At 55.1% G+C, this 48,433-nt stretch carries 37 protein-coding genes (1 of these 37 running past the window's edge); 21 read left to right on the forward strand and 16 right to left on the reverse strand.

The annotated features are described in order from the left end of the window. Positions 1-1,091, reverse strand: partial view of a GntP family permease gene (locus MJ923_RS16555; protein ID WP_240592026.1) — the 5' portion only. It extends 172 nt beyond the left edge of the window; 1,091 of the gene's 1,263 nt are visible here — the first part of the coding sequence; the start codon lies at positions 1,089-1,091; its stop codon lies beyond the left edge, outside the window. Positions 1,092-1,211: 120 nt separating this feature from the next. Beyond that, a complete protein-coding gene (locus tag MJ923_RS16560; RefSeq protein WP_240592027.1) occupies positions 1,212-2,327 on the reverse strand; it encodes a sugar diacid recognition domain-containing protein in 1,116 nt (371 codons plus the stop codon). Positions 2,328-2,907: 580 nt separating this feature from the next. Between MJ923_RS16560 and MJ923_RS16565 the strand changes: the two genes are divergently transcribed. The 3 genes from MJ923_RS16565 to MJ923_RS16575 all read left to right on the forward strand — a co-directional run bounded on the left by MJ923_RS16565 (position 2,908) and on the right by MJ923_RS16575 (position 6,612). Beyond that, a complete protein-coding gene (locus tag MJ923_RS16565) occupies positions 2,908-4,857 on the forward strand; it encodes a metallophosphoesterase family protein (RefSeq protein WP_240592028.1) in 1,950 nt (649 codons plus the stop codon). Positions 4,858-5,250: 393 nt separating this feature from the next. Beyond that, positions 5,251-6,069, forward strand: coding sequence for a DUF4253 domain-containing protein (locus MJ923_RS16570; protein ID WP_240592029.1), 819 nt, complete (start codon positions 5,251-5,253; stop codon positions 6,067-6,069). Positions 6,070-6,234: 165 nt separating this feature from the next. Beyond that, complete coding sequence (locus MJ923_RS16575) at positions 6,235-6,612, forward strand: hypothetical protein (RefSeq protein ID WP_240592030.1); 378 nt, start codon at positions 6,235-6,237, stop codon at positions 6,610-6,612. A gap of 32 nt (positions 6,613-6,644) precedes the next feature. On the opposite strand, the gene MJ923_RS16580 is transcribed toward MJ923_RS16575, so the two are convergent. Both MJ923_RS16580 and MJ923_RS16585 read right to left on the reverse strand, forming a co-directional pair. Next, on the reverse strand, positions 6,645-6,893 hold the full coding sequence (locus MJ923_RS16580) for a hypothetical protein (RefSeq protein WP_240592031.1): 249 nt from the start codon (positions 6,891-6,893) through the stop codon (positions 6,645-6,647). A gap of 327 nt (positions 6,894-7,220) precedes the next feature. Then, entirely contained in the window at positions 7,221-9,536 is a 2,316-nt protein-coding gene (locus MJ923_RS16585) for an immune inhibitor A domain-containing protein (RefSeq protein ID WP_240592032.1), read from the reverse strand. Between the two features lie 403 nt (positions 9,537-9,939). On the opposite strand from MJ923_RS16585, the gene MJ923_RS16590 reads away from it, so the two are divergent. The 5 genes from MJ923_RS16590 (at position 9,940) to ric (ending at position 15,447) form a co-directional block, all read left to right on the forward strand. Then, positions 9,940-10,854 (forward strand): alpha/beta hydrolase, encoded by a 915-nt coding sequence (locus MJ923_RS16590; RefSeq protein WP_240592033.1) that lies wholly within the window; start codon positions 9,940-9,942, stop codon positions 10,852-10,854. Positions 10,855-10,947: 93 nt separating this feature from the next. Further along, a complete protein-coding gene (locus MJ923_RS16595) occupies positions 10,948-12,795 on the forward strand; it encodes a choice-of-anchor I family protein (protein WP_240592034.1) in 1,848 nt (615 codons plus the stop codon). Between the two features lie 173 nt (positions 12,796-12,968). Beyond that, positions 12,969-13,628 carry a hypothetical protein gene (locus MJ923_RS16600; RefSeq protein WP_240592035.1) on the forward strand — a complete coding sequence of 220 codons (660 nt, stop codon included), beginning with the start codon at positions 12,969-12,971 and terminating at the stop codon, positions 13,626-13,628. Positions 13,629-14,039: 411 nt separating this feature from the next. Then, positions 14,040-14,423, forward strand: a complete 384-nt coding sequence (locus tag MJ923_RS16605; RefSeq protein WP_240592036.1) for a DUF3718 domain-containing protein — start codon at positions 14,040-14,042, stop codon at positions 14,421-14,423. A 319-nt stretch (positions 14,424-14,742) separates the two neighbouring features. After that, positions 14,743-15,447, forward strand: coding sequence for an iron-sulfur cluster repair di-iron protein (gene ric, locus MJ923_RS16610; protein WP_240592037.1), 705 nt, complete (start codon positions 14,743-14,745; stop codon positions 15,445-15,447). A 26-nt stretch (positions 15,448-15,473) separates the two neighbouring features. On the opposite strand, the gene MJ923_RS16615 is transcribed toward ric, so the two are convergent. The 4 genes from MJ923_RS16615 to MJ923_RS16630 all read right to left on the reverse strand — a co-directional run bounded on the left by MJ923_RS16615 (position 15,474) and on the right by MJ923_RS16630 (position 19,755). After that, a complete protein-coding gene (locus tag MJ923_RS16615; RefSeq protein ID WP_239886357.1) occupies positions 15,474-15,938 on the reverse strand; it encodes an Sbal_3080 family lipoprotein in 465 nt (154 codons plus the stop codon). A gap of 252 nt (positions 15,939-16,190) precedes the next feature. Continuing rightward, the gene (locus tag MJ923_RS16620) at positions 16,191-17,129 is read right to left on the reverse strand and encodes a DUF72 domain-containing protein (RefSeq protein WP_240592038.1); all 939 of its coding nucleotides are present in this window, start codon (positions 17,127-17,129) and stop codon (positions 16,191-16,193) included. Between the two features lie 207 nt (positions 17,130-17,336). Next, positions 17,337-18,359: a porin gene (locus MJ923_RS16625; RefSeq protein ID WP_240592039.1), complete on the reverse strand. Its 1,023-nt coding sequence runs from the start codon at positions 18,357-18,359 to the stop codon at positions 17,337-17,339. 58 nt (positions 18,360-18,417) lie between these two features. Then, on the reverse strand, positions 18,418-19,755 hold the full coding sequence (locus tag MJ923_RS16630; RefSeq protein ID WP_240592040.1) for an MFS transporter: 1,338 nt from the start codon (positions 19,753-19,755) through the stop codon (positions 18,418-18,420). 258 nt (positions 19,756-20,013) lie between these two features. Between MJ923_RS16630 and MJ923_RS16635 the strand changes: the two genes are divergently transcribed. The 4 genes from MJ923_RS16635 to MJ923_RS16650 all read left to right on the forward strand — a co-directional run bounded on the left by MJ923_RS16635 (position 20,014) and on the right by MJ923_RS16650 (position 25,466). After that, positions 20,014-21,273, forward strand: coding sequence for an ABC transporter substrate-binding protein (locus tag MJ923_RS16635; protein ID WP_240592041.1), 1,260 nt, complete (start codon positions 20,014-20,016; stop codon positions 21,271-21,273). Further along, the gene (locus tag MJ923_RS16640) at positions 21,273-23,636 is read left to right on the forward strand and encodes an ATP-binding protein (RefSeq protein WP_240592042.1); all 2,364 of its coding nucleotides are present in this window, start codon (positions 21,273-21,275) and stop codon (positions 23,634-23,636) included. Before MJ923_RS16635 ends, MJ923_RS16640 begins: the two co-directional genes overlap by 1 nt. Then, positions 23,620-24,909, forward strand: coding sequence for a sigma-54-dependent transcriptional regulator (locus MJ923_RS16645; RefSeq protein ID WP_240592043.1), 1,290 nt, complete (start codon positions 23,620-23,622; stop codon positions 24,907-24,909). Before MJ923_RS16640 ends, MJ923_RS16645 begins: the two co-directional genes overlap by 17 nt. Positions 24,910-24,974: 65 nt before the next feature. After that, complete coding sequence (locus MJ923_RS16650) at positions 24,975-25,466, forward strand: AlbA family DNA-binding domain-containing protein (RefSeq protein ID WP_240592044.1); 492 nt, start codon at positions 24,975-24,977, stop codon at positions 25,464-25,466. A gap of 3 nt (positions 25,467-25,469) precedes the next feature. On the opposite strand, the gene MJ923_RS16655 is transcribed toward MJ923_RS16650, so the two are convergent. From MJ923_RS16655 to lptM, 7 genes are all read right to left on the reverse strand, one after another. After that, entirely contained in the window at positions 25,470-26,063 is a 594-nt protein-coding gene (locus tag MJ923_RS16655) for a HupE/UreJ family protein (protein WP_240592045.1), read from the reverse strand. A gap of 91 nt (positions 26,064-26,154) precedes the next feature. Next, a complete protein-coding gene (locus MJ923_RS16660; RefSeq protein WP_240592046.1) occupies positions 26,155-26,871 on the reverse strand; it encodes an HAD-IA family hydrolase in 717 nt (238 codons plus the stop codon). Beyond that, positions 26,871-27,761, reverse strand: a complete 891-nt coding sequence (gene xerC, locus MJ923_RS16665; RefSeq protein WP_240592047.1) for a tyrosine recombinase XerC — start codon at positions 27,759-27,761, stop codon at positions 26,871-26,873. Before xerC ends, MJ923_RS16660 begins: the two co-directional genes overlap by 1 nt. Before the next feature lie 2 nt (positions 27,762-27,763). Then, a complete protein-coding gene (locus tag MJ923_RS16670; protein ID WP_126168426.1) occupies positions 27,764-28,399 on the reverse strand; it encodes a DUF484 family protein in 636 nt (211 codons plus the stop codon). Continuing rightward, on the reverse strand, positions 28,396-29,223 hold the full coding sequence (gene dapF / locus MJ923_RS16675) for a diaminopimelate epimerase (protein WP_240592048.1): 828 nt from the start codon (positions 29,221-29,223) through the stop codon (positions 28,396-28,398). Before dapF ends, MJ923_RS16670 begins: the two co-directional genes overlap by 4 nt. Positions 29,224-29,285: 62 nt before the next feature. Beyond that, a complete protein-coding gene (gene lysA / locus MJ923_RS16680; RefSeq protein WP_240592049.1) occupies positions 29,286-30,530 on the reverse strand; it encodes a diaminopimelate decarboxylase in 1,245 nt (414 codons plus the stop codon). An 11-nt stretch (positions 30,531-30,541) separates the two neighbouring features. Further along, entirely contained in the window at positions 30,542-30,769 is a 228-nt protein-coding gene (gene lptM / locus MJ923_RS16685; protein ID WP_126168429.1) for an LPS translocon maturation chaperone LptM, read from the reverse strand. A 2-nt stretch (positions 30,770-30,771) separates the two neighbouring features. Between lptM and cyaY the strand changes: the two genes are divergently transcribed. After that, the gene (gene cyaY, locus MJ923_RS16690; RefSeq protein WP_126168430.1) at positions 30,772-31,104 is read left to right on the forward strand and encodes an iron donor protein CyaY; all 333 of its coding nucleotides are present in this window, start codon (positions 30,772-30,774) and stop codon (positions 31,102-31,104) included. A 72-nt stretch (positions 31,105-31,176) separates the two neighbouring features. Here the strand turns inward: cyaY and MJ923_RS16695 are convergent, their stop codons facing one another. Continuing rightward, positions 31,177-33,603: a class I adenylate cyclase gene (locus MJ923_RS16695; protein ID WP_240592050.1), complete on the reverse strand. Its 2,427-nt coding sequence runs from the start codon at positions 33,601-33,603 to the stop codon at positions 31,177-31,179. A 204-nt stretch (positions 33,604-33,807) separates the two neighbouring features. Between MJ923_RS16695 and hemC the strand changes: the two genes are divergently transcribed. From hemC to MJ923_RS16735, 8 genes are all read left to right on the forward strand, one after another. Then, positions 33,808-34,740 carry a hydroxymethylbilane synthase gene (hemC, locus tag MJ923_RS16700; RefSeq protein ID WP_240592051.1) on the forward strand — a complete coding sequence of 311 codons (933 nt, stop codon included), beginning with the start codon at positions 33,808-33,810 and terminating at the stop codon, positions 34,738-34,740. Positions 34,741-34,742: 2 nt separating this feature from the next. Beyond that, positions 34,743-35,462, forward strand: a complete 720-nt coding sequence (locus MJ923_RS16705) for a uroporphyrinogen-III synthase (RefSeq protein WP_240592052.1) — start codon at positions 34,743-34,745, stop codon at positions 35,460-35,462. 57 nt (positions 35,463-35,519) lie between these two features. Continuing rightward, on the forward strand, positions 35,520-36,734 hold the full coding sequence (locus MJ923_RS16710; RefSeq protein WP_240592053.1) for a uroporphyrinogen-III C-methyltransferase: 1,215 nt from the start codon (positions 35,520-35,522) through the stop codon (positions 36,732-36,734). After that, a complete protein-coding gene (locus MJ923_RS16715; RefSeq protein WP_240592054.1) occupies positions 36,731-37,897 on the forward strand; it encodes a heme biosynthesis HemY N-terminal domain-containing protein in 1,167 nt (388 codons plus the stop codon). The genes MJ923_RS16710 and MJ923_RS16715 overlap by 4 nt, the downstream gene beginning before the upstream one ends. A 347-nt stretch (positions 37,898-38,244) precedes the next feature. After that, a complete protein-coding gene (locus MJ923_RS16720; RefSeq protein WP_276313145.1) occupies positions 38,245-40,845 on the forward strand; it encodes a retention module-containing protein in 2,601 nt (866 codons plus the stop codon). A gap of 104 nt (positions 40,846-40,949) precedes the next feature. Then, positions 40,950-44,711 (forward strand): choice-of-anchor K domain-containing protein, encoded by a 3,762-nt coding sequence (locus tag MJ923_RS16725; protein WP_240592056.1) that lies wholly within the window; start codon positions 40,950-40,952, stop codon positions 44,709-44,711. Between the two features lie 94 nt (positions 44,712-44,805). Beyond that, positions 44,806-46,977: a type I secretion system permease/ATPase gene (locus MJ923_RS16730; protein ID WP_126168436.1), complete on the forward strand. Its 2,172-nt coding sequence runs from the start codon at positions 44,806-44,808 to the stop codon at positions 46,975-46,977. Next, complete coding sequence (locus MJ923_RS16735; RefSeq protein WP_126168437.1) at positions 46,974-48,356, forward strand: HlyD family type I secretion periplasmic adaptor subunit; 1,383 nt, start codon at positions 46,974-46,976, stop codon at positions 48,354-48,356. The genes MJ923_RS16730 and MJ923_RS16735 overlap by 4 nt, the downstream gene beginning before the upstream one ends. The last annotated feature ends 77 nt before the right edge of the window (positions 48,357-48,433 follow it).

Raw genomic sequence — 48,433 nt, forward strand, 5'->3', positions numbered from 1 at the left:
GCGTGGATCATGGCCGCACCCGCAAGGCCGCTTACGCCCAGTTCAATCAGGGTCGAGCTGAAGACGTTAGAGGCCACCACGGTACCGGCTGTGGTTGAGGCCGTCGCCAGCGACATCAGCGCACCCGAGATAGGCGCAAGCAGGTAAGATGGCAAACCAGAGGCACTCAGGCTGCTGATTAGCACATCCTTGAGGCCCGAGTTAGCGATGATGCCCGCAAGGGTACCTGTACCCAGCAGCATAATGGCCACCGGTGCCATGCGGGCAAGGCCCGACACCGCATACTGGTTCACCTTGGAGAATTTACCCATCATCAGCGCGCCCACCAAACCGCCCAGCGGCAGTGCGATCAGCGGGTCAACCACAATGCCGGCAATGGGGCGCAGTGCCAGCAGCAAAATGGCCACCAGCGGCGCACTGATAGCGGCGAGGAAGCGTGGCAGATTGCTTTCATCCACGCTCACCACTTCTTCGGCGGCAACCTTGCTGCCCTTGTTATTCAAGCGCTTGGCAATCCAGTAGGCCATCACCAGACCAAAGATGCCAGGGATAATGCCAGCTGCCATTACCGAGGTCAGCGGCAGGTTAAAGGCATCGGCCGCCGCAATGGCATTGGGGTTGGGCGACATCACGTTACCCGCTTTACCGCCGCCAATCATGGCTAGCAGAATCGCCGCATTGGAAAGGTCGGCACGCCGGGCAATGGCAAGCGCAATTGGCGCTACTGTAATTACCGCCACATCCACAAACACGCCCACGGCGGTCAAAATCATGGTGGCCAATGCCAGCGCCAGCAGCGCGCGGGTTTCGCCTATCTTTTTCACTATGGTTTCGGCAATGGTGGTGGCCGCACCGGATTCAATCAGCACACCTGCGAGCACACCGGCCGCCAGAATCCGCATTACCGCGGTGGTAATGCCCTGGGCACCGCCAATCATCAACGCCACGGTTTGGGTAAGGTCGGCTCCGCCAATCAGGCCGCCTGCAAGGGCACCGACTATCATGCCGTAGGCGGGGGGCACCTTTTTGAGGATAAGAAAGATAGCGATGGATAAGGCTGCAATGGCGCCAAGGGCGGTTACCGAAGTCATGACAGACACCTTTATTATGTGTAATTAGTGGCCATTATGATGATTGGCAGTAAGAAAGCTTTGTTAAACCATCCAAATATCAGCGCTAATTTCGACCTTAATTTTGTTTATTCAAATAAATCACTCTTCAAGATTCAGCCCGAGGTATAGCAGCAATTTGTCATCCAGGTTATTGATATTCAAGCCAGTTATCTGCTCGATACGGCTGATGCGGTAGCGCAGGGTATTGGGGTGGATAAACAGGGCTTCGGCGCAGCGATTAAGATCACAGTTCAAGGCGAAATACTGCCGCAGGGTTTTAACCAGCACGCCCTTGGTGTCGGCACGGGTAAGGAGTTTCAGCGGCGCGCGCAGCTCATCGGCCTGCCACGAATCGGCGAGGCTACCAAGCAGCACCGGCAGCCGGTAGTCTTCAAAAAAGTACACCTGCTTGCGCGGTGCCTGACGCATGCCCCGGCGCAGGGTGTCGCGAGCGGTTTGGTACGAGCGCGCCAGCCCATCGACTCCGGCAAAATAATCGCCCACCGCAATCCGTACCTTAAAGTGCGGAATACGCGCCAAAAGCTGCTTTACCCGCCCGCGCTCCTGCTCCGACTGCCATACCTCATCGACGATTTTGGCAGGCTTAAGCACCACAATTTCATCCAGCCCATGAATGGCCACCAGGTTGTCGCGCTCGGGGTTTTCAAGCTCATGCACCAGCTCCCTAAGCCGCGCCGGCTGCGCCTCTTCCAGCGCCAGCACCGCCACCACGCGGGGCTGCGCCAAATCCAGCCCTAAAAACCGCGCCGCCTGCTGCAACTGATCCACATTGCCCTCGCCGCGAATAAGCTGCAGCACCAGTTCCTCCTTGTGGCGCTTATCCCACTGCAGCTGCTCGGTCAGCGCCGCCTGCTCCAAAATCAGCTCGGCGGTCATCCGCACCAGCTCAGCGTAGGAGCGCACCTCATCGGGCTCGCCCGAAATTCCGATAACCCCAATGCGCTTGCCCTGATACTCAATTGGCAGATTAATACCCGGCCGTACCCCTTTGAGCTGCCGTGCGGTGGCCTCGTTAATCTCCACCACCCGATTTTCAGCCAGCGCCAGCACCGCCCCTTCGTGGCGTTGATGCAGCCGTTGTGGATTGCCGGAAGCAATAATCAGCCCGTGCTCGTTCATCACGTTGACCGAAAACGACAGGATTTTCATCGCCCGGCTGACAATCTGCGCCGCCAGGGCATCGTTAAGTTGCATAGGTTCTCCGAAACTGAAGCGCTGCTGACTATCTCAGCCCAGCGGCCATTGGCTGCGACTGCAGAGCTTATAAGCTCTACTGAAGGCTCTGCTAAAGCGCGCAGCCAAAGCCACTTTACCTGATAGCACTGTACCCGATACAGCTGCCGCCATAAAACGCCCTGTTGATGTTTGCGATGCCAACAGTCGTTGGTACCAAATACGCCTGTATACAACTTGCCCGACTGAGGACACGAGGCGACGAAAGGAAGACTCAGGAGCCAATATCAAGTAGCGTGTTATGCCTGTCCCGACTCTCGTGAACGGCTGCCTCTTGATAGTCAGCCACTGAGTAAGCCCCAAGTATTGCGCCTTCAGGCCCTGGTAGACGATAAAACACATCGCCCGATATGCAATTGCGGCGGAGGTTAAACCCGATTTGTTAAAAACATGTTGATTACAACTCTCGCGATCTGTATTAAAAATAGACTATCCCCTGAGCTTTCTATCAGGGAAAACGCAGGAAAGGATGTACACATCTGCCCTCAACTAAGCTGCGGATGTAAATACAAACGTCTATCAGATAAGGGATTATATAAACATGTATCCAGGTAAAGTCTCAGCCTCTATCTTGGCAATAAGCACTGTGCTTATCGTTGGCTGCTCCACACTGACGGATAAAGACCTCGCCAAGCACCAGATGCCACAACACACGGTGCTACAAAGTGAGGTGACGGGTTCCAGCCTGATACCTGTCACCCTGATCGCTGACAACCAAATCAATAATGTTCTGACCGACCCCTATATTCTGCGCAATTCATTTGCCGACATGGTTTCGCCGGTGGCCATAAGGCCTCCCGCACTCGATCTTTTTGCCCCGCAGGTGCTTTCGGAAATCCTGCAAAGGGAAACCGCGCAGGCTCGCACACCGCTGATGGTGCACCTTGGTGATGCCCTTAACATCGCTTGCAGACAAGAATGGGAAAGGTTTGTCGGCCAGTTTGGCTTTTTACCACGCCACAGCGTCGCCCCTTATTTGGGCCAGGCGCAAGAACCCGCCCCTGAAATAGACGGCCTGGTAATGGCCCCTGGGAATCATGATTTTTTTAACTATGGTGTTACCGCCGGGACCTGGTGGCAAGGCACCGCCTGGAGTGTGGAAGAGGCTTGGGCGAGAGGTTGTCAGGGAAGCTTTGATCCCAATGCCGACGCCGATACCAATGCCCACATGACCAAGAATCGCTTTCTGGAAGAATACGTCCATTTACTGCAGCAGCAGCCTCAACTTTATTCAGGATCGCGGCTCGGTTGTTCAGGCACAGAGTCCTGCGAATTTACCGGTATTAAAGGCTATCGGTTGCAACGACTTCACATAGAGCTGGATGAAGAAAAGCCATGGCGGTCCTGGATACTGCAGGAATACTGGCTGGGTGAACTGGCCGGCGGTCAACAATTGCGAATGATCCTGCTGGATACCACCGACTACGAAGGAACACCCAGCAATCTAGTTGGTGCTATACCTTTTTTACCAGGGGTTAATCCCGGACTTAACGGACAGGTGCGCCGAAAGCAACTGTCGGCGTTAACCCAAATTCTCAATGATCATCCCGGCGATAAGTTTTTAATTATGGGCCATCACCCATTGAAAGCTCTGCAAGACACCAGCAAGCCGCTGCTTAAAGAGCTGGAGCGCCCCGAAATTTTAGCCTATTTCTCCGCTCATACTCACTTTGGTTTTGTTAATCAGGCCACCCCAGAGCAAGATGCCAATATGGATTACCTGGCAAAAACTGCGACCCTTATTTTGCAAAATGCCCATGGTGAAGAGCTACCAGATGAGTCGCTCGAATACCTGATGACAGATCATAAGATGCCCCGGCCCCAGGTAAATGAAATCAACCTTGGCAGTGTTACCGACTGGCCAATTGAATATCGACGGCTCACTGTAGAAAACCGGCAACTGATCACCCAATTATACCGGGTGCAGCCATGGGAGATTGAGCAGACGAACAAGCAACACAAAGATGATGACCAGCAAACAGCCCTTATAGACAAACCGATGCCGCCGAGGTTACCTATGCCGAACCACAACGGTTTTGAACTCTACGATGGTTTAACCATGTCGCCTTACAGCGATTTAAGTTATCACGAGCTCACCTCACCTTCGATTTTCCTGCAGGAAAAGGCGACTCACTTTTACACGCTGGCATCGGTGATAAGCCATTTGATGCGGGCCTGGGAAGCCTCTGGCATCTGTACCCCCGACAATTCAGGCGCTATCGCCACGCCTTTTACAGAGGCCTGTATAGAGTTCGAAAACCGTGCTTCTATCGGGAAGGAAGAACCTACTTGCAATAAAGAAGATGGCTACCTGACCCAAACCTGCCGTCAGTATATGCATGCCAAAGCCCAAAAGCTGTTAATTCTGGACCTTAAAGTGACCCGTCACTCCGAGTCTCGTCGTCGGTATGGTTTTTACAGAGCAATAGATGCCAGCCGAGCCGAGTGGATATACAACAAGCATTCAGGGCGCGTATTGTCGATACATTGATACTGATCCCAGCGAGAAGGAGAACCGGTCATGCGATCATTTTCAGAAATGACAGGACAACCATAACATGCACTTTTTTGGCCTCGACCCAAACTCAATGTTAGCGGGGGGCCATCCAATGGATTTTAGAGCTTTCAATATATTCATGGCATATCATCTTCAGATGCAACTTAAGTAACTATGTACCAAACAAGTACCGAACAAGCGAATTACCGAACGAGCGAGAGATAAATACCCATTGGGCGCTCGGAGTACCATTATTTTTTAAACACTACCTGCCAGGCATTGAAGTAAATTTATAAAAGCCGTTACACTCTCAGACAATTCACATTTATCCATTCGCTTACCGCACAGACTTCGGCCATATTGAGAGTCGTTTCAAGGAACTGAAACATGAATAAATTCGTCGTTTATAGTACTTCGTTGATAGTAGTAGCTGCTATTTATATGCTATTGACTACAATCGCCAAGGTGTTTAAGTCTTCAGCTACGGACGAATTGGAAAAAAAACACCAAAAGGCAATGGCAAACAAAGCCGCTAAAGCCAGAGAGGAAGCCGAAAGAGCCAAGACGGAGGCCGAGGCGCGACGTCGTGAGCGAATTAAGCTAACAGAGGAAGAAACAGTACTGATTGACAGCTTGGGCTTTGATAGTGAGCTGATCTTAAAGCTGAAAAGATTCACCAACAGTGCCGTAAAACCCCTGCTTCAGGTACACAATCAAGACATCACTTACGAAGACCCGGCAGGTCCCTGTGAAGGCATTTTTCTGCAGTCGTCCAATCCAGATTGGCAATCCTCTGTGGCCCACAAGCGCATTTCTTTTGACTACGGCGACCTGATGACAGAATGCGAGAGCAAGGGTTACCTGCTATTTTTCAACCACTCATATACCTACGGCAACGGCTTTGCCATCATCAAGGGTAGTGAGCCTTGGGATGTTTTGCACTACCGCAAAACAAACGCCAACAATATGGGTTTCAGTACCGAAGAAATTATTGCCAAGCTGAAAGAATGGGATGTAGTACGGGTATTGTCGGTCAGCTTTGACTCTACTCTGGTTAAGTTTGCCGACTTTCCCAGCGATCCCAAAGCCCTTGCCAAATCCGTTGTCGCATTCTGCCCAGACATCCTGCAGCAAAACGACTCGACACAGGAACAGTTGGAAGATTATTTCGATGTCTGCGATGAAATATACCTTTGGTGGGATTAATCACTCGTCGAATTACAATTTGGCTTTAATGCAATAGGAAATAAGAACCATGAATGGACTTTTGAAAATTTTGCTCGTTGGCGCACTGGCATACGGGGGTTATGACCAATATAAAAGCACTATGCGGCCCCCGACAAACCAGTAGTGAATTGGCAAATTGTTTCCATGGATACAGTTAATATCAACGTCACGTTTCCCAAACCACCCAAAGTGGAACAGCACACAGTTCAGGGCATGCCTGTTGAGTGGAAAGGCGTTCGACATGGTGCTGCAGATTACAGCCTGGGGGTAATGCAAAACCTTGATTTCAGTATCGACGACGCCTATCCCCACGTGTTAACAGCAAAAGGGGCTAAATTACTCGACAAAAGTTTTGTCCTGATCAATGGCTACGAAGGCTACGAGTTCAAAATGGACTTTGGCAGTCGCCAGGTTATCCAACGGATGATTCGCTACCACAACGCCTTGGTTACCCAAACTGCCATTTACACCGAGCAGGAAGTTGAAGATACGGCCAGGTTTATCAATTCGCTGACACTCTGAGACATCCCCCAGTACCTCCCTAAGAAGCTAACTCAGTCGCACTCAATAGCTTCACGCTTCGCGGCCTCTTCCCGCCTTACAAAGATAAAGGTGAGGTACATCTTGGTGGGTAGCGATAATGCCATGCCCAGCGCCACACAGATGGCGCTGATAATAATGCCCTTTACCCCCATGGCTTCGATGCTAGTGCTGAAATTATGCAGGTAGATGCCGAGCAGGATCAGCGAGATGCCTGTCAGCATCACGGTTTTCAGCACACGGTTCAGGGTATCGTCTCGCATCGCTTCAGCCTCTTTGCTCGTTCTTTTTTGATCGTTCCTGTTAGCCCTTTTCTCTTTTGGCTTGTCCAATGCCCCTGTTTACGGCCTTTAGCGCTGCACTAAGCTTGGGAATGTTCACTTAAGCCAATTCTCATAAAGATTAATCTAATAGCCATAAATTACCCTGATCCAGATCAGGCCGCGGCCATTACCACAGGAGCAGGAGCAGCAGAACCACACTCTAACCACAGGCTCGGCGGCAAATAACTCTCCAGTTAAACCGCAGCCAGACAAAAATGCCAGTCGGCGAACCGACTGGCATTTTGCGTTCAGTGAAAAGCGAGTGGCTTATTTGTAGATCAGGATTTGACCCACAGACTTGTCGTCACTCTGGCTAACTACGCGGATTTTCAGGCCGTAGTTCGGCACGTTGCGGCCTGCGTCTGGGATGTCGGCACTGATAAAGGAGGTGCTGTCATCAAACACAGGGTTACGCTTGGTGTAGTTGTCACGCATATGCAGGTCGTAGGCCTTGAGATCCAATTCCAGCTTGGTCGCCTTGTCGATACTGAAGGCGGCATCGTGGATCTGATAACGGGTAGAGGCTACGTCTCCACCGTTCCACAGGTTGGTATGACGGTCGGCATCAACCACCCCCAGGAAGCCGTCACCAGGGTGTACGCCTACCCAGTTGTTATCGAAGGAGGGGTCAACGTACCACACCAGCAGACCTTCGTTGAATTCCATCAACTGACCGGCCACATTGATGTGCTTGAGGCCCTTATCTACGCCCTGATGGTTACGCCATTCAACCAGATAGTAGTGTGGCGTGAAGAACTTACCTGTGTCCTTGGTAAAGCCCGCGAGGGTGAACAGGCCAGTGCCTTCCACGTCATCGGCGCTGCTGCTGCCATCAACCGATACCTGCACATCGTCGATGTACAGACCTGGGTTGGCGACATAACCATCGGTCCAGTAGTAGAACAGCAAGTACACTTGCTTTCCGGCATAGGCCGACAGGTCGAAGCTGGCATCCACCCAGCCACCGGACTGACCTGTGATGCCATTGCCAAAGTTCTGACCATTGGGGTTGCTGTTGGTGGTGATGTTACCTGCGACGGGTTCAGAGGTGCCAGTGGCAGGGTTGTAAACCATCACGTAGCCATAGTCCCAGTCGGCTTCGATATCAAACCAGGCTTTGAAGCTGACACTGGCGCTGCTGGCGCTGCTCAAATCCAGAGGCATAAACATCTGATTACGCAGGTTGTTACCTGAACCACCATGGTAAGCGTACTCGCCGCTGGTGGGGGTCACAATGATGTTTTCTTTTTCGGGCAAGTCGATGCGAATGGCATCGTTGTTGGTGCCCTTGGACACCGCCTGATCCAACAGGCCAGTGATGCCATCGGCAGGAATGTCATTGAAATGAATGGTGCTGCCAGACAGCCAGTTCAGGCCCCATCTGTTCGACAGGAACTCTTTGGCCCAGGCGCTGAAACCGGTTGGCTCAGTACCGCCAAGCACACCGGCCCAGCTGCCGCTGGACATGATGGACCAGGAAGATACGGGCTCGCCGCGACCTGTGTACTGGGTATCGTATTCATCAGGCAGGCCCAAATCGTGGCCGTATTCGTGGGCAAATACGCCCACGGCGCCATCGGCTGGCTGCACGGTGTAATCGAACGCGCCCATAACGCCGCCCCAATAAGGAACTGGGGTTGAGGTACCGGGAATGCCGAACACGCTGCCGAGGTTCCAGCGGTGCGACCAAATGGCATCTTCACCCAACTGACCACCACCGGCTTCTTCACCCACGCTGGAGTGGATGATCATCACGTGATCCACCAGCCCATCGGGTTCCCACACATTGCCATCACCATCGAGATCGTATCTGTCTTCGATATCGAACTGCGACATATCCACACTGGGATCGGCAGCCGCGGCAGCCAGGGCTTCACGCACCAGCGCACGGATATTGCCGGAAGGGTTACCACCATAATAAGCGGCGTTGTGCTGCGCCATGTACCAACCGGCAACCTGGCCTTCAACTGAATAGCTGTTGCCCGACTGTGCTTCGTAGTATTGCTTCATGGAGACAAAGTTCTGCCCGGCAGGGCCGGTCCAGCCACTTTGACCAAACATCAGCGAGCTGTAATGCGCAGGCGTGTAGTCTTCGTAGTACATGCCGGTTTCACCGGGCTGAATACTGTTGTGGGGAAAATCCGGAAACTCCATCAAAATGGCCAGGATTTTCGCTGTGCGCTGCTCACCTTCATAGTTTTCCAGCATCATGGGCGCAGGCTTGTTGTGCTTGCCAATCCCCAGCTTGTTGCCGCCGCCATTTTGCAGGGCGCCACCGAAGTGGTTTTTGCTGCCTAAACCAAACTGCTTGATGGCCTCATCTGAAACAGAACCAGCGCGAACGCGCTCCTGTTCCTGACGCTCGCGCAGGTAGTTGGCCAGGGCCTGTTCGGCCTCGTTTAATGTCGCGTTCTGAGCAATTTTGCCCGACTGCTTTAACATAGAGATAAGCTTGTGCTCATCGGCAATAGCCATATCAAAGCCACCTTGCTGATGCAGCTCAGGCTGGTCTGCTGCCAGCGCTGGCAAACCGATGCAGGCACCAGTGGCTACCGACAATGCAATAAGAGATTTCCGAATCATTTTTCTCCCCCGAAATCCTGTGATGTCATTCCTTCGTTTGAATGCAATGCTGTGCTCAAAAATCGAGCGAACGATGACTATTGATCACATGACAAACAAGATCAACACAAAGCGTTAACAAAATCGCCGATTAGCTGGAAGATCGGATGAGTGCTTACAAAACAGCGTATTATTTAATCATTACGCTCAAAAGAGGACTCATTTCTTTTGTGGGTGTTCTCAAAAACTTACCCGCGGCCAAGACAAACCAACACCACAAGCACAGCGAACAGCCTTAATGGCCACCAGCTGCATGGGCGTGTTTCTTCTCAGGGCAGATTAAGGCAGACTGGCTGACTTCTTCCTGCGGACGACTATTTCGCCAGTGCGCAACTGTCGCCGACTCAATGCAAGGAATGCTTTGATGACCCTGAGCTTTTCGCTCCCTTGTGCATGCCTGCTGCTGGGCATAGTGAACGTCGCCACTGTCGGCAGTGCCGTAGCAGGCACCACTGAGCCCAGCGCAGGCGTCGCGGGGTTTACCCTGCCCCGCTCTGCGGTGTTTGAACTAGAGGATCCACTCAGCCAGCGGCGTTATCAGATTGCGGTGCAGCTACCCAAGTCAACCGCGAAACTTGCCACGGCGCCGCAGGTGTATCTGCTCGATGCCCCCTACGCCTTCCCGATAGTTACAGGGGCCATGCGCTTTCCGGTAAACAGCGGCGCCATGGAGGACGCACTGGTTATCGGCATAGGATACGCCCTGGGCGATAAAGGCCAGACAAGCCGGGTTCGCGACTATACGCCGACCCGTAGTAACGACTGGAAGCTTGCCACTGGCGGCGCGGCGGCCCATGCCGACTTTATCGAGCAGGTACTGTTTGATGAGATTGCCCGTCGTTTTGTGCCAGCAGGTCAAGGCGCAGGCGCCACGCAGACACCCAGACGCATTTTTATCGGCAACTCCCTCGGCGGGCTCTTTGGTGGCTGGCTCATCCAGGCGCGCCCGGAACTCTTCGATGATTACATCCTCGGCAGCCCATCGGTGTGGTTCGATAACGAGGCTGTGCTGAAAAGCACTGTGGCGCCCATTGCCGACAGCAAACCGCTGCGGCCAGGCAGGGTATTTATCGCAGTGGGCAGCGCCGAACTGCCGCCAGCTCAGCGTCATGACATGGTAGCGGGCGCCCGCAAACTGAAGGCAAGGTTCAGCGCCCTGCCGGCGCGTCAGCTCGAGATTAAGTACCTCGAAATACCTGAAGCCGACCACAGCATTGCCTTCCCCACCAGCGCCATTCACGGCCTGAGCTGGTTGCTGGGTCGTCCGCAAAACGACTGACAATTCATCCAGCTGACACACAAACGTCATCCCCCTGTCATCCAAAGTGGGTTTCATCTTGCCATTTAACACACACTTTGCAGGGGAAGAGGGATGACATTCAAACAGGGGATTTTGGCGCTGACGCTTACCGCGCTGCTGGCGGGCTGTTCATCGGACGGTGACAATGGCGCCCAGGGCGAACAGGGGACACCCGGCGCGGCCGGACAGGCAGGTCAGCCAGGTAAAGATGCGCTGCGCGAGCTGGAAATTCAGGTAGTTGGCCGCTTCGCCAGTGGCATTTACGGCAAGTCTGCCGCCGAAATTGTGCAGTTTCACAAAAGCTCGGCCAGCGTGTTTGCCATTAATGCCGCCAGTAACCAAATTGAAATTATCAAGCTGGCGGGCCTGCCTACCGCCGCAGTAGCGACGCCAGTCAGCGACAACAGCCTGAGTTCGGCGCCCATGACCTTCCCGGCTGCCGTTAGCGTAAAAGCGAGCGATAACAGCGATATGGAACTGGCGCTGGGGGTGGCCAACTCCATTGCCATCCACGGTGACTGGTTGGCAATTGCAGTGGAAAACGCCGTGAAGACCGCCACAGGTGCGGTGCTTTTTTATCAGCTCGACAGCAATGGTGCCGCCACCTTTGTTAAAGCCGTGGCCGTGGGCGCCCTGCCCGACATGCTGACCTTCACCCCCGATGGCAGCAAGGTGCTGGTTGCCAACGAAGGCGAGCCAGATAGCGATTATCTGGCCGACCCCGAAGGCTCTATCAGTTTGATTGGCTTTGAAAATGGTCAGCCATCCGACTATGCTGACAGCATCAACTTCAATGACGATATCCGCTTTTCCAGCAAGCTTATCAAGGCCGATGCCTATGATACCGAGGCCGAGCGCCGTGCCCTGCTGACCGCGGCCGGGGTGAAGTTTGCCAGCCCCGATGGCACCACTGTGGCTCAGGATCTGGAACCTGAGTACATCAGCGTGGCCGACGACGGCAAAGCCGCCTGGGTATCGCTGCAGGAAAACAATGCCATCGGCATTCTCGACCTCGAAACCAACACAGTGGAGATCAAGGCACTGGGGCTGAAGGACTGGAGCCAGTACCGCCTCGATTTCACCAACAAAGACGGTGTTGCCAATCTGCAATACGCCCCCGGAGTTTATGGTCTGTATCAGCCCGACACCATTGCCTCGTACCGCTGGAATGGCGCCTCCTTTATTGTGACCGCCAACGAAGGCGACTCCCGCGACTGGGACGCCTACTCGGAAGATATCCGCGTCGCCGATGTAATCGACCCGGACGAGTTCAACCTGCAACTCTCCCCCGAGCTGCAGGCGCTGTACGACCAAAGCGGCGGCAAGGATGGGCTGGGACGCCTGAAGGTAACATCTGCCCTGCTGGATGAAGACAAAGACGGCGTAGTTGAGCGCCTGTACGCCTACGGCGGCCGCTCGTTTTCCATCTGGGATGCGCAAATGAATCAGGTATTTGATTCGGGTGATGACTTTGGCCGCATCGGCTCGGCGATTCTCGGTAAGTATTTCAACAGCGCCCACACCGAGAACAAGGGCGATGACCGCTCTGACGACAAGGGCGGCGAACCGGAAGCCATAGATGTAGGCACAATCGAGGGCCGCACCTATGCTTTTATCGGCCAGGAGCGCTCCGGCGACCTGTTTGTGTATGACATCACCAATCCATTCCAGGCCGCCTTTGTTGCCCATTACAACAACCGCAACTTCGAGGTGAGCTTCGAGATGGATGACGATCTGGCCGATCCCTGCGACAGCGCCGAAGGCATGGATTGCACCGAGGTGCCCAATGCCGGCGACCTTGGCCCGGAGAGCATCAAATTCATTGCCGCCGAAGACAGCCCCAGCGGTGCGCCGCTGCTGATTGTGGGCAACGAAGTCAGCGGCTCGGTTACCGTGTATCAGGTCAACGAAAAAGACTGAGTCGCGGTATTCAGGGTAAAGGCGCCTGAGGGCGCCTTTTGACTTTTTGGCCGCTGCGGCTTCCAGGGCACATCACACATCCGGGCATGATCAGGGGCGCTCATTCGATATTTCAATAAGATAGCAGTAAGATAGCCATACCTGCGCATCTTGCATTGAATAAGGACGTATCAATGGCAGCCAAATCCCCGCTATCGCCCCTGCAAGCCCTGACACTGGCACTGCTGTTGCCAAGCCTGTCTGCCTGCGTTATGTACCGTGGCCCCAATTACCGTTCTCCGCCGACGAGCTACGCCGGTGTGGTGGAGGTGATTTACACCCCGGCCTCTTTCGAAACCGCCACCCTGGCCGAGCGCTGGAGCCTGGATCTGAGCGCCTATCACAATATGCGGGGCAATAAGCCCGAAGAGCAGCCCTACCGCCAGAGCTTTCGCCTGGAAAAAGAGCATTCGCAAAGCCTCGAAAACGCCGTATTGGATGAGGCCGCGGATGGTTTTGCACGTACGCCAATGGATTACCAATATGTCCGTGGCTCCAGCTACAGTGGCCTGTGGCGCTTTGATCCCAAAGAGTGCACCCTGAAGCTGTATAACGACAATGGCTACTGGCTGGCATCCCTGAAAAGCACTGGCACCGAAGACTACCGCAGTCAGCAGCCGGATAACCAAATCACCGTTAAGCCCCGCCGGGTGTTCCGGCTGGCATCCATGGCAACAGATCCCCGTAAGCTCGGCGTATTGGCAGGAAAGGTGTTTTACGTCAAAGACTGGCAAGTTTACTGCCCCGAGCCAGAAGCCGAACTGCCTGCGGGTTCAGAGCCAGGAACCAAGTAAGCTAACAGTTACCAAAGAAACTCCCCGAGGCGCTGCGGCAATATTCTCGGGGGGCTTGCGGCCTTGTTTTCATGACTCAAACAGGCTGCTCTTTGCCCTGCTTTAGTCGTTTTTGCAGATTATTTTCAATTTTTGCCACCGCACAACCCAGGTTTTGTGTGTCTACTGACACCCAGAGACACACTTACTTACGCTGCGAAACCCGCCCTCACAGAATTTCCAAACTGATACAAGTCTTCAACACCTGCTTACAGCATTGCGCTTTCAAGCGCGCCAGAATGTGCCTGAAGGAAAGGAGACGGCCCGCGAGCGCATGCAACAGTATCTGAAGATCAGCTGCTGACGCTAAGCGGGCCAACCGGCCCAACGTGGCCTTTATCAGTGAAGTTGGTCAATACAAGGAAATCATCTATGGACGCACGTATCCTGCTCGCCCCCGTACTGCTGCTGGGCCTTGGCACCGCCAGTGCCACCGAATACCGCTTTGTCGGGACTGACACCAAGCCCGAAACCCAAATGTGTATTGCCGCTGGCAGCAATAAAGCCGGCAAGCTTCGACTGCAAATGAATGAACAGCATGGCAGCACCCGCTACCACGCCAACAGCGTGCAGTGTAACGGTAAGAGCCTGGCCCAGTTCGCCTATCAGTACGGCGCCGACAAGGCATATACCTTCCTGGCTGGCCACTCTTACGATCGTAACAAGGCCATTGAAAGCGTGACTATTAAAGATCTGTCGGCGGCAAATGCCCAGGGCGACGATGAAGTGGTGTACGTGCAGGTGTCGTCCCGTTGATGGCGGCAACGCCAACGGCCAAAACCAACACTTGTGCAATCCGCCGGACGGGGCTGGATCCAGCGCCTGCCGGGGCAGGGTTTCAAGCGGCGTAAACAACCTCCTGTTTGCGTCGCTTTTTTTGTGTAAGTTGCTTTTAGTTTACCAACCCGCTTTGACTCACCTCTGAAGTGAAGCCAGCCTATGCCAGTAACCGCTACTCCTTTTGGCATAATTGTCGCCCGATAATGTGATTACCCCAGCAAAACACTCAGGCTTTCGTTGCTGCTCCTGGCATAGCTCAATAACATGCATATAAATTACAGCAAAGGATTCCAGCATGAATACAGAGGCCCTGCTTCAAACCCGCGTTGGCGAACTGGTGGCTCAGGACTACCGTTTTGCCCATGTGTTTTCCCGATTTGGTATCGATTTTTGCTGTGGTGGTGGCCGCACCCTGTGGGAAGCCTGCGAGCGGGCAAAGGCCGATACCACAGCTGTGGTGGATGCCATGAAACACAGCGCTGCCGAGGGCGAGCCCGATGCCTTGCTGGCTGAGCTACCCCTGCCACAACTGATTGATTACATTGAAGAGACGCACCACAGTTATGTACGCGCCACTGCGCCCTTACTGCTGGAGTACGCCGCTAAAATGGTGCGCGCCCACGGCGACAGCCACGCCGAAATCAAACCGCTGGCAGGCTGGATCCAGGCTTTGGTAGAAGACTTGCTGCCGCACCTGATGAAGGAAGAACAAATCCTGTTTCCTGCCATTCTCGCCATGGCTGGTGGCGAACAGGTGAGTGGCTGCTTTGGCCATATCGGCAATCCCATCCGCGCCATGGAATACGAACACGACGAAGCCGGCACCATTTTGAAAAGATTGCGGGAACTGACCCAGGACTATCAGCCACCGGCCCACGCCTGCACCACCTGGCGCATTTGTTACCAGACCCTGGCCGAGTTTGAAGCCGACTTACATCGTCATATTCATCTGGAAAACAATTTACTGTTTCCAAAAACACTGAAGCTCACCCAGGGGTGAGCTTCATTCTGTAATAGCGCTCTGACTCAGGGCGCGACTTGCCATGGCGCAGCCCAGGTTCTGGCGGCTTGTTTCTGGGCAATCAGTTGCTCAACCAGTTCGCGGATTTTCGGCTCAGCGTCGATAAACTTGTTCATATTGGCGCCGCCCATGCGGGCATCGTAAATCGCCTGACCATCGAGCTTGCCCTGGTGGTAAACCTTGATTTCGGCATAGACCATATACAGGGCCAAATCCCAGGCCCAGTTGGCGGTGTAAGTGGCGGTCCACTCACAGTTATTGTTGGCATCCAGCTGTTTTACTACCTGATAGTTGATTTGCTTTTCGCGCAGTACCTTCTCGACTTCCTGCAAAAAACCTTCACGTACATCAGGGTTTTCCAGCACGCACACAGTCGCCTGCTGATTGATGTTGGCCGGATCCACATGTTGTTTGATTGAGCAGCCGCCAAGCAAGCTGGCGAATAGCGCCAACACAATGATCTTCTTCATTATTCTTTCCTTGATAATTGTTATGTTTTGGCGCGTTCAACGCGCCAGCGTCACTCTATCAGCACAAAGTTTGAATGCAACATCTTTGTAACCAAAACCGGCGAGACACCACACTTAAGCAGGATCCCCTGTCAGCACTCTGCATGAGCACCAAGCGCTGACAGAAAAGAGCCCAAGATGAAAAACATACAGAGATGAGCGCGCTTAACAACGGCTTTTAACAGGCTAAGACGCCTTGGTGGGGAAAGGCATTTACAGCAGGCTGATTTGCCCATCCTGCTGACGGGCATTGACCACCGCCGGGTTCCACACTGCGGCCTCTAGGCCCTGTGCTGCCAACGACTCTGACAGGCTGGCAACCAGCACAGCCGCAAGCTCAGGTGCGTCACTGTTATCGGGCGTATGGATAAACAGATAGGGTGAGCGTCCTTCGGCAAGCCACTGCCCGAGCTTGGTCAGCCAAGGCGTAAAGAAGCTTTGATTGTCGCAGCCCGGTTGCAGCCCAAGGCTTAAAGGCTCAACGCCCCAGGCTTGCAGTGCGTGGGGCTGTGCAATAAAGCGCACCACTGGGTTGGCCGCCGTAGCGATGGGATGCACCGGCACCCGCGGTTTTTTCTGATGCGCATCTATTACCGCCTCATTGATGGGCGGCAGCGCGAATACAGGCCGGGTATCCATGATGATGCGATTGACCCCTTTCTCCATCAGCAAACGGTTGAAGTCGCGCTCGGCCTCACCCTTGGCAAAAAATGCCCGGTGACGCACCTCCACTCCAAGGCCAATCCCCTCTGGCAAGGTTGACAAAAATGCCTCGAGCACCGGTAAAGATTCGGGTCCGAAACGGGCTGGCAGCTGGATTTTCCAGATGGCAGTCTTGGCCAGCAATGGCGTCATCAGCCTGAAAAAGGCTGTCACTTCTTGTTGGCTGTTATGGAGCGCCAATTCGTGGGTGATGCGCGAGGGCATCTTGAAGGTGAAGCGAAAGCCATCCGGCGTGGCGCTATTCCAGACCGCGACTGTTTGCGCCGATGGCAGGGCGTAGAAGGTTGTGTTGCCTTCGACCGTATCGAAGGCCTCGGCATAGGCCGCCAGACGCGCCTCGGCGCCCGAGCCGGGCAGCAAAGACTTCCAGCCCTTGTGCGACCACATGGCCATACCAACACGAAGGCGGGGTAACTGAGCTTGCGACATAAAAAGGCACCAAAACAACCGGAGTGCCACCTTAACCAAAGCGGCGCGGCTTGTCACGGCCAGGGGGAGTAATCAACCAGTGCTGTGGTTTGGCAGCAAAAAGTGGCCGTCGGTGAAGAGGCGCCCGACGACCATTGCCCAGGGTGAAGGAGCAATCACGAGCCAATGCCCGCTTGAGATAGCTGGTACAGTGGAAATAAACCTTCCTTAGAAGTCGTAGCGAACCCCCAGGGTGATAAGGTCGTCATCGAGGGAGACATTCAGGCCGCCAAGCAGCAGGTCGCCATCGAAGCGGGTGTAATGACCATAGAGCTGGGTGCTCTTGGCGAGCTTGTAGTTGGCACCGAGGCTGAGCTGACTCAAATCCACCTCGCTGACATCGCTGAGCTTGCCGTCGGTTTGTGATTTGATAAAGCGCGACACATATTTGCCAAGACCGGCATCGTCCTGGCCATACTCCAGCTTGAGCCGGGTCTTACCCAGATCCCAGGCGAGATTCACAAACCAGCTGTTGCCATCAAGGGCGGCAAACGCCGGATCCTGATGCTCGCTCTGCTGGAAAATACCGCCCAGCGTCCATTCGCCGAGCTTCACCTGAGTTACGGCGCGGCTGGCATCGATATTGTCGATACCACTGTTGTAGGCAAGGGCCAGATACCAGGGCCGCTTTTTCAGTGAAGCGTCACCGGCAGTGGCCGAAACCGCATAAGCTGCCTCATCGGCACCATAGTTGTCGCTCAGAAGATAAGTGCCGTTAAGCTGCACCAGTCCGCCAAGTTTGGGGGACTGATAGGTGAGGCTGTCGCCAAAGCGACCCTGCCCCGGCAACAGCCGGTCGATATCCGAGTTGCTGGTGCCGAAGATATCTACCTTGCCTTCGGCGGTTTTGAATACGCTGTCGTTGCGGCCAAAGGTCAGGGCACCGAAGTCGGTTTTCACCCCTATATAGGTGTTACGGGCTTTGAAGGTTTTGCCCGAGTTATCAAAGTTATCAACCCCAAACTCCAGCTTGTAAAACAGCTCCAGCCCGTCGCCAATGGCTTCGCTGCCTTTTACGCCGATACGGGAAGAGTTGTTTTCCAGTACGGTACCAGCCTTGCCATTTTGGGCGGCCACGCCAAGGTCCGAGTCGGTCAGCGACAGGTTGATACGGCCATAAAAGTCTGCATCGGCGGCCAGGGCAGTGCTGCCGGGAGCAAGCAGTGCCAGTGCAATAAGAGCTTTGTTCATAATGAAATTCCTTACGCGATTGGTTTGCTTGGGCCACCCGCAGGTGGCCCGGCCGTTATCAGTAATCCACTACCTTCTTGGCATTCCACACACTCATGGCGAGGAACATGGACACCACGGCGGCGGCCAGCCAGAAGTACTGGGCGGTTGAAAAGTCGTACTGCTTCACCCCATCGATTTCGGTAATGGTGATTAAAGAGGCAGACACAATTTCCTGGGCAGAAGCGGCGATGTAGGAGCACAGGCCGATAAAGCCTTTCACCGCCCCCACAGCCGCTTTGGGCATCAGGTCACAGGCGGTAAGACCAGCCAGGAACACCACCAGACCACCGATGGCATAACCAATCAGACCCAGGGCAACGGCATCCACCACCCGGCTCTGTGGGCCCCAGAACATCAGGCACAGACCGGCAATGTTGGCCAGACCGTACAGCAGGGTTGGGATATGACGGTTGGCGTTAAACAGCTTGTCAGAGATGATCCCCGCCAAAATGGCCCCGGCGAAACCGGCGATGGGGTAAGCCGACATGGCAAAGCCAGCATCAATCAGGCTGTAGCCCTTGGACTCCTGCAGATACAGCACGGCCCAGGAGCTCATGGCATAGCGGGAGATATACATGGCCGCACAGGCAAGGGCGATGATCCACACGGTAGGCTGCTTGAGGATAAACAGCTGGGCACGGCGGATTTCCTTGGGGTCAATCTTCTTCTTGATTTCAGCGTCTTCGCCATAGGCAACGGCTGGCTCTGGCAGACCATAGGTTTGCGGTCTGTCTTTAAGCACAAAGTACATGGCGATGGCGGCGGCAAAGGTAGCAATACCGGCACCCACAAAGCCTGCTCTCCAGCCGAAGAAGCTCACTACGGTGGCGGTCAGGATCCAGGTGATACCTTCACCTATGTTGCGCGAGCCGCCCCAGATGGAGTAAACAGAGCCACGCTGCTTCGGCGAGAACCACTGGAAAATCGACACGCACGAAGGCGCACTGCCCACTGACTGGAACCAACCGTTCATCGCCCACAACAGGATGAAGAAGAAGGTGGCGGTGTTCATACCCATCAGCAAACAGGTGATGGCCGACAGCCCCAGCGATACCGACATAAAGCGGCCGATGTTGGCGTAGTCCGACAGGAAGCCGTTGGAGAACTTACCCACGGCATAGGTTAAGAAGAATGCCGAGCCTATGATCCCCAGCTCATCCAGGGTCACAATGCCGGCATCCAGCATAGGTTTTTTAGCGACGTTCAAACTCATGCGGGCGACGTAGAACATGGCATAACCCAGCACCAGTCCCAAGAACACCTGCCATTGATATTTCTTATAAATTGAGCGGATTTTTTCCGGTGTCCCTTCAATCAGGGGCTGATCCGGCCGCGTTTTGAAAAAGTCCAGCATCTGCCTTCCTCCCACGTTTAAGTTGCTCGTTCGCCGGGATCCGGCTCCCGACTTGCGAGCATCTTTTCAGGCACAATTGCCGGGGACAAAAGCCGTAAAGTGGGTCAGATTTAACTCAAAAGGCAGAATTTCCGGGTCAAAATTGGAATGGCTACACTCACCGATAAACACTTATTGTTGGAAAATAGGCCAACCTTGGGTCAGTTCCGACTCACTCAGGTGTAAAAAACGTTAAAAATTGATTAAAAAATTTGAGCCATGACACAAAAAAAACTGCTCGCCCTACTACTGATGCTATGCCTTGGCTGGCCAATTACCAGCCAGGCGAAAGACAATTGCCTGGTGATCCTCACCTCTTTCTCCGAGCTGCCCTTTAAAGGACTGGTCGATAAATTCTCGACCCGGGAGCAATGCGAAGTGCGGGTGATTTACCGCCGCACCCTGCCCGCCATCCGGCTGCTGACCGACGGTAACCAGCCCAAGGTGGATTTGGTGGTGTCGTCCTCGCCGACGCTGTTTCAAACCCTGCATCAGCAAAAACTGCTGGCACCGCTTGGCAAGCTGTCCAATGTCCCCAGTTGGCTTGCGCCCCACAGCCTGCCGGCCAGCGACTATGTGTTGCCGGTGGCTTACTCCGGCATTGGGCTGATGTTCAATCGCGACTACCTGGATAAACATAAACTGCCACAGCCCCGCAGCTGGCAGGACTTAGCCCAGCCCGGCTTTAACGGCCATGTAATGATGAGCTCGCCCAGCCATTCAGGCACCACCCATATGATGGTGGAAAACATATTACAATCAGAGGGATGGGATAAAGGCTGGGCACTGCTGATGCGCATTGGAGGCAATCTTGCCTCGCTGTCGGCCCGCAGTTTCGGGGTCAGCGATGCCATCAGCCGTGGCCTGGTGGGCGCAGGCCCTGTGATAGACAATTACGCCAGTGCCGCCCAGCGCCATTTCGAGTATGTGGGCTTTAGCTATCTGCCCGATACCGTCATTCTTCCCACCTACTGCGGCCTCACTGCCAAGGCGGCCCACGCCGATAAAGCCAGACAATTTCTGAACTTTTTGCTGTCGGACGAGGGGCAGGCCATTCTCACCGAACCCGAATTCGCCAAAACGCCCTTAAACGATGACAAGCTGGCCCACAGCACCGACTTTGTTATCGAAAAACAACAGCTTTTTTTACGCAACAATGTGATTAAAGCGCTGTTTGAGCAGGCGATTTCTCAGCAGCTACCTAAACTTCGTTATACCTGGCTTGCCATCATCAAGGCCCAGGGCGCCATGAAAAACACCCCGAAAAACCATCAGGTACTGTCCCAGGCCATCGCCCTTGCCAGCCGGGTGCCCATCAGCGAAGCCGAGGCCATGTCGCCCGATCTGCAGGAGGTGTTTGCCGACTATGAACAGCAACCCTCGGCGCAGATGGAGCGCACCATGCAGGACTGGCGCATGCAGGTCGCTCAGCAACTGGAGCAGGCCATGGCACTGGTTCGCACCCTGGAGTACCCCTGATGTCCAAGTCCCAATCGCCCCTTGGCAGGCGACTCTTTATTGCCTTTTCGGCCATGTTGGGGCTGACATTGCTGGTCGGCCTGACCAGCCTCGGGGTATGGACACAGCTCAGCGCTCAGGTCAGCAGCATCATCAGTGAAAGCGTACCCACCATCAATGCCACCTACAAACTGGAGCGCGCCAGTAACCGGCTGTTGCAGCTGTTGGGACAACTGCCCGGCGCCGAGGATGAAATCACCCTGCTGACCCTCGAGCGGCAGATTACCGAGGCCATGGGCGAGCTTGAAAATGCTTACCTTGTGAACCTGCACAGCGACGATGAACTGGCTCGGCAACAGGCCCGCTTTGCCGAGCTTGAAGCCTTGATCCAAAACCAGAATCAGCTGCTGCGCCACCAACTGACCCTGGCGCAGCATCTGGCATCGCAGCAAAAGCAGCTGGCCAGGCTGCATCAGGACCTGACCGATGAAATGACGCCGCTGCTGCAGGAAGTGGCCTGGCACTTAAGCGCCCAGCTTGGCAACCGCACTTCGGCCAACACCATCAACTCGGTGCTGCAGGAGTTTTCGGTACTGCAAAATATCGCATTGAAAGAGAACGAAATTCATCAGCTCAGCACCGAGATTATCAACCAGCGTCATCAAAGGGAGCTGGAGCATGCCTTCTCATTTATTGGCTTTCAAATCGATGAGTTAAGGCTGCTCACCACCCAGCTTGCGGCCTACCCATCGACTGTGAGCCATCGCCAGATATTGCAGGAACTGGTGGAGTTGGTGAAACCCGCAGGCGCCTTGCATCAACTGCTCGGTGAAGATGTGGAAAACCAGCGTAAAATCAAAGCGTTGCAACCGAAAATCAACGAGCTTATCCAACCCTACCATGCGCAGGTGGTCACTGCCGTGGCCCAGGCCAACACCAATCTTGAGTCCCTGGTGCGGGCCACCAACCGCCAGGTGAGTCAGGGCAAAGCCTGGCTGCTGCTCATCCTCACCGGAGCGCTGATTTTAAGCACCTTCGTACTGACCGGGCTGATTTCCAGGCGTCTGATTGGCCGCTTGAACCTGCTCAGCGAAGATTTGGCCAAGGTGTGCAACAACGACCTGTCGAGCCCCTTGAGCGTGCGTGGCAGCGACGAGATTGGCCGCCTTGGCGAGCAGTTGCTGCAGTTCCGTGCCCAGCGGCAACTGATGGACAAAACCAATGCCCTCAACCTGATTAACAACACCCAGGCCTGCCTTATCACCTGCCTGATGGATGGCACCATTGAATCGGTCAACCCCATCGCCCGCGAACTGCTGCCCCTGGGCAATGAGCCCGAGCAGTCACTGCTGTGGCAGGCATTTCCCCCTGCAGCAGCGCAGCAACTGGCAAGCCAGTTTGCCCCCGGCAGTAACCTGCAGCGACTCGGCCAGAGTCACTGTCTGCTGGAGCTTGGCAGCGACAAACAACAGGCCTTCTGGCACTTCGATTTTCGCCGCTATGAGCAGGCGGGGGAGCTTAAAACCATTATCACCATCACCGACATGACCCGCCAGGAGCTGACGGCCCGCGAGCTGTCGGAGCGGGTTGCCGAGCGCACCCGGGATCTGAAAGACAAAAATCAGCAGCTTGAACAAGAAGTTGAGCGCCGCACCCAAGCCCAGAATGACCTGCTGCGGGCTCAGGACGAACTCATTCAGGCAGCCAAAATGGCGGTGCTGGGCCAGGCGATGACCAGCATGGCCCACGAGCTGAATCAGCCGCTGTCGGCGATTTCCACCTTCCTTTACACCAGCCGTATGGCCGCCGAGCAGGGCGACATGACGCTGCTGACCGATAATCTTGAGCGCATCGGTCAGCTCAGCCAGCGGATGCACCGCATTGTGGGCGCGCTGAAAGAGTTTGCCCGCAAAACGCCGGCAATCAGGGTCAGAGAAGCCCTGTCCCTTGGCGCCGTGGCCGATAGCGCCTTGCTGCTGCTCGCCCCGCGGATAAAGCGCGATAACGTGCAGGTAGAAAGCCGCCTTGAGGCCAAGCTGAGCGTGATTGGCGATCCGGTGGAAATAGAACAGGTGCTGATTAACCTGCTGGTCAATGCCCTCGATGCCATCGCGAGCTGCGAGCACAGGCACATCCTTATCGAACAGCTGCCGCAGCCCGGCAGCACCCTGATTGCCATTCGCGACACTGGCCCAGGCTTTCCCGAGGCTGTACTGCAAAAACTGTTCTCGCCTTTTGTCACCACCAAAGAAGTGGGGCTGGGGCTGGGGCTGTCGATTTGTCGAACCCTGATGGAGCGCCAGGAAGGCGATATCCGCCTTGCCTGCACCATGGAAGGCAACACCCTGATGCTGCTGGAGTTCCCCTATGTCCCATCTGCTTAAACCCAAGCCGAATCTGCTGCTTATCGACGATGATGAGGACGTGCTGGATGCCTGTCGGCAGCTGTTTTATCTGTCTGGCTATCAGGTGCGGGCAACCAGCTCGCCGCAAAAGGCGCTGGAGGTACTGAGCCGCGACTGGGACGGTGTGGTCGTGAGCGACATCTACATGCCCGCCATGAACGGTCTGGATTTGCTGGCAGCCGTGCACAGCATCGACCCGCAGATCCCGGTCATTATGATCACGGGGCACGCCGATATTCCACTGGCGGTAAAGGCGGTCAAGCAAGGCGCCGCCGACTTTATTGAAAAGCCCCTCGACCCACCGACCTTTCTTGCGCTGGTAAAAAAGGCCGCCATGCAGCGCCATCAACTGATTGGCCAGCGGCAAACGATTCAGGACTCTCTCGCAGGTCAACTGCTTGGCAGCAGTGCGCAAATCAACGACCTCAGAGAGCAGCTCGGGCAACTGGCCTTAACCGACCGCGACGTGATGCTGGAAGGCCCCCGCGGCGTTGGTCGCAACACCCTGGCGGCACTGCTGCACCAGCTTGGCCCCAGAGCCGAAGGACCACTGCAACAGCTCGAATGCGCTCTGGTGGAAAGTCCGGAGAAACTGCAACAGGCGGTGGATGCCAGCCGTGGCGGCACCCTGATTTTACGGGAGCTTGAGCATCTGCCCACCGACAGCCAACGTTGGCTGGCAAGCTTTCTGCTGGATCAGGAACGCCGTGGCAACAAGGACGTGCGCACCATTGCCATTCTGGAAAGCCAGCCCGAAGCCCTGGTACAGCAGCAAACCCTCACCCCTGAGTGCTTTTATTATTTCTCCCAGGTCAGGCTGCGGCTGCCAGCCCTGTGCGAACGTCCAAGCGACATAGTGCCGCTGTTTATGGCCTTCCTGAAAGAGAGCTGCCGCCGACTGTCGCGCAAGGTGCCTGCGGTGGAAAATCGCTATTTGGACAACCTCAAACAGCACAGCTGGCCCGGTAACGTGCGGGAGCTTCGCAACGTGGCCGAGCTTTACGCGGTGGGCATAGTCAAACTGGCCAATGTGCAGCGGATTGCGGCGGCGCCCTCGGTTAAAGGCCCGCTGGATGAATTGGTGGACGACTATGAAAAGCGTCTGATTGAGGATGCGCTGTTTTTGTTCTCGGGCCGGGTGTCGGAGGCGGCGGACCACCTCAATGTGCCCCGAAAAAAGCTCTACCTGCGGATGAAAAAGTACGGCCTCGACAAGGAGTGTTTTAAGCCGGTGAAGCCGGGCAAGGGCTGAGCCCTCGCTGGCCAGAGGGCGAAACCCGTGTTATATCAGGGGAAACTGCAGTACAAGGACAGCCCATGACCCAATTTGCCCTCGATGATATTCAGCATCTGCATGAGTCGGTGCAGGTAGAGTTTAAGCTGGCGGCGGGCCGGGATGGTCAGGGCCAGCTGCCGGAAGACATGTGGGAGAGTTACAGCGCCTTTGCCAATACCCTTGGCGGCGAGATTATTCTGGGTGTGCGTGAATCGGCCGGCCAGTTCAGTATCGAAGGCATTGCCAACCCACTGCCGATGCTGGAAGAAATCTGGCACATATTGGCAGACAGGGACAGGGTGTCCTGCAATGTGTTGTCGCCAACCGATGTACAAATAATTGAACTTGCGGGTAAAAAACTGATCAGGCTGCACGTACCCGAAGCCAAAGCCTGGCAGAAGCCGGTGTATCTGGGCAAGGACCCCTACGGCGGCAGTTATTTCAGAGTGGATTCATCGGATATGCGTGCCAGTCGGCGCCAGGTGAGCCAACTGCTGCGTAAACAGCGTCGCCTGTGCGGGCCACAAGACTGAGTGCTACCACCACCAGAGCATCACCCCAAGCGAAGCGATAATCACCCCCAACCCTTTCATCAGCGGCTTGTCGGTTTCGATAAGACTGAGATACCAGGCCACGGCCGCGCCAATCAGCATGATAACCACACTGCCGAGCACAAAGCCCATGCTGTACCACACGGGGTTGGCCAGTTCGGGAATTTCTGTGCCGTGGGCATGACCATGGAACAGGGCGAAGATCCCCACAAAGGCCTGGGCGAACGACAGCGGTAAATCCCGTCCGAGCAACAAAGCAATACCGAACAGCACCACCGACAGCGCAATACCATCCTCGACCAGCGGCATGGGCACCTTAAGCAGCCCCACCACGGCGCCAAACAGCAAAAATCCAATAAAGGCCAAAGGTACTGAGAAACGCGCCCGGCCACCGAGTTGCATGCCAAGCAGACCCACGGCGAAGATTGTCAGCAGATGATCGAGACCAAAAAATGGATGGGCAAGCCCGGCTAAAAAGCCATCGTTGCCATAAATGTTGTGGGCAAAGGCCGACCAGGGCAAACACAGCAAAATGCTTGCCCAACCAGCTTGCCTGACGCGCGCCTTGAACCCTGACACCTCTAATCCCCTTTCCGACGAGGTAAATACAGGCTAACAGGTTCAGATTGTTAATGAAATGATAAATTCAGCCGGCGGTAAAACTTGTCGATTACAGCAACAATTCGAGGGCTTGCAGCCGGGAGATTTGCAGGTGCGGCAGTGGCGATGACAGCGCCGCTGCCTCTGTCTGACCAAAGCCCGGATTGAGCAGCACCGCCTGACAACCCGAGCGCAGCGCGCCCTGAACATCGGCACTGTGGCTGTCGCCCACATGCAGCAGAGCTGAAGGTGAGATCCCCAGCCTGTCGCAGCCGATGGCGAACAGATCCGGGTGGGGTTTCATCCGTTTACCTTCCCCAGCCGAGAGCACAAACTCCAGCATCCCCTTCAGGCCAATGCGCTCCGGATCGACATTGCCGTTGGTCAGGCCTATCAGAGGGTAACGGCGTTGCAGTTTACCAAGCAGTTCAAGGGTAGAATCGGGCACCCTGAAATTGCTGCGGGCGCGGACAAACTCCGCCATCACCCGCGCAGCGCCTGCCTCGGCATCCGCCTGACTCAGGCCAAAATGGATAAGGCCGCTCTTTAGGGTTTCCAGTCGCAGTGCTGTGGGGTCGTGGGACAGCGCCGGGTGCTTTGCCATTAGCCCCAGCTTATGATGACGCCACTCATGCTTGCCCCACTGGCGGGTATGCGGAAACTCCCGCTGCAAACAATCCAGGTAGGTCTGCTCGGCAGCAACTATGATGGGCCGGTTGTCGTAGAGGGTATCGTCCAAATCAAAACTGATGGCCGCAATGGGCCGCAGACGGCGGAAAATCTGCATCAATCCCCCTTTTTGCGTGCCCTGGGATGGGCGCCGTCGTACACCTTGGCCAGATGCTGAAAATCGAGGCTGGTGTAGATTTGGGTAGTGGCAAGGTTGGCGTGGCCAAGCAGCTCCTGCACTGCCCGCAAATCGCCACTGGATTCCAACATGTGAGTCGCGAAGGAGTGCCTGAGCTTGTGCGGATGGACCCCAACACTTAAGCCCTGAATTTGTGCCCATTTTTCCATTCGCGACTGAATGCTGCGGTGGGAAAGCCTACTGCCCCGTGTCGACACAAACAGCGCATCGTCGGCGCAGTGCAGTTGGTTGCGATGGCCAAGCCAGTCTTGCAGCGCCCCAATAGCCACACTGCCCACCGGCAGAATGCGTTCTTTGCTGCCCTTACCCAACACCCGCACTTCCCGCGCCTCAAGATTCAGGTCACGCACATCCAGCCCTGCCAGTTCCGCCAAACGCAGGCCGCAGGAGTAAAACAGCTCCATGATGGCGCGGTCGCGCATGGCTATCCAATCTTCAGGGGGAATGTCCAGCAGGTGAGTAATCGAATCCACATCCAGATTCTTTGGCAGGGTCTTTTGCTGCTTGGGGGCGGTGAGGGTTGCCGCCGGGTCGCTGCTGATAAGCCCTTCTTTAAGCAGAAATTTACCGAACTGTTTCAGCGCAGAGGCGGTCAGTGCCAGCGAACGGGGGCCCAAGCCCTGACGATGGAGTTTGGCCATCACGGCGCTGAGCTCCTGACGGGTCACCTCATGCCAGGGTTTGCCGCCCATCAGCTCGGTGGCACGCTCCAGCTCGAAGCGGTAGTTGCGCACCGTGTTGGGTGACAACTGCCGCTCGGTGGCCAGATAACGGGTAAACAGCTCCAGCCAGCTATCTTGGCCGGCCATGGTTACAGCCTTGGCAGCAGATGGTCCAACAGCCGTCTGAGTTGATCCAGCAGCAGGTTGTCCATCTCGGGGTGAAAGTGAGCCGCATCCTGACTGGCGATGGCAAACACCACCTGACCACAATGCTCTGACAGGCGGGTCAGGGCCACAGAGCCCACTTCAGCGCCAAACAGTCGCCGCGATTCGCTGGCAGTGAGGCGACCAAAATAGTGACCGCGGGCAAGACGATTGCTCCAGATGGCCGACAATTCGCTGTCGACATCGTGTACCGTGATAAGACGCACATGGGTAAAGCCAAATTCACCCATCAGCGACTGCGACAGACACTGACGCACATCGCCGAGGTCTTCACACTCCAGCAGTCGGAATTGCAAATCGTTGTTGAAGCGGAAGATTTTTTCGTTACGGCGCGCCTCTGTCATCAGCGCTGTAATTTCTTCTTCAAGCTGAGTGACCCGGCCTCGCAGCATCTCCTGGCGGCGCTCCACCAGTGACACAGTGCCGCGCTCGTTGTGTGACATACGCATGGCCAGCAGCAACTCGGGATAACGACTGAAAAAGTCAGGATTATCCAGCAGATACTCGCGGATTATCTGCTCATCGAAGGGGGCGTCTGTCTTATGCTTTGGGTCTGTCATAACTGAATTTGTCCGTCGTAAACCTGCTGCGCCGGGCCTGTCATCCACAGGGGCTTGCCCTCACCTTCCCAGTTAATGGTGAGGCTGCCGCCGGGCAAATCTACCCGCACCCGCTTGCCAAGCTTGCCCTGAAGCTGGCCTACCACGGCGGCTGCACAGGCGCCGCTGCCACAGGCCAGAGTTTCGGCCGCGCCGCGCTCGTAAACACGCAGCTTGATATGCTCAGAACTCACCACCTGCATAAAGCCGACGTTTACTCCCTTGGGGAAACGTTCGTGGCGGGTCAACTGGGCACCCACGTCAGCAACCGGCGCCTCAGTGATATTGTCGACTTCCAGCACCACGTGGGGGTTGCCCATGGACACGGCACCACACAAAAAGGTTTGCTGGGCCGCCTGCAGCAAATAGGTTTTTTCAAACTTCTTGGCTTTAAAAGGAATTTGCGCCGGGTCGAGAATGGGCACGCCCATGTTGACCGTTACGCCGCCATCGCGCTCCAGCCGCAGTGTCATCTTGCCAGCACTGGTGCTGACTTTGATTTTATGCTTTTGAGTCAAGCCTTTATTACGAACAAAACGGGCAAAACAGCGGGCACCGTTGCCGCACTGCTCTACCTCGCTGCCGTCGGCATTGAAGATACGGTAGTGAAAGTCCAGATCCGGATCGTAGGGCGGCTCAACCAACAACAGCTGGTCAAAACCGATACCGAAATTGCGGTCGGCCAGACGACGAATTTGTTCCGGCGAGAAGAACACGTTCTGGGTCACACCATCGACAACCATAAAGTCGTTGCCCAGACCATGCATCTTGGTGAAGTGGATCAAGCTATGCTTCCTTAGCGCCGGGCCAGTGCTCCGGCGCCCAAAAATCGGGTACTTTCCCCAGTTTACGGCAGGAGTTGCTCTCCTTGCCAGAGCTGACTGAGTTTTTCCCGCTCGCGTACCACAAACGCCTTGTCACCATCGACCATCAGCTCGGCGGCGCGGGGGCGGGTGTTATAGTTCGACGCCATGGTAAAACCGTAGGCACCGGCACTGCGCACCACCAGAAAATCGCCGCTGTCCGCCGCCAAATCACGGTCCTTACCGAGGAAGTCACCGGTTTCACACACGGGGCCAACCACATCGCAAAGGGTGGTGGCGCGGTCAGTTTTAACCGCAGGAATAATGTTCTGCCAGGCGCCGTAAAGCGACGGGCGGATAAGGTCATTCATGGCGCCATCGACAATCACAAAGCGCTTGTCGCCATTGTCCTTGGTGTAAAGCACCTGAGTAACGAAGATACCGGCGTTGGCGGCAATGGCACGGCCAGGCTCGAATATCAGCTTCAGCGGACGGCCGTTAAGCTTCTCGAGGATAGCGGCGGCATACACATCCGGATGCGGCGGAGTTTCGCCGTTATAGGTCACGCCAAGGCCACCGCCCACATCGAAGTGCTCAATCACAATGCCCTGCTCTGCCAGACGGTCAATCAGTGCCAGCATGCGGTCCATGGCATCGAGGAAGGGCTTAAGCTCAGTGAGCTGCGAGCCAATGTGGCAATCCACACCTTTTACTTGCAGATTCGGCAGTGCGGCCGCGCGGGCAAACAGCGCCTCGGCTTCCTCCATGGGAATACCAAACTTGTTTTCTTTGAGGCCAGTGGAGATATAAGGGTGAGTGCCGGCATCCACATCGGGATTGACCCGCAGCGACACAGGCGCCACCTTGCCAAGACGGCCCGCTACGTCATTGAGCAGCTCAAGCTCGGCGCCGGACTCCAGGTTAAAGCACATAATGCCGGTATTAAGCGCCAGCTCCATTTCGGCCACGGTTTTACCCACACCGGAAAACACCACCTTGGCCGGATCGCCGCCCGCCTCAATAACGCGGCTCAGTTCGCCGCCAGAGACGATATCAAAACCACTACCAAGGCGGGCCAGCACATTGAGTACCGCCAGGTTGGAGTTGGCTTTGACCGCATAGCAAATCAGGTGTGGATGCGTGGCGACAGCGCCATCGAAGGCGTGCCAGTGACGCTCGAGAGTCGCGCGGGAATAAACATACAGGGGCGTGCCATGTTCAGCGGCAAGGCTTGCCACATCGCAGTCTTCGGCGAACAGCCGCTCGTCACGATAGAGGAAATGATCCAAGGTGTACTTCCTTATTGGTTGCGGTCATCTTTGGTTGGCTTGTCTGCGACGGCGGGTTGCTGCTGATTATCAGGAGCGGGTGGCGCCTTGTAGAGTGGGCCTTTCTGGCCACAGCCCAACAGGAGCAGACTAGCAAGCAACAGGGATAAATACAGTCTCATTTTTCTCAACTTCAATGCATATGGCGCGGGTTTGGCCTTATAATCGCACTCAAGCCCAAGATTGAAAAGGATCAACATACATGGCGATGACAGACACAGAGTTTCACCATTTGGCCGATGAAATGTTCAACATCATAGAAACCGCGGTTGAAAATGCCATCGACAACGACGATGCCGATGTGGATATCGACAGTTCGGGCGGGGTGTTGCAGCTGACGTTTGAAGATGGCTCCAAAATCGTAATCAACAAGCAAGAGCCGCTGCACGAAGTATGGCTGGCCACCCGTTTTGGCGGTTATCACTTTGGATTTAAAGAAGGAAAATGGATTGATGAGCGTAACGGCGGTGCCGAATTTATGCCGTTTTTGAAAGAGTCCATTAAGCGTCAGGCCAATCTGGACCTGTGCTGGTAAGGCTTGGATGGGGAAGGTGCGCTGCTCTTCAAGCCGCCTTCCTCAAGCCACCGTTTTCAACAGTAAGCCGCGTTAAAACTCCGCGCCCAAATCTTCCCGCGCCATCCCTACCGGCTGCGCCCGTAATTCCCCCTGCTGGCGAACCAGCTGGAAAAACTGTGGCAAATTAAAACGGCCACGCACCTCATACAGCCCCTCAAACGCCGACTGCTGACTCACCTTATTCACCAGCGCTTCCACCGTGGTGCCATGCTGCACATAGTGACTTAACTGGTTCTCGGAGTTGAGAATAAACACATCTATGCCTTCATCACGCTGGCGCAGGAAGTACTGGATCACGTCCCGGGTGGCATAGTCCTGGATAAGCTCGGGCACGCTGGCAAAGGGGTCGTCGCCAAGCTCTGGTCTGGGCAGCGCCACCAGATTGCCGTGGCTCAGCTGACGGTAAAGTGACGCCGCATCGTCCAGATCTTCAAACGCCACTCCCAGGGTATTGAAAAACAGCCCATAACTCTTGTGACCTATGCGTAGCGGCTGCATCAGAGTAGAGGATACCTTCGCCTGACAGCTCAAGGTAGCGACTTGTTTAAGCAAGGTATTTACTGCCAGTTCCAGCTGCGGCCGCACCCGCTCGCTGCAACCTATGGTGCGTAAATCTACCTTGGTGCCTGCCCGGCGAATGCCGGGGGCAATAAAGGTCATCGCCTTCAACAGTGCCTGCTCGCCATCGAAGTGATGGCAATGCCATTCGCCCCAGGAGTTGAAACAGAGCACATCCAGCGAGCCAAGCATGTTGCGCCTTTGCCTGCCGAGGGAAAACAGGTTGGCATTCATCATGTCGATAAGTACTTCCTGTCCGGGCCAGCCCGGCGTAGGGTCCTGCTCAAGGTTAACCATCAGCACCAGCTTGCGGTAATGCCATGGCTGACACAAATCCTGCTTCGACACCTTGGGGTCCACATCAGCAATGGCGCTGGATAAGCGCCGACTCGCGTCTTCGAGGCGTTTACCTGCCTTACGATCGCCATACCAAAACCATTGGGTCGAGTCACCGGCAACACCATTAAGTGCTGACCACAGCAGCAGCGCCGCCAGGTTGTCAGCCACAAACACCGCCGCCTCACCTTTGAGAGCCGAGGCATCGGGCGCTTGTCTATACAAGTAGTGGGTGCCATCAGACTGACTGGTGATCACCGTCATCCTCGGCTCTTCAACCCTCTGGCTCCACAGTAAATTCAGTTTGGGGATCAGATGATTATCTTCGCTGAAATAGGTATGCAGCTTGCGGGTGAGCATACCGAGATCTTCCACCCTCAATCCCTCGCTGATGCCGTGGCGCGAAGCAAAATGCAGCAGCGTCTGATAGCTTGCCAGCATCAGCTCGTTCAGCTGGGCGTTAAACCATTGCAACTGGCCACTGTGCCAGTGCTCACAGCTGTCGAGGGTTTCGATGAGGGTCTCAGGCCACTCCCAGGCGCTGACCAATAGCTGCATCTTGAGATAGCGCCAGTCTTTGGGCTGTTCCGGCTGACTTAGGCGCACGGCGCATTTGAGATAAAAGCAGCGTCTGACAATCTCCAGCCGCCGGTGGTCATTGATGGAAGTCAGATACTCTTCGATGGTTTCGTAGAGCAGGAAATAAGGGTCATTGGACGCCGAGAAATCCCCTTCCAGGGTGTGTTGCCACACCCGCTGGCTGAGCTGCTCGGTATCCGGATAACGCCAGGCATAGGCTTCCAGCAACAACACCTTCAGCAGTGCCTTATGGGGTTTCACCAAACCTTTGTACAGCTGCCACAGCGAGGCACTGAAATATTCACTCGCCGGCAGCTTGTGGACGTCACCGAGCCACAGCCCATCGCTGCTGACTCTGGCATCGGGCCACCAGTAAAGCGGCTTGCCGCCGAGGCGGATTTGGGTGCGGTAGAACTCTTCCAACAGCAACCAATGTTGGGCGCTGCCGCTGTGCTCCACACCCAGGGTAAGCTTTTTGTCTTCCGATGTTCTGTCGCCACGAAACTGGCGCGGGTGCACCAGATAGAAATTCACCTCAAAATCAAACCCGGCAAACCACTCGGTCAGGGCCTTGAGTTTGGCTGCCAGCGCAGCAATGTCTTCTTCCACCAGGCTTTGTTCGTGGATAACCCATACGTCCACATCGCTCAGAGGGTTCTGGCCAAAGCTGCCGGTGCTGCCCATGGCATAGACACCCTCGATGGCATGGGGCCAATCGCCACGCAGGCTTGGCAAGCCCAAAGACAGCACTTTGGCCGCTTCAAGATGGGGAGTTTCGGGTTCAAACCCAGCCAGTCCGCAGGGAGTGGCGTGGCCGTTGTAGCCGGGCAGACGGGGGCCGTGAAAATGCAGCAGCAGCGGAATGGCGTGCAGCAGATGGCGTTTCAGCGGAGAAAGCAGTGCCAGCGCCCGTGCCATGCGGACTTTATTAAGTCGCTCAGACAGGCTTAGTGCCGTTGTAGACCACCGGCTCTGTGAGATCATCTGCGGGTGTCGCCAATCCTTTGGAAAGAATGACCCCATGCTAACACCCCTGATGACCAACGCAAACTTTTGGGAGCAGGATCACACTTTTATCGTCTAATCACCGGATGGCTGCAAAAAGATGCGACCGGCGTTCCTTACATCGCCGCCCGCGCAATGTTAGCATTGGCGCAATTAACGCAGACCATAAGATGGAAAATCGGCATGTCTCAAAACCTTATTCGTATCGCGACCCGCAAAAGCCCCCTCGCCATGTGGCAGGCTGAGTTTGTAAAAGCAGAACTTGAGCGCATTCATCCCGGCCTGGTGGTGGAGCTGTTGCCCATGAGCACCAAGGGTGACGTTATCCTGGACACCCCGCTGGCCAAGGTGGGTGGTAAGGGCCTGTTCGTAAAAGAGCTGGAAGTCGCCATGCTGGAAGGTCGTGCCGATATTGCAGTGCATTCGATGAAAGACGTGCCGGTTGAATTCCCTGACGGCCTGGGTCTTGAAGTAATTTGCGAGCGTGAAGATCCGCGTGATGCTTTTGTATCAAATACTTATAAGAGCATCGATGAGCTGCCACAGGGCGCCGTTGTGGGCACCTCAAGCCTGCGTCGTCAGTGCCAGCTGCGTGCCCGTCGCCCGGATCTGCAGATTAAAGATCTGCGCGGTAACGTGGGCACACGCCTGGCCAAACTGGACTCAGGCGAATATGACGCCATCATTCTGGCCGCCGCCGGTCTTATCCGTCTGGAGCTGGCCGAGCGCATTGCCAGCTTTATCAGCGCCGAAGAGTCACTGCCTGCCAATGGCCAGGGCGCTGTGGGCATTGAATGCCGTACCGATGATGCACGGGTAAAAGCCCTGCTGGCGCCGCTTGAGCATAAAGAAACCCGTCAGCGGGTACTGGCCGAACGTGCCATGAACACCCGTCTGGAAGGTGGCTGCCAGGTGCCTATCGGTGCCTTTGCCGAAATCGATGGCGACACCCTCACCCTGCGCGGTTTGGTGGGTAATCCGGATGGCAGCGAAGTCATCACCGGCACAGTCAGCGGCAATAAAGAGGCCGCCATTGAACTGGGTCAACAGCTTGCCGAGGACCTGCTGAGCCGCGGCGCCAAAACCATTCTGGATGCCGTGTACGCCCGAGACTGATCATGAAACTGCTGCTCACCCGTCCCGAGGGTAAGAATGGCGCCATGACGGCTGCCCTCAGCGCCCGGGGTATTCCCTTTACTGTGCAGCCATTATTGGCGGTGCAGCCATTGGGGGTAACGAATGAGCAGCTCGCCGCGCTTGCCGGCGTTGAGATGATGATTTTTATCAGCACCAGCGCCGTGAGCTATGGCGCCAAAGCCCTCAACGGCACTTGGCCAGATGCCCACTACTATGCCGTGGGCGATGCCACTGCCGAGGCGCTGCTCGATTACGGCATTCACGCCGAACGCGCGCCAGCCGACAGCCAGGCCACCGAAGGCTTGCTTACCCTGCCCTCCCTGGCCAATGTCAGCGGCAAACGCATTGTGATAGTCCGCGGCCGCGGCGGCCGCGAAGCCATGGCCGAAGGACTGCGTGAGCGGGGCGCCGAAGTCAGCTATCTTGAGGTGTATCAGCGCGCCTGCCCAAGCCTCGATGGCAGCGCACTTAGCCAGCATTGGCAGGACTTCGGAGTGGACACCATAGTGGTCACCAGTGGCGAAGTCTTGGAAAACCTGATAAATCTCGTACCCAAAGACAGTTTTGCTTGGCTTAGCGGCTGTCATATCATAGTGCCCAGCGCCCGGGTTGAAGACCGGGCAAGGGAGCTGGGACTTGTCAGAGTCACCAACGCCGGAGCAGCAAATCAAGCCGCCGTGCTGGACGCACTGGGCATGTGAACTTTTGCTGCTTTGGTTTCCCTGAATTGAACGCTTTCTGGCATCAAGGATTGTTTCATGGAAAACCAACAGCAAGAAGCCGGGCGCCCAGAGCCACAAACTCTGCCAGCCAAGGACACTCCCGACACCCTTTCCGCCCCCCAAAAGCCTGAAAAGCCACCCCGGCAAGGCAGCTCATGGGCGCTGCGTCTGGCAGTGCTGCTGTCACTGGGCATGGGCGCCGCCGCCCTCGCCGGTGGCTACTATCTGTATCAACAGCTTGTTGAGCAGTTCCATCACACCAAGTCGCTGGAAGAATCCACCGCTCAGGCATTGAAGGCGCCTATGGAGCGTCTGGGTCAGCTCGAGCAGCGCCAGCGTCAGGTGGTCGCGCTTGAACAGGAGCTTGGCAGGCTGACGGCAGATCAGATTGCGCTGGAGAAGCGACTGGCGAATCTGTCGCAAAAGACCCCGGACGATTGGCTGATTGCCGAAGCCGACTATCTGGTACGCATGGCAGGTCGCAAGTTGTGGCTCGAACTGGACCCTGGCACGGCGCTGAGCCTGCTCAAGGCCGCCGACGAGCGCATTGCTGCCATGCAGGACCCGGCGCTGTTCAAACTGCGCAAGGCACTGGCGGCCGATATGGATCAGGTGGCATCGGTGCGCAGCACGGATATCGCTGGCAACGTGTACGCGCTGGATGAAGTCATGAAGCGGCTTGAGCAACTGACTCCAGGGCAGAATAAGCATGAATACACGCCCGAAGACATAGACACCCTGAGTGAGTCGATTGACGACTGGCAAACCAACCTCGCCAAGAGCTGGCAGGCGCTGATCCGCGACTTCGTTACAGTGCGTCATCGCAGCAAAGATATCACGCCACTGCTGGCACCGGAGCAGGAGTGGTATCTGAAGCAGAATATCCGCTCCAAGCTGCTGCAGGCCCAGCTGGCACTGTACCGCCATGACGAACGCAGCTTCCGCGAAGCCGTGGTCACCGCCGAGGGCTGGGTGAAGCTCTATTTCAGCCAGGATCAAGGTTCCGGCGCCCAAGTGGTTGAAAGTCTGGATAAACTGGCCAACCTGCGAATAGACGCGATTCCGATCAGCAAGTTTCAGTCATCGGATATGCTCCGCAGCCTGGTGCAAGATGGCGTGAAGCCTGCCGCCCAAGCGCAGGAAAGCGCCCCACAGGACACGCAGCTGACCGCACCTGACAGTGAGCCCGACAGCGAGCCGGACGCCAACCCGGAGGCGCTGCCGCCATCAGCTGAGGGGATAAACCTATGATCAGGACCCTGATTTACCTCGGCATTATCCTTATTGGTTTATGCCTGAGCCCCTACCTGATGGGCAATACCGGTTATCTATATCTGTCGGCATTCGACTACGAGATTGAAACCAGTCTGGTGTTTGCCGTTGTGATGCTGGTTATCGCCTATGGTGTCATTATCGCCATCGAATGGCTGGTGGTAAAACTGCTGAATCTGCTGCTTGGCAGCCGTTATCTGCCGGAGCGCTGGCGCCGCAATGCCGCCAAGAAGCACACGCTTTCCGGCGCGCTGGCACTGGCAGAAGAAAACTGGAGCGATGCAGAACGCTTTATGGCCAAAGGGGCCGACAAAGGCGAGCTGCCGGCACTCAATCTGCTGGCTGCGGCCCGCGCCGCCCAGCGCCAGGGTAAATATGCCGAGCGCGACAGCTATCTTGAGCGCGCCGCCAAAGAGCCGCTGGCAGAACTGGCCGTGGCAACCAGCCATACCCGCTATTTACTGCAACAGGGACAGATTGAGCGCGCAGAGACTGAACTGGCCAAACTCAATCCAACCAGCAAGAGTAAGCCGCCGGTGATAAGGCTCGCCATTGAGGTTTACCAGGCGACCGGGGACTGGCGTGCACTCAGGGAATTACTGCCTGCCATTCGCAAACACAGCCTGCTCAGTGAAGACAAATTGATGCAGCTGCAGCAAAAAGTAACCGTAAATCTGCTTGAGCAAGCCGGCAACGATAGCTGGGACGCGCTGGATAAAGAATGGCAGTGGCTGTCTCGCACCGAAAAACAGCTCAGTGCCAATCGTGCCGCCTATGCCCTGGGTCTGGCGCGGCAAAGCAAGCGGGATGAAGCCATCAAGCTACTGCTCAAGGATATGGAATCGCAGGCAGACGCCGATGTGCTGGCCGCCTTGGGACAAATCCTTAATGGTCGTGATGAAGCGCCGCGACTGCAGCTCGAAAGATTCGGGCAAAAGTATGAGGACATCCACGAATATCAGGAGTGTATGGCCCAGCTATGCCGCCAGGGACGGGACTTTAAGGGTGCCAGAGCCCATTTACAAAAGGCCTGTGAGCTGAACCCCAGCAGCGAAAACTGGCTTGCCCTTGCCGAGCTGGATGAGCAACTGGGTGATACCAACCTTGCCCTGACACACTATCGCCGCGCTGCCAAGGCCTAATCCCAATACAGAACAACATTTCGTTAACCAAAACAAAGCGTTCTTATAGATATGTCTGTAAGGGCGCTTTTTCTTTTTTAAGACAACGTACCATATGTTGTGTTTTTGTATCACAAAAATGCCCATATACGGTATGTCAAATCTAGTATAAAAACGTCAAAAACTAGCTCAAAAAACTATATTTTTTAATAAGTAAGATCACCGTCAAAAAATTGACCAGCATCACATTTAAGCGTACAATGTACTTCTTAAGTTGGGATCTTTTTGTCTACTTTCAGGCAAAAATCGTATCGAATATAGGCTGTTGGGAGCTTGTTATGGGTTCGTTTATCACACCAAAAAATGGAATGCTCAAGTTTGTGGATGGGCAAATTAGCATGGATGCAGGCGGAACAGAGAAACTGGTTTCTGCCGGTGATGCCATTCCCGAAGGCGCCGTGCTGCTGGTGGCAGACAACACCAGATTTGAACTGGAGCTGGACGATGGTACAACCCTGGACGAAGCGGATGCCAAATCCACTGCCGCCCAGCCACCCGTTGGTGAAGAGGAAATCGATCCCAATGCGCTGAATGAAATCGAAGCGTTGCAGGCTCAAATCGCCGCTGGCGATGACCCGACTGCCGATCTGCCTGAAACCGCTGCCGGTGGTGTTACCGGTAATGAAGGTGGCTCAGGCTATGTGTCTCTCGACCGTACCGGTAGCGAGACTCTGGCTTCAAGCGGATTTGACACTACCGGTGATGCCCCAACTGCTGACACCACCGTTCAGGAAACCCAACTTCCCGGTGCGTTAGACATAACCCCACCAGTTATCACTGTTGTTGCGCCCGATAACACCACCGACGATACCCCAACCATTACTGGCACCACGGATGCCGAACCCGGCAGCACTGTGACCATAGTGGTCACCGACAGCAATGGTGGCACCCAGACTCTGACCACCACGGTCAACAGCGACGGCACCTATTCGGTTGATGTTGTCGATCCCCTGTCTGAAGGCGGCTACACCGCCGATGCCAGTGTGACTGATACTGCAGGCAACACAGGTTCAGCCACGGATAACGGCGATGTTGTATATCCCGAAGTGGGCATCAGCGCCAACCAAACCGACGTCAGCGAAGGCGACACCGCCAGCTTCACCGTGACACTGGATCAGCCTGCCACCCAGGACGTAACCGTTAACTTCACCTATTCCGGCACCGCCATCGACGGCACCGATTTTACCGGTGTGGTCAGCGTTGTGATCCCTGCCGGCCAAACCAGCGTTATCGTTAACATCGACACTATCGATGATGCCCTGGCAGAAGGTTCTGAAGACTTCACCATCACCATCAGCAGTGTGACCGGTGGCAATGTCAACATTGGCGGTAATAACAGTGCGACCACCAATATCGTCGATGAAGCCGTACCAGGCCCAGAAGACACAGTCACCGTGACCTTAAGCGGTCCAGACACTGTGACCGAAGGCGAAGTCACCGGCACCTACACGGTGACCCTGAGCGAGCCTGCGCCTGCGGGCAGCATCGTCACCCTGACATACAGCTACACCACCGCCAGTGGCGACGACATCGTCGAAACCACCCAGGCCGTGATTGGCGCCGATGGCACCACCGCCAGCTTTACCATCACCACCCTGGATGACGTCTACGCCGAAGGCGATGAAGCCTTTACCGTGTCCGTCAGTGGTATCACCAGCGGCGGCAGCAACGTGTTCGAGCAGTTGGACCTGTCCGGCGCCAGCGTGGAAACCACCATCAAGGATGCGACATCCCCGACTGACCCTGAAATTCCAGGGGAAGAAGACACAGTCACCGTCACCCTGACCGGCCCCGGCAGCGTGACCGAAGGCGAAGTCACCGGCACCTACACAGTGACCCTGAGCGAGCCTGCGCCTGCGGGCAGCATCGTCACCCTGACATACAGCTACACCACCGCCAGTGGCGACGACATCGTCGAAACCACCCAGGCCGTGATTGGCGCCGATGGCACCACCGCCAGCTTTACTATTAACGCTATCGATGATGGTGTTTACGAGGGAAATGAGGATTTCAGCGTTTCGGTGAGCACCATTCAGACTCCTGCAGGGTCCGATGTTTTCGAACTGCTGGATTTGTCTAACGCAACGGTAGATACCACGATCCTAGACGCGCAAGAGCCTCCTACCGTCAACAGCGTCACCGGTAATGAGGTCACCGAAGGTCAGAGCAACACCTTCACCGTCACCCTGAGCAACCCCAGCGCCACCGAGACCACGGTCACCCTGGCGCTCAGCGACGGCACTGCCATTGTCGGTACCGATACCGGCACCACCTACATGGTCAGCTTTGATGGCGGCGCCAACTACGTGCCCGTGGTGGGCAACAGCGTCACCATCCCCGCTGGTGCCTCCAGTTTCCTGGTGCAGGTGGCCACGGTTGACGACACCATCTTTGAAGGCAACGAAGACTACACCCTCACTGCCACCGCCAACGGCGGCGGTGCCAGCGGTGACAGCACCATCACCGACAATGACAGCGCACCCAAGGTGGCCAGCATCACCGGTGACACCGTGGTTGAAGGCCAGGCCAACACCTTTGCGGTGACCCTGACCAACACCGCCAGCAGTGACACGACCCTGACCCTGACCCTCGCCAGTGGCTCCGCCACCAAGGGTGTTGACTTCAGCGGCGCCCAGGTCACCGTGGTCATCAACGGCACCAGCCAGACCGTGAATGTGAACCCCGACGGTACCTTCAACGTGACGGTACCGGCAGGCGGCAGCAGCTTCAGCGTGCAGGTCAGCACCACTGACGACACCATCTTTGAAGCGACTGAGAACTACACCCTCAGCGGCGCCGGCAGCAACGGTACTGTCACCGGCACCTCAAACATCACCGACAATGACAGCGCACCCAAGGTGGCCAGCATCACCGGTGACACCGTGGTTGAAGGCCAGGCCAACACCTGACTGAGAACTACACCCTCAGCGGCGCCGGCAGCAACGGTACTGTCACCGGCACCTCAAACATCACCGACAATGACATTCTCGGTGGCGCAACGGCTACTCTGGCATTGCAAGATGCAGATACTGCTGGTAGCAACCAGGATACTGATAGCCAGTCACTGGCTTTCACTGCCAGTGGCTCGGCAGATATCACCAGCTTTGTCTTTGGTTCTACTGCAGGCATTAGTGTGACAGGACTGGACGGAAGCACTACCTGGAATGTCGACAACAACACCGGTAACCTGGTTGGTAGCATCGGTGGAGTGCCAATGATCATACTGTCGCTCACTGGTGGGGCTATTAGTGCAGGCCAAACCGGTAATGTCAGCGTGACTGCGACCCTACTGGATAACCTTCAACATGGCAGCAATCCTGTTGACATTGATTCCATCAGTATCAGCGGCATCATAGTTAATGCGATAGATACGCAAAACCACAGTGCCAGCGGTACTGTTAGCATCACAGTGGAAGATGATGAAGTTGTACTTGTCACTGGAGACCTGAACGGTGATAACGTCATTGGCAATTACGTGGGTACAGGATTACTGGATACAAGCGGTGTAGATCAGGGCTATAGCGCCGATTTGTCTGCCAACGTTAATGGCTGGAATGGCACGAATATAACCTTTGCTGATTCAGGTATTACCTCAAACGGCAAGATATTGTTCTACTATGTTGATCCATTAAATCCTGACGTTCTTTACGCTTATACTGACAGCAGTGCCATCCCGAGTGCTTATGACGCAGCCAATACTAATCAAAATCTGGTATTCACGCTGACAGCCGATCCAGATAGCGACAGCTACACGATGAATTTGCTTCAAACCATCGATACGCTGGCCAATATCGCCGTGGCAGGGCTAGATGGTGGTGAGGGCGGCAATAGCCCAGCGGTATATGTTGGTTACGACGCCTCTAATGGCAGCTTTGATATTGATAATGATCTGTCCCAGTTGGGGGCTGATTATGAACTGGCATTTACCCTCAGCTCACACTATACAAACGGGACTCCAGGTACAGTGAATGGCAACACCGGCGGTTTCGGTGCCAATAATGCTTTTGTGGATTCAGGTGAAGTTTTTGTCATTGATTTCGCACAGGATGTTGCAAGTGCTTCAGCCAGCTTTACGGGCGCAGCACTGGTCCACTATAAAGCGTATGCCGAAGATGGTACCTTGCTGGGCGAAGGTGATATTGCCACTGGCCAAGAGATCTCAAACCTCGGTCCAATCAGCTATATCGAGCTGACCACAACCGGAGATGGCAACGGGTTCCGCTTCCAGTTTACCGGCACTTCAGCGGATATCATTGTCAGTACGACTCAAGATGCCACACTGAACTTCGATGTCACTGTAGAGGACAGTGACGGTGACACCACCTCTGGCAACTTTAACGTTAATCTGGCAGCGCCCGGTGGCACCCCATTGGCACCAACAGCACTGACCACCAGTGCTACCGCCAGGCTGCAAGAGGCTGACCTGCTTGACAATGGTTTGGACTCTGATTCACATGATCTAACCTTCAAAGCAGGCAGCGATGCTATTGGTGTGTTCCAGTTTGGCAGCTTTAACAACATCCAGGTCAGCGGCATTAATGCTAACGTGTCTTGGGCGCTAAACGAAGCAGGTCAACTTGTCGGTACTACAATGGGCCGCGAAGCTATCCGTCTGACACTGGATTGGGATCGTATCAATGCCGGCGAGGAAGGAAATGTCACGGTTCAAGCAGAGCTGCTTACTACCCTGCCTCACTCCGTCAATACCGATAACCTGACTATCTCAGGCATTGAGGTTATCGGGGTGTCAGGAACAGGTCTCACTGCAACTTCTAACGTCACAGTCACCGTTGCGGACGACAACAACCTTGCTGTTGATGATACCAATAGTGTTGATGTCGTCGTCGACAGCTTCTTGGTTTCCGGTATTGTTGCGAATTGGACGACAACCGGTGGTGGCTCCAACATCGAGAAGTTCGATGGAACAGATGCGACTAATGGTGGTGGTCTGGATAACGACAGTGGCTTGGATCAGCTGCGCTGGGGCTCACCTGTAGGCAGTTACAAATCAGGTTATGGCTTTATCGATAATGATGCAGGTCTGTCTGGCCAGCTAGCACTGAACGAAGACATAGTGCTCGGTACCTTTACCCACTATAACTGGCCAACTTACTCCGGCACTTCAATCACCAGTGCCAAGATGAATGTGGCATTTACGCTGACCGATGCGTATGGCAAAACCACGCCGGTTTCGTTGGATCTCAATTTCTCCCACAATGAGACCCCCAACAGCGACGATTCTGAAGCATCTAAGGACATAGTAACCGTTGGACAAACAAGTGTGACCTTTAACTATGAAGGTGCGTTGTACACCCTGCAGGTTATTGGCTTTAAAGATAAAGTCACAGGAAACGTGGTTACTGAAATTCACACCGCCGAAAATGCTGCCAGCAGCTATGAATTGGTGGTGCGCATGGTTCCAGGAGATGGTTATACCCTGCCACACACCGAGGGCAACGTGCTAACCAACGATATAGTGGGCGCAGATGGCGAGCCAACCATTATAGGCGTGGCAGAGGGAGATCAAACCGACACTGGCGTTATTGGCCAAGTAGGCGCCATCATCGCCGGGACATACGGCAACTTAATCCTGAACGCTGATGGTACCTATACCTACCAGTTAACAGCGAGTGCCAACAGTATCCCTCCATCTGGTGCGGTCGAAACCTTTACTTACACCACCCAAGACGGCGATGGTGATAAAACCAGCGCTACCTTGACAATTGATGTCAATCCAGTGAATGCCGATGGTATCAATATTGCGGATGCTGACTTGATTTCAACCCAAGGCTCTAACCTGAATGACACCATCATTGTTGTTAATGGCGAAAGTGCAAATCGCGCCGGACAGAAAGTACTGAATGCCACATTCGGTGGAGGATTAAGTGGCATTATCTCAGAACGCGATGGAAATATGGTTAGTGCTTCAGGTGCAAATAACCAGAGTCACAGCACTAAAAATATCCAGGTTGTGAGTGGTGGTGATGGCAACGACCATATCGAAACCGCTAAGGGTAATGATGTTATCTATGCAGGTAAAACCGGTGCCGCTGGCTTTGGAACAGATGACCAACTCGAACTATCGGTTAATACTCTGTCGACTCATCATATAATGACCGGAACATTAACTGGCTCAGACAGTATTGTTGATACTGATGGCATGCTGCTTTCCAATGATGTGTCTTCTGCCAGAGCGGATGTTGTCAACGGTGGTAGCGGCAACGATAAAATCTTCGGGCAATCTGGCTCTGACATACTCTATGGGCACACCGGAGATGACTACATTGATGGTGGCAGCCATAACGATGCACTTCGTGGCGGTGACGGGAACGACACCCTGATTGGCGGCCTTGGCGATGATGTTATGCGTGGCGATGGCGGCGCAGACACCTTCGTATGGAAGGCTGGCGAAACCGGTACCGACCACATCATCGACTTTAACGTCAATGAAGATAAGCTGGATCTGAGCGATCTGCTGCAAGGTGAAGAGAGTGGAAACCTGGAAGACTTCCTCAGCTTCAGCATTGCCGGCGGCTCAACCACCATCGAAATCGATGCTGACAAAGATGGAAACAATGATCAGCGTATCGTGCTCGACGGCGTGGACCTGGCTCAGGAGTATGGTTTGGATGCTTCAGATGAAACTGGCATCATCACCAACCTGCTGGGCAATGGCGCAGGTCCGCTGATTGTCGATACTCAGGGAGATACAGGGAATGTTCAGCCTGTGGGCAACAGCCTGCCATTGGATGACGATAAACCCCTCCATCCCTAATGTTTGAACCAGTTACATGCCGGACTATAGCAATATGGTCCGGCATGGCTATACTGGCCCTAAGGTTATAAAAATAATAAGGTAAATTTAAAAGGTGTCTTCATCTGCTACCGGAAGCGAAGAGCAATGGACTATCGCTGCTTCCACGCGGGTTACCGTCGATCCTTTATTGGATAGTCTGGTGCTCCTCACCGAATATTTTGGCTCCCCCTGCTCCAGTGAATCTCTGGCGGCAGGTTTGCCCCTTTCCGAAGCTGTGCTGACGCCGGATTTGGTTCCACAGGCCGCCTCCCGTGCCGGGCTCAATGCCCGCCTTACCCGCAAAGGGCTCGATCAGGTGTCGCCGATCATGATGCCCTGCATCCTGCTGTTGAAAGACAAAAAAGCCTGCTTGCTGCGAGAACTTACTGAAGATAAAGCGGTTATTCAGCTTCCCGAAACCGGTGGCGAAGAAACGCTGGCCATCGAGCAACTCGAAACCCTGTATGTGGGTTATCTGTTTCTGGTCAAACAGCAATATCGCGGCGATATGCGTTTTGATGTGCATCATCACGACAATAAAACGCACTGGCTACTCAAGACCTTAAGAGACGCGGCACCCATTTACCGTGATGCGCTGATAGCCTCGGTACTGGTTAACCTGTTTGCGCTGGTATCACCTTTGTTCATTATGAACGTCTACGATAAGGTGGTGCCCAACCTCGCATTCGAGTCCCTGTGGGTACTCGCCATCGGTGCCGGTATTGCCTATATTTTCGATTTGGTGATGCGGCAACTACGCAGTTACCTTATTGATGTTGCTGGTAAAAAAGTAGATATCATTGTTTCCTCCCAGCTGTTCGCCAAGGCGGTCGGCATTCCGCTGTCAAAGCGCTCTCCCAGCGTTGGCGGTATGGCTAAGCAACTCGGTGAATTCGACAGTATTCGCGACATTCTCACTTCAGCGACCATTACTACCTTGGTGGATTTACCTTTCGCGCTGTTTTTCCTGATCATCATTTACATCGTATCCGGTGACCTTGCGCTACTGCCGTTATTGGGTGGCGCGGTGATTATCGGTTACACCTTGTATATACAACCCAGACTCAAGGCGGCTATCGACGAAAGTAATAAGTTTGCCAGCCTGAAACACGGACATCTGATTGAAAGTCTGGCGGCGCTCGAGTCGATTAAGGCCTATGGTGCCGAAGGGCTGGTGCAAAAAAGCTGGCAGCAGATGATTGGCCATACGGCCAACTGGCAGCTTAAAGCGAAAAAGCTATCTAACTCAGTAAGTAACGTCGCCAGCTTTATGGTGCAGCTCACAGTGGTATTCGTGGTAATCCTCGGGGTATACCGGGTGGCCGACAATGCCATTTCCATGGGTGGGATTATTGCAGCAGTAATGCTGTCGAGCCGTGCCATGTCACCCATGGCGCAGTTAGCCGGGCTGTTAACCCGGGCCAACCACACGGCAAGCGCCCTGCGCCAACTGGATCAAATCATGACCCAGGAAGACGAGTTTGAAAACAAGGGTCACCTGGTCAGCAAAACCCGTCTGCTGGGAAAAATCGAAGCCGACCATGTGAGCTTCTGTTATCCGGGCTCCGAGAAGCCCGTACTGCACCCCACCTCACTGAACATCCAGCCGGGCGAGAAAGTCGCCATCATCGGCCGCAATGGTTCGGGTAAAAGTACCCTCGCCAAACTGTTATGTGGTCTGTACAAGCCCACCAAGGGCAGCCTGAGATACGACGGCATCGACAGCGCACAAATTCACCCCAGCGATCTGAGACGCAACTTCGGCTACCTGCCCCAGGACGTAGTGCTGTTCCACGGTTCGATTCGCGACAATATTCTCTTTGGAACCCGCCAGGTGTCTGAACACCAGTTGATCCGCGCCGTACAGATTTCCGGTGTGAGCCTGTTTACCAACCTCGAGTCCGAAGGTTTGGATCAGCAGGTTGGTGAAGGTGGCCAGGCGCTGTCACGTGGTCAGCGGCAAACTGTCGCGCTGGCCAGGGCGACCCTGAACGACCCGCCAATTTTGCTGATGGATGAGCCCACCGCAAGCCTCGATGCCCGCGCCGAGAAACAGTTTATCCGCGCCATGGAGCATGTGAGCAAAGACAGAACTCTGCTTATCATCACCCACAAAATGCACCTGCTGAAGCTGGTTGACCGGGTGATAGTGCTCGACCGCGGCCACGTGCTGGCCGATGGTCCCAAAAATGAAGTGCTGGAAAAACTCAGCCTTGGCCTGCTTGCGGGAGGTGCCAAAGCATGAGTAAGCATCTGACAACCCGTGATTTGGAAATGGTCGATGACGTCTACGGCGCCATGATGACCGACGCCCCGACCAGCCATCGTCTGACCATTTGGGCGCTGTCAGCGCTGATTGTTTCATTCCTTATATGGGCATTTTTCGCCAAGCTCGATCAGGTCACTGTAGGCTCAGGCAAGGTTATCCCATCGTCCCAGGTGCAGGTGATTCAAAGCCTCGATGGCGGCGTGTTGCAGGAACTCTTCGTGCGAGAAGGCAACCTGGTGACCAAAGGGCAGCCACTGGCGCGCATCGATGACACCCGTTTTCGCTCCGACTTTGCCCAGCAGGAAGAAGAGGTTTACAGCCTGCAGGCAAACGTTGCTCGCATGAGGGCCGAGCTGAACAGCATTACCGTGTCCGACATGGCCTCTGACTGGCGCGAGCAGGTGCGTATCGCCAAAGAGCAGCTGGTGTTCCCCAACGATCTGCGCGCCCAAAAGCCGGATCTGGTGGCTCACCAGCAAGCCGAGTACAACGGTCGTCTGGATAATCTGGAAAACCAGCTCGAAATTCTTGCGCGCCAAATTCAGCAGCGCCAGCAGGAAAGCGAAGAGCTCACCACCAAGATTGCCACCATGACCACCAGTTTCCAGCTGATCAGCCGCGAACTGGAACTCACCCGGCCACTGGCGCAAAAAGGCATTGTGCCTGAAGTGGAACTGCTCAAACTCGAGCGTACCGTTAACGATTTACAAGGCGAACTCAAGGCCTTGCGCTCAATGCGACCTAAAATCAAAGCTTCGCTGGACGAGGCTATCCTTAAGCGACGCGAAGCGGTATTCGTGTTCGCCGCCGATACCCGCGCCCAGCTCAACGAAATGCAGACCCGACTCGCCCGTATGAGCGAGGCCCAGGTGGGGGCCCAGGATAAGGTCAGCAAAGCGGTGATTAATTCACCGGTAAACGGCACAATAAAAACCCTACATATCAATACCCTCGGCGGTGTGGTGCAGCCTGGGGTCGATATTATGGAAATTGTTCCGTCTGAAGATCAGCTGTTAATCGAAGCCAAAATTACCCCCAAAGACATCGCCTTCCTGCATATCGGTCTGCCCGCTGTTGTTAAGGTGACTGCCTACGACTTTACCCGTTACGGCGGCCTTAAAGGCACGGTAGAGCACATTAGTGCCGACACGACCCTGGATGAAGAAGGCAACAGTTTTTATCTGATACGCGTCAGGACCGAAGAGTCCAGCTTAGTTAAAGACGATGGCACGGAGATGCCAATTATCCCGGGCATGCTCACATCCGTTGATGTGATTACCGGGCAAAGATCCATTCTTGAGTACTTACTAAATCCAATTCTAAGAGCCAAAGATACCGCACTAAGGGAAAGATAAGGCTCTGACTAAACCGGGAGGGTTTAACCATGTTAAAAACACGCTTGCATCAGCTACGCCTTGGCGTACTGGCAGCT

Source organism: Shewanella zhuhaiensis (assembly GCF_022484835.1).
GTDB classification, from domain to species: Bacteria; Pseudomonadota; Gammaproteobacteria; order Enterobacterales; family Shewanellaceae; genus Shewanella; species Shewanella khirikhana.

What these genes read in the sequence shown, in the direction of transcription:
- MJ923_RS16645 (WP_240592043.1), top strand. Translation starts at nt 23,620, where the DNA reads ATGTCCCATCTGCTTAAACCCAAGCCGAATCTGCTGCTTATCGACGAT.
- MJ923_RS16630 (WP_240592040.1), bottom strand. Translation starts at nt 19,755, where the DNA reads ATGCTGGACTTTTTCAAAACGCGGCCGGATCAGCCCCTGATTGAAGGG.
- MJ923_RS16705 (WP_240592052.1), top strand. Translation starts at nt 34,743, where the DNA reads ATGAAACTGCTGCTCACCCGTCCCGAGGGTAAGAATGGCGCCATGACG.
- MJ923_RS16580 (WP_240592031.1), bottom strand. Translation starts at nt 6,893, where the DNA reads ATGCGAGACGATACCCTGAACCGTGTGCTGAAAACCGTGATGCTGACA.
- MJ923_RS16565 (WP_240592028.1), top strand. Translation starts at nt 2,908, where the DNA reads ATGTATCCAGGTAAAGTCTCAGCCTCTATCTTGGCAATAAGCACTGTG.
- MJ923_RS16570 (WP_240592029.1), top strand. Translation starts at nt 5,251, where the DNA reads ATGAATAAATTCGTCGTTTATAGTACTTCGTTGATAGTAGTAGCTGCT.
- MJ923_RS16640 (WP_240592042.1), top strand. Translation starts at nt 21,273, where the DNA reads ATGTCCAAGTCCCAATCGCCCCTTGGCAGGCGACTCTTTATTGCCTTT.
- MJ923_RS16670 (WP_126168426.1), bottom strand. Translation starts at nt 28,399, where the DNA reads ATGACAGACCCAAAGCATAAGACAGACGCCCCCTTCGATGAGCAGATA.
- MJ923_RS16600 (WP_240592035.1), top strand. Translation starts at nt 12,969, where the DNA reads ATGGCAGCCAAATCCCCGCTATCGCCCCTGCAAGCCCTGACACTGGCA.
- MJ923_RS16595 (WP_240592034.1), top strand. Translation starts at nt 10,948, where the DNA reads ATGACATTCAAACAGGGGATTTTGGCGCTGACGCTTACCGCGCTGCTG.
- MJ923_RS16635 (WP_240592041.1), top strand. Translation starts at nt 20,014, where the DNA reads ATGACACAAAAAAAACTGCTCGCCCTACTACTGATGCTATGCCTTGGC.
- MJ923_RS16615 (WP_239886357.1), bottom strand. Translation starts at nt 15,938, where the DNA reads ATGAAGAAGATCATTGTGTTGGCGCTATTCGCCAGCTTGCTTGGCGGC.
- MJ923_RS16625 (WP_240592039.1), bottom strand. Translation starts at nt 18,359, where the DNA reads ATGAACAAAGCTCTTATTGCACTGGCACTGCTTGCTCCCGGCAGCACT.
- MJ923_RS16735 (WP_126168437.1), top strand. Translation starts at nt 46,974, where the DNA reads ATGAGTAAGCATCTGACAACCCGTGATTTGGAAATGGTCGATGACGTC.
- xerC (WP_240592047.1), bottom strand. Translation starts at nt 27,761, where the DNA reads ATGGCCGGCCAAGATAGCTGGCTGGAGCTGTTTACCCGTTATCTGGCC.
- cyaY (WP_126168430.1), top strand. Translation starts at nt 30,772, where the DNA reads ATGGCGATGACAGACACAGAGTTTCACCATTTGGCCGATGAAATGTTC.
- ric (WP_240592037.1), top strand. Translation starts at nt 14,743, where the DNA reads ATGAATACAGAGGCCCTGCTTCAAACCCGCGTTGGCGAACTGGTGGCT.
- MJ923_RS16650 (WP_240592044.1), top strand. Translation starts at nt 24,975, where the DNA reads ATGACCCAATTTGCCCTCGATGATATTCAGCATCTGCATGAGTCGGTG.
- MJ923_RS16715 (WP_240592054.1), top strand. Translation starts at nt 36,731, where the DNA reads ATGATCAGGACCCTGATTTACCTCGGCATTATCCTTATTGGTTTATGC.
- MJ923_RS16660 (WP_240592046.1), bottom strand. Translation starts at nt 26,871, where the DNA reads ATGCAGATTTTCCGCCGTCTGCGGCCCATTGCGGCCATCAGTTTTGAT.
- hemC (WP_240592051.1), top strand. Translation starts at nt 33,808, where the DNA reads ATGTCTCAAAACCTTATTCGTATCGCGACCCGCAAAAGCCCCCTCGCC.
- MJ923_RS16620 (WP_240592038.1), bottom strand. Translation starts at nt 17,129, where the DNA reads ATGTCGCAAGCTCAGTTACCCCGCCTTCGTGTTGGTATGGCCATGTGG.
- MJ923_RS16590 (WP_240592033.1), top strand. Translation starts at nt 9,940, where the DNA reads ATGACCCTGAGCTTTTCGCTCCCTTGTGCATGCCTGCTGCTGGGCATA.
- lptM (WP_126168429.1), bottom strand. Translation starts at nt 30,769, where the DNA reads ATGTTGATCCTTTTCAATCTTGGGCTTGAGTGCGATTATAAGGCCAAA.
- MJ923_RS16695 (WP_240592050.1), bottom strand. Translation starts at nt 33,603, where the DNA reads ATGATCTCACAGAGCCGGTGGTCTACAACGGCACTAAGCCTGTCTGAG.
- MJ923_RS16605 (WP_240592036.1), top strand. Translation starts at nt 14,040, where the DNA reads ATGGACGCACGTATCCTGCTCGCCCCCGTACTGCTGCTGGGCCTTGGC.
- MJ923_RS16585 (WP_240592032.1), bottom strand. Translation starts at nt 9,536, where the DNA reads ATGATTCGGAAATCTCTTATTGCATTGTCGGTAGCCACTGGTGCCTGC.
- MJ923_RS16720 (WP_276313145.1), top strand. Translation starts at nt 38,245, where the DNA reads ATGCTCAAGTTTGTGGATGGGCAAATTAGCATGGATGCAGGCGGAACA.
- MJ923_RS16710 (WP_240592053.1), top strand. Translation starts at nt 35,520, where the DNA reads ATGGAAAACCAACAGCAAGAAGCCGGGCGCCCAGAGCCACAAACTCTG.
- MJ923_RS16560 (WP_240592027.1), bottom strand. Translation starts at nt 2,327, where the DNA reads ATGCAACTTAACGATGCCCTGGCGGCGCAGATTGTCAGCCGGGCGATG.
- MJ923_RS16575 (WP_240592030.1), top strand. Translation starts at nt 6,235, where the DNA reads ATGGATACAGTTAATATCAACGTCACGTTTCCCAAACCACCCAAAGTG.